The following is a 43,163-nucleotide window of genomic DNA, read 5'->3' on the forward strand; positions in this document are numbered from 1 at the left end:
GCGCTGAAGTCAATGGCAAGCAGCTACGCTGTGGCCGTCCATTTTACTATATAAAGTTGGTTGAAAATGTTGTAATAACTTTTACACAATATTATGGACTTGACTAGAAAGTCCTGAAAGAGGTACCTATTCGCTGTGAATAGTGCCCTTGAGTGGGGAAAATCCTGAAAGAGGTACCTATTCGCAGTGAATAAAGCCCTTGAGCGGGGAAAATTCTAAAACAGGTAACTATTCTCCTGGAATAAAGCCCTCGAGGCGAGAAAATCCTNAACTATTCTCCTGGAATAAAGCCCTCGAGGCGAGAAAATCCTAAAAGAGGTAACTAATTGCTGTGAATAAAGCCCTCGAGGCGAGGAAATCCTGAAAGAGGTACCTATTCGCTGTGAATAGTGCCCTTGAGTGGAGAAAGTCCTGAAAGAGGTACCTATTCGCCTGGAATAAAGCCCTTGACTGGGAAAAATCCTGAAAGAGGTACCTATTCGCAGTGAATAAAGCCCTTGAGCGGGAAAAATCCTTAAAGAGGTACCTATTCGCTGTGAATAAAGCCCTTGAGCGGGAAAAATCCTGAAAGAGGTAACTAATCGCTGTGAATAAAGCCCTTGAGTGGAGAAAGTCCTGAAAGAGGTACCTATTCGCAGTGAATAAAGCCCTTGAGTGGAGAAAGTCCTAAAAGAGGTACCTATTCGCAGTGAATAAAGCCCTTGAGAGGGGAAAATTCTAAAACAGGTAACTATTCGCCTGGAATAAAACCCTCGAAGCGAGAAAATCTCTGAAAGAGGTACCTATTCGCAGTGAATAGTGCCCTTGACTGGGAAAAATCCTAAAACAGGTAACTATTCAATGAGAATAACGACCATAACTCGAGAAAATTCTTATAGAGGTACTTATTCGTCGCCAGTATGATTAAAGTTCCTAGGAATTTTGCTTCTATAGAGAATTAGAATCCAAATTATTATAGTAAAGGTTAGCTGGCTTGTGCTACTAACCTTTTTCTCTGTATAATAATATACACACTGTATTTTAGGGGGGGAGATCAAATGCCTAAAGGGGAAGGAAAGTTAATTGCGCAAAATAAAAAAGCTTCTCATGACTTTTTTATTGAGGATACGTATGAAGCAGGAATTGTTCTTCAAGGAACTGAAATTAAATCAATTCGTGCTGGTAGAATTAACTTAAAAGATTCATTCGCCCGTATTCATCAAGGTGAGCTTTACTTGCACAATGCGCATATAAGTCCGTATGAACAAGGAAATCGTTACAACCATGATCCATTAAGAACACGTAAGCTATTATTACACCGCAAAGAAATTAATAAGTTAATTGGTGAATCTAAAGAACAAGGATATTCCATTGTTCCATTAAAAATGTATTTTAAAAATGGTTATGCGAAAGTGTTAATTGGACTTGGTAAAGGGAAGAAGAAATACGATAAGCGTGAAGACTTAAAACAAAAAGAAGCGAAACGTGATATTGAGAGAGCTTTCCGTGAACGCCAAAAATTGTAAGCTCTCAAACCCTTGATAAATAAGTCATAGATGTTATAATAATAACTGTAACACCGAGTGTACAACTATTCCGAGTACCCGGAATACGATGAGTATATGCGATTAAATTCGCAACTTATCTTTTATCATGGGGACGCTACGGATTCGACAGGGATAGTTCGAGCTCAGGTTGCGAGTCGAGGGGATCGTCCTCGTAAAAACGTCAAAGCCAATAATAACTGGCAAAGAAAACAACAACTTCGCTTTCGCTGCTTAATAACAGTTGATTGCGGTTCCTCCCTCCATCGCCCATGTGGTAGGGTAAGGGACTCACTCTAAGTGGGCTACGCCGGAAGTCCTCCGCTTGGGGACCATGGAAGAGAACAATCAGGCTAGCGCTCCGGATGCCCGTCGATAGGCGGAAAGAGACGCGAAATAATAATATATCGACTACACTCGTAGATGCTTGAGTGACGATATTTCTGGACGTGGGTTCGATTCCCACCGTCTCCACCAAATACATATTTGGTGGTTTTTATTTTTGTGATTTTATCCATATATTTACCAATCTGAAATAAAATAAATCGAATGTGAAAGAACTGTAGAGTCTAATCTTCTACAGTTCTTTTTTAATAATTCAATGAAAAATATTTGATTACTAATTACAAATTATAAACCCTAATCATAGTTTAATAAGATTATTTAAGATAATTCGACAAAAGTGGAGTTTTCCCTTCTTCTATTGCAGGTTATTCCTATGGAACAGCGAATATAGTTATATAAGTCATAAATCGGAATGAGGTGTGAGACAAATGAACATCCAAGCTATTTTCATAGATAGGGACGGGACAATCGGTGGAGGAAAGGAAGTTCTATATCCGGGAGAGTTTCAACTTTTTCCACATGTGGCTAACTCTATACAGCAATTAAAGAATGCAGGTGTTTTAATTTGTTCTTTTACAAATCAACCAGGAATCTCTCGAGGAGAAGCTACAGTCGACAGTTTTTTCGAAGAACTTATTAACTTTGGTTTTGATAATGTTTATCTTTGTCCACATCAACATACAGAAGGTTGTCCATGTAGAAAACCTGCTTCTGGAATGCTACAAAAAGCCGCAAAGGAAAATATTTTGGATTTGCGGAAATGTGTAGTAGTCGGTGATCGCTGGACGGACTTAGTTGCAGCAGACGAAGTTGGATGTATAAAAATACTAGTGAAAACCGGCAGTGGCGAAGAGGCTTATCAAAAGTATATTCATAATGAGTATTTTGGTCGCTGGGCAGAAGTGACTCCTGATTTTGTAGCAAAAGATTTCAATGAGGCGGTTAGGTGGATAATCAATATAGGTAATGCTCATGAATGAGAAAGGATAGTGAAAAATGGCTGGTTATATCCAAGAACTACGAAAATTAATCGGGAGTAGACCAATCATTCTAATTGGATCGACAATAATTGTGATGAATGATGAAAACGAAATTTTATTTCAACATCGATCTGATACTAAAGAATGGGGCTTACCAGGTGGGGCAATGGAATTAGGGGAAAGCTTGGAAGAAACAGCTGCACGCGAGTTATATGAAGAAACAGGATTAAGAGCAGAGCAGTATAAGTTCATCGATATTTTGTCAGGAGCAAACCTTTATTATCAATATCCAAATGGTGATGAAATATTTAATGTAATATGTGTATACATTGCAGAAGGGGTAAGTGGTGAATTAGCAATAAATGATGATGAAGGCTTGGCTCTAAAGTATTTCTCTCTACATAACTTACCAAAAAATATGGATGAAAGAGCGAAATTGATTTTAGAGAAGCATTATATCTAAACTTGGAGGTTGAAAAATGACACTAGCAGTCATTTTTGATATGGACGGAACACTATTTCAAACAAATAAGATATTAGAGCTATCACTAGAAGATACATTTAACTATTTACGAAAACAAAATAAATGGGATACCGTAACTCCTATTAATACATACCGAGAAATAATGGGGGCGCCTCTACCAATAGTTTGGGAAACTTTATTGCCTAATCATTCTCTGGATGTAAGAAAAGAAACCGATACCTACTTCCTTCATAGCTTAATAGAAAATATACAAAATGGAAAAGGTGCATTATATCCGAAAGCGAAAGAAACTTTCGAATTTTTGAAGGAAATGAGTATGAAATCTTTATTGCAAGTAATGGGTTGATAAAATACTTAAAAGCAATTGTAGATTACTACCATCTTGACGATTGGGTAACTGAGACATTCAGTATTGAACAAATTAATATGTTGAATAAATCAGACTTGGTTCAATTCATCATAAAGAAATATAAGATTACGAATGGGGCTGTAGTTGGAGATCGACTATCAGATATACTAGCAGCTAAAAATAATGGTTTATTTTCAATTGGATGTAGTTTTGATTTTGCTAGAGAAGATGAGCTTGATCAAGCAGATTTTGTGATAGATGACTTACTACAAATAACATCGATTCTAGTAAAATAAAGAAATAACAATTAGTGGGCATTGATATTCGAGCTGTATTTCTAGACCATGATGTCACAAAGGCTGGTAATAAACTATTGGGTACCAAAAGAATTGATACGAGTGCAATGTAGAAATAATCATCCGAACTACTGCATATCCTAAACAGAAATGATTCGATTGATTCATTTCTTTGGTTCCTTCGTTTGTTAATATTAAGTAGTTAAACTGAAGAAGAAAGGATGATACATATGTTTAAAAAAATCGCTGCTGATGCACTTGGGTTATCAGATATTGGGAAAATTATTTCACCTGCTGATTATGATAAAACCGATGCTGATGATTACGTAATGCATGAGGATAATGAAAAAATTTATTTCCTAATTAAAACAAAAGCAGATGAGTATTGCTTTACGAATTTAGCATTAATTCATGTAGATGGAGATAGTGCTATTTCGTCGAAAAGAACATTGAAGCGCTATACGTATTCTCAACATAAGATTTCTAATGTGTTACTGGAAACAGCCGGGAAGATTGATATGGATGTAGAGATAAAATTTCATATAGGCAATCAACAATTTGATATTGATGTTAGGAAGGATCAAATTGAACAACTGAAGGACTTATATAAATCACTCCTTCGCATTGCAGAAATTACGCATCATAATGAAATTTACACAAATATGGCAACACAAAGTCTTGATAAAGCGGTCAGTGTATTGCAAAATTCGAGAACAGACGATAGTCAACTAGCGGATACGTATAAAGGGCTAACGGAGTTTGGTTTTGAATGGTTAGCTTCGACACGTGAAAAATATCATACTTCTGATTTTGGTAGTGTTTTTGAAAAATATATTAATAATTAGAAATCGAATCACCTTATCTGATAAGGTGATTTTTTTATTATTACAGCTTTAGCAAGTACTTACATAAATATTCCTAAATTACCCATACTGAGATTAATACTTTAGATTTAATAATGAGGGATAAACTATGTCATTGTGGAAAAAGAAGAGGAATCATCTTAACAAGCAGAAAAAGAATAACCAAGTTCCACATGTCCAATTAGAGAAATATGAGAATAAAGAAGTAAGCGGTGACTTATCTGAGACAATCGCTTTTATCAATAAGGTAATAGGAGAAAATACGGACTTCATCGTACGTAAGATTACCATTTTCGGTACATTTAAAGTTGCGGTATTTTATATATCAAATTTAATTAACGTATCGAGTGTTAATGAAGACGTATTAAGGCCATTACTTTATCCACCACAACATGTGAATGTAAAGGAAATAAATAACTCAAACATCATTCAGTTGCTTGAGGAGGAAGTGCTATATCATAGTGAAATTAAACAAGAGTCTAAAGTGAATGAACTTATAGAAGCTATGTTATCAGGTGAAACGGTAATTGCTATTGATGGAGTTCAAGAAGCATTTCGTATTGATACTCGTGAAGTAGAGAAACGATCTATCACTTCTCCAGAAACCGAACAAGTAATCATTGGTCCAAGAGAAGGGTTTATTGAAAGATTAGGAACAAATATTGGCTTATTACGGTATCGTTTACCATCATCAGATTTTTGTGTGAAAACGATGACGGTTGGCAGAATTACTAAAACAAAAGTTGCTATATGTTATTTGAAAGGGATCGCAAATCCAGTATTAATAGAAGAAGTCGAACAACGACTAAAAAAAATTGATATTGATGCAATTCTCGACGCCGGTTATCTCGAGCAATTTCTTGAAGACAATCATTTAACACCCTTTCCACAAACATTATTAACAGAAAGACCAGACAGTACTGTTGGTAATTTGATTGAAGGTAGAGTTGCTGTACTTCTGGATGGATCTCCATTTGCATTACTCGTTCCTGTTGTCTTTAGTCAATTCTATCAAGCATCCGAAGATTATTCATCAAGATTTGTATTAGGTAGTTTTATCCGGCTTGTTCGGATGCTAGCACTAGTATTCTCTCTAGTCTTTCCTTCACTTTACGTTTCCTTTATATCATTTAATCCAGAATTACTACCTACTGAATTTGCAGTTGCGGTTGCAGGTGGAAGGGCAGGAGTACCATATCCAGCAGTAGTTGAAGTTTTGATAATGGAAGGAGCAATGGAAATACTCCGGGAAGCAACCGTCCGCTTGCCAAAGCAAATTGGTGGGGCATTATCTATTGTTGGAGTGTTAATTATCGGTCAAGCAGCTGTGGAAGCAGGTCTATCGAGTCCAATTACTGTTGTAGTTATAGCAATGACAACAATTGGTTCTTTCGCTACACCAGTATATGGAGCATCCTTTGCGTTAAGAATGTTACGCTTTCCTTTGGTAATCCTTGCGGGTATTTTTGGTCTTTATGGAATAATGATTGGTCTAATTGTGATATTAAATCACATGTTGTCTTTAAAATCGTATGGTATTCCATATATGAGCCCAGTTTCTCCTGGAAATCCAGAGGGAATGAAGGATGTCATCATTCGCTTTCCGTTTCAATGGATGCCGAGAAGACCAATCATTTTTCATCCTGAAAATGATATTCGAGTCGGTATGAATAAAGAAATTCAGACAGAATCGAACAACCCTTTAGACATACCTCTTGAGAATAAAGGAAAGGATGACCAGAAAGGTGACAAAGACAAAGGAAATAACACTAGTACAAACGGCAACAATACTAATTAGTACGGTTATTGGTGTTGGAGTATTACGATTGCCATTAATAGCTGTTGAATACGGAGATACTGCCGCTCCAATCCTTACATTCGTAGCTACTATCTGCTCTTTTATTATGCTTATTGTACTTTGTAAACTCGGTATTCGCTTTCCGAATCAAACAATTATTGAATATAGTGAAGAAATTGTAGGGAAGTGGCTAGGAAAACTATATAGTATTGTCGTAATTGTTTTTTTTATGATATTAACTGGTTTAACCTCTAGAGAATTTGGGGCTGTAGTCGTTACAGCAGTGTTGAAAGAAACTCCTATAGAGGTAACAGTTATTGTTATGTTAGTATTAGCAGCAATTTTTACTCGAGATGATTTGAATACATTTACGTATATTCACAATTTTTATGTTCCTGCTATTTTAATACCAGCTATCATAATAGTAGCTGTGTCATTAAAAGATGCCAATGCACTGTATTTGCAACCGATAGTAGCAACAGTGGATAAAGACATGATTACTGGAGTTTTGACAATTACAGCTTTATTTCAAGGTGCATTTATTATGAGCTTGATTATTCCGTATATGCAAAAAGAGAAAAAAGCTATAAAAGCAGCTTTTTGGGGTATTTTGATTTCAGGTGGACTATATGTAATGATCGTTATTGCTTCCTTGGCAGTATTTGGACCGGAGGAATTAAAAAAAACAATGTGGCCAACGCTTGAATTGGCGAGAGCTACATCATTACCCGGGAATTTATTACAAAGGTTAGATGTAGTCTTTTTAGCGGTTTGGGTAACAGCTGTCTTCACAACGATATTCTCAAGCTATATGTTTACTGTATATTCAATGAGCAAATTTTTAAAATTAAAAAATCATAAGCTATTTACTTTTTTTATCCTCCCTATCGTGTTTGTGATTGCAATGATTCCCCAGGATACGGTTGAAATGTATCAGATTATTAGTATCTTTGGGAGACTGGGACTCATTGCTACAATAGTTATTCCAATATTACTTTTGTTCATAGCAAAAATAAGAAAACTTAAAGCGATGGGAGAGTGAAATATTGTGTCCAAAACAATAATTCGTTTATATTTTATCATTCTCCTATTTATTCCGATGTTATCTGGTTGCTGGGATAGTTTAGATCTCGAAAAGAGAGCAACCATTCTTAGCATTGCTATTGATAAGGCTGATCCAGATGCAAACGTAGAACATATAACTCATTTTAAGGAAGAAAGCAGTTCTACTGACCAAGAAATGATACGATTAACAGCACAGATTTCTGTTCCAGGACGAATTCCTCTAGGTCCAGAAACTGGTGGTGGTGAAAAGGAGCCTGTATGGGTACTCACATCTTATGGACATACACTAGAGGATGCATTGCTTAATTTACAACAAGAGCTAGCTGATGATTTATTTTTAGGACACTTGCGAATTATTGTGATTAGTGAAGAATTAGCGAAAGAAGGAGTTGAACGCTTTAATGATTATTTGCGTAGACAGCCAGAAGTGCGAAGAACCGCATGGCTAGCTATTTCTAAAGAAGAAGCGGCCAAATACATGGATATAGCTCCTAAACTAGAACGTGTTCCAGCATTATACTTAACGAGTATGGTGTCAAATGCAGTAAATTTAGGGAAATTTCCAAATGATACGATTGGATTGTTTTGGCGAACACTTTCCAGTAAAGGAAAAGATGCTTATCTCCCCTATTTAGAAATCAGAGAAAATGAAAATGTTCAAATAAATGGTCTTGCTTATTTTAAAGGTGATAAGATGCTGGGGAAGATTGACCCGATTGAAATTGGGTTATATATGGCTGTAGTCGGCGAAAAAGAAGGGGGATATGGGGCGTTAGTTAAAATACCAGGGACGAATGATGAAGTGTTAATTCGCGCGGTCCGAAGAAAATCGGAGATCAACTCCAAAATAAAGAACGGGAAGCCGAACATCCATGTGAAGATTCGTTATGAAAGTGAGATACAAGAAAATGAGAGTGTTACAACCGAATTAAATAATGAGAAAGTCCTACGTCAATTAGAAAAACAAGCAAATAAGGATACAAAGAAAAACGTAGAGAAACTAATTAATACTTTAAAAAGTAAAGAATCAGATGTATTTGGGTTTGGTGAATACATTCGTGCAAAACATCCTATTTATTGGAAAAGAGAGATACAGACAAAAGAAAATTGGGCAACCTTTTATAAAGATTTAGATGTAAGTGTTGAAGTAGATTCACATATACGTGGGGTAGGTATTAAAGCGAAGTAAATTTATGTTGCCAACTAAAAAGGGAGGTACTACTAAATGCTTGATATAGGATATACCTATTACCTCATTTTTTTACTTATTTTAACAGGTGTAATGATGATGATAGTGGATGTAAAAGCGTATAATAAAGCAAAAATGAAAAGGGAAAAGAAATATGCAAAGATTTTAGGATGGGTAAATATTATTCTTGGTGTAATGATATACATTGCTAATTTGACCTATGAAACCTGGTTTTGGTAGTCCCTTTTTATGTTAGCTAGGATATTAGGAGGGCTTTCACAAGTCGCTTGCAATATATATCGAGATAGGCAACACCGAAAAAGAAAAATGGAGCAAAGAAAATATGCACTTTCTTTGCTCCATTAAAATATCATTTAAGTTTACTAGCAGCTAATGTATCTAACAAAAACGTGGCACCAGCATGTGTTTGGAAGTGTGATACTGGAACATCATCACTTACTGGACCGTGAATGGCAACCTTTACGATATCTGCCTTTTCTTCACCATTAGCTACTACAAATACTTCTTTACTTTGTAATAACGTCTTCATCCCTAATGTGATGCCTTTTGTAGGGATAGGATGATCATCTGTAAAATATTTTTTGCTTTGTACTAATGTTCTTTCATGTAAATCGATAACGCGAGTCGGAGCGTTTGCAGAACTACCTGGCTCATTAAAGCCAACATGACCGTTCATTCCAATCCCAACAATGGCTAAATCCAGTCCTCCCATATGCTCGATAATCGCGTTATAGCGTGCTGCTTCAGCGTCTAAATCTTTTGCCTCTGAATTAAACGTAAAAATTCTATCTTTACTAATTCCTGTTGGCTCGTAGAATAATTCAGTAATTTGCTGATAACAGCTGAACGGCGAACTTAATGGGATACCTAAATATTCATCCAGCGTAAACCAATTAATAAAGGAGAAGTCTGCTTGTCCAGCTTGATGTAAATCAACAAGAGCCTTATACATTCCTTTCGGTGTTGTACCAGTTGGTAGACAAATATTTACTTCCTTTTTTTGTTTAGACAGCTCCATAATGGCTTGTGCAGCTGCTAGACTCAATGACTCGTAATCACTTTTTATTACTAGATTCATGAAAAGACTCCATTCTTTGTTGTTTGTTAACATGCTGTTTTCGATAATTAGAAGGGCTAACACCAACTAACTTCTTGAAAACCAGGTTAAAATGAGTGACATTTTTATAACCTACTTTATAGGCTATATCAATAATCGAAAGATTGGACATGAGCAAATGTTCGATTGCCATTTGTACACGTTTATTTGTGATAAATTCAATGATAGAGAACCCAGTATTTTTCTTAAATTCACTGCTTAAATACGTAGTAGAAACTCCTACCTGTTGTGCGATTTTCTCTAGTGTAATATCTTCTTGAAAATAGAATTGATTCATATAATCCAATGCCATCGATACAATTGGTTTTAACTTTTTCCGGGAGTGATGCTTAAGTGCACCATCGTCACTTTTTCCATACGCCCTTTTTAATTCGATTAATAACCATTGAAGCAATGAGGAAATTGCTGATAAGGTATAATCATCCTGATTCTCGTACTCTTTTAAAAGATGCTGAAAACTTTGTTCCAATTTTTCCTTTAGCTCTTTATCCGTATGGAGCTGATGGGAAAAATCAGAAGGGCGATGAAAAAATGGAGACAATAGGTCGTCTGCTGAATTAGAGTAACCATTTTGGATAAAGGAGTGATCAAATATAATTACAACGGCATCAAATCCTTTATCATCAACTAATTGGCTTTTATGCAATTCATTCTTACCAATGACAAATAGGTCACCTTTACTAAATTTATACAGCTTATTTTCAATAAAATAATTACCAGATCCATCTAACACATAAAATATCTCGAGAAACTCATGCCATTCAAAGGGCATTTTCCAATTTCCCTTATTTTTATATATGGATATCTTAAATGGAAAGGAAAAGTCCTTTGATAATTCGATTACTTGTTTTGTCGTCACAATATTTCACCCTAGTTATTAAATAAAGGTAAAAATTCCTTATGTGTTTCTAATAATTCATCTAACGTCTTTTCTGCGGCTGATAGACTATGAACAACAGGATCGACTAATAATGCTTGAAGAGCTTTTTGTCTGTCACCCGTTACAGCTGCATCTACTACTAAACGTTGAACGGATATTTGCATTTCACAAAGAGCAGCAATTCCATCAGGCAAGTCACCCATTGTTAATCCTTGAATCCCATATCCACTTACTAATGCCGGTACTTCTACAATTGCATCATTGGATAGATTCGTGATACAACCGTTATTCGGGATATTCACTGCTTCTACATATTCGTTTCGATTTTCAACGATAGCGCGAATAATCTTAAAGGCAATCTCACCAGATGGTTGTGTTAATAGATCTCCGAGTTCATCCGTTCCATCTGCTAAGCGAGTTAGTTTTTCCCACATCTCATTACGGTGGTTATTTGCCCATTCAAAATTATAGCCTTCAAGTCCAGCATCTTCCCAAGCATAAGCTAAATATTCACCAATATGATCGTCACTTGGCGCTGGCCAATAGCCAAAGTGGCGGAACATCTTCCGTGATAGTGGGTCATGTGTTTCACCTAGTTGGGCTTCTTTTTCACGTAATTCAGGGTATAAGTCCTCACCAGTTTTCTTATCGCGAATATCAAGGAGCCATAATAGATGGTTCACTCCACCAACTTTAATGTCAATGTCCTCACGATTTCGTCCTAAAATGTCTGCAACTCTATCTCTACCCATCATTGCTCCATGACATAAACCTACTGCTTTAATATTTGTATATTTATTGATTGCCATACAAATTCTGCTTTCAGGATTTGTAAAGTTGATCAGAAGAGCATTCGGACATAATTCTTCCATATCACGGCAAATATCTAAAATTATCGGAATGTTACGGAGTGCATGTGATAGACCACCTGGGCCACCATTTTCCCCTAGTACTTGTTTTATATCATTTTTAATTGGAATTTCCCAATCTTTTTTCCATAATTCATCACGTTTCATTGCAATGGAAGTAATAACGAAATCAGCATCGTGTAATGCTTGACGACGATCTGTCGTACTTTCAATTATAAGTCCAGTACCCGCCTCTTCATTCATTCTTTTCGCTAGACGAGTAACAATATCTAAAGTTTCCGCATTAACATCAACTAAAACTAGTGTACTACCTTTTAACTCTTTCATTTGAATAGCATCCCGAAGTGAACCTGGACCAAATGAAACACTACCCGCTCCAATAATGACAATTTTAACTGAACGCATCTCAATTCCTCCAATTGTTTGTTATACTGTCATTACTTACATTATACGTTAGTAGAATTGGAATCTAATGATTTTTTTGGAAAAACTTTAGATATTTTTAGGTATTAAATGAAGTGATTGACATTCTATATCTATATATTTATTCTTGAGAGAATTTAGGGACATAGGAGGATGATTTGCTTGTCAGATTTATTAATAGTACCCAGGCCACAAATATGTGAATTCAGTGGTGGTCACATAACAATTAATTCATCGTGGGAAATTACTTGTACAGATTATCGAGTATCACAAGTTGGAATTGAATTGCAGGAACTACTACTAGCGCAATTACATATACAAGTTCCACTTTATAAGACTGGAAATTCGCAGATAAACTTAGCGTTGAATGAGTCTTTACAAGAACAAGAATACAAACTTGTTGTTGAAGAAGCTTCCATTCAGATTATGGGTGGCTCTGTACTAGGTGTACACTATGGATTTGTTACGCTAAAGCAAATAATCATGCAGTCTGGTTCCTCACTTCCAATTCTTAAAATTCATGATTGGCCTGCTTTTGAAGTAAGAGGATTTATGCATGACATTGGTAGATTAAAAATACCAAAAATAGAAACGGTTTATCGAATGATCGATATGTTAAGTGACTTGAAAATTAATCAATTCCAGTTATATATGGAAGGGTATTGCTTTGAATATGAACAATATAAGCAGAATTGGCCAGAGGCAACCCCTATTACGAAGGAAGAAATGCAAGCAATTGATCGATATGCGAAGCAGAAATTTATTGAATTAGTACCGAATCAAAATAGTTTTGGGCATATGGAAAAGTGGTTAAACAATGATGCATTTTCATATCTTTCTTTATATGAAGAATCAGAGGGGAATCGTGGTTCTACTCTAGATCCGACAAATCCAGCTTCCTTCCATTTTGTTCGTAATCTATTTAATGAATTACTTCCCGCATTTAGTAGTAATAAAGTGAATATTAATTTTGATGAGCCTTTCGATCTCGGTCGCGGAAAGAGCAAGGAGTTAAGTGATGAAGTTGGAGTCGGCAATGTTTACGTCCAATTCTTTGAAAAACTGTATCAACTTTTAGCGAAAGAACATGGAAAGAGCGTCATGCTATGGGGCGATGTTTTAATGAATCATCCTGAAATGCTAGATAGACTGCCGAAAGATATTACATTATTGGACTGGGGCTATGATCAAAAAATGAAAACTTTTGAAAAAAATGGCCCGGTATTACAAGCGTCAGGCATCGATTTCTATTTTTGTCCTGGTACGAGCGCGTGGCATTCCCTTGCTGGCAAAACGGATAATATGATGAACAATATAGAGGATGCTGTTTGTGCAGGGAAAAAGTATGGAGCAAAAGGGATATTAAATACGGACTGGGGTGATGTTCATGGCAATTGGCATTACCTACCTATTAGTTACCCGGGAATGGTATATGGTGCTCAACTTTCTTGGAATGTAGAGAATAAAGGGAAAGCAGATTTAGTGAAATACTTAGATCGTTTTATTTTTAGAGATGAGCAAGAACAAATTGGACAGTTATTGCTTGATATAGGTAATTACTTTCAACTTGAGGGCTATGACCTTCATGATGCAACAATGACATACAATACTTTAACTAATGGCCTTTTATCAGCTGAAAAGGATAGGGAAATTTATCTAGATAATCTTTGGGCACTGCGTGAATATTTCGATATCCATTTTGATCAATCTGTTTTAAATCACTATGATTTCGCTGGCTTTCGAAAACTAATTGCTGATGCCAAAATACGTTTAGAACAATCGGTACTTCAGTGTGACGACAAAGAAATAGTATACATGGAAATACAAAATACAATTCGTTTCATAGAACATGCGGTTACATTAAAAGAAATGATTAAGAAGGACGAGCAGAATCCGACGAGATTTGAGAAAATGAAATCTCATTTACTAGAAATACTTTCCGCCCACGAACCACTTTGGAGATACAGAAACAAAGGCGGAAACTACGAAATAAGTATAAAAACGCTTCAATCACTTTTAACGCAATATGAAGATATGATAGAAAATGAGAAGCAGTCTTAGTTAGGCTGCTTCTTTCGGATGTCAACGCAAAAAAATAACTGAATTTCATAAAATTACCCGTAGTCCATCAATGAAACGGAATCAATACCCACACTAAAAAATCCTCTTACTATTATAATTTTTCATTTCCTTTTTCAGAAGAAGGTCTATAATAGATGGATAGAATGATATTTTTATGATAAAAATGAGGGAATTCCCAATGAAGAAGCAACAAAATGTTGCATTTTTAACTTTAGTTAATTTTTTTATTCCATTAAGTTTATCCGCTACGTTAGTGACCGTTTCGCATGTAATTATTAATAGTACGTTAGCGAGGTCTTCTAACCCAGCAGTAGTGATTGCTAGTTATTCGGTTGCGATGAGTTTATTTGGTATTTTTGAACGATGTGCTGTAATATTACGGCAAACTTGTGCAACTCTTGTAAGAGATAAGCATTCGTTTAAGCTAGTCTCGCGGTTAACGATGTTTGTGTTGGCAGCAATATTAATAATCAGTTTAATTATTGGTTATTCTCCAATAGGAGACATGTTTTTTCTTAAAGTTCTTGGTGTGAAGGAACATATGCTGGAGCCAACACTATCCGCTTATCGTGTGTTGATGTTCGTGACCATTTTCTCCGGGATTCGTTGTCTTTATCAAGGTGTAATAATCACCAATTTGAAGACAAAATGGCTCACCATTGGTATGATATTCCGACTTGTATTCATGGGTGGATTAGCATGGGTGCTATTACATTTTGGTTTAGTGGAGCATGGCTATATTGGCTCGATTATCTTTTTAGTCGGGATGGTTGTGGAAGCAATTGTCAGTTTTATAGAAGGGCGTTCCATCGTTAAAAAGATTCCTGATAAAAAACCTGACCATCATGTGGTTCATTCATCGCAAGTGCGTAAGTTCTATTCGCCATTATTAATGGCATCGCTCATTGCGGTTATGATATCACCTGCTATCAATGGGGTCCTAGGTTGGAGTAAAGATGCCGAAATTGCGATTGCATCATATGCCGTTGCTTTTTCGATTTTGAATTTACTTCTTAGCTTTGCATCTTATCTCCACCAAATAGTGATAAATTTTTATGAACAAGATGCTAAACTTGTTCTGCGTTTTACGATGATTTTTAGCTTAATACCTACTTTATTATTAATTGCAATTGCTTTTACTCCAATTGGCGCTTGGGGCTTACAACACATAATGGGTGTTTCGGGTGAATTACTAGATCAAAGTTTAAGAGCATTGAAGTTTTTCATTGTGTTCACATTATTCTTCCCTTGGCTTGATTACGTAAATGGCGTATTAATGCTGAAAGGGCAGACAAAAGTAATGACATTCTCGCAAGCCGGAAATGTGATTACAACCATCACATTTTTAATCGTTCTAATTCTTTTAATCCCAAATGGAAGTGGCTATATCGGTGCATTGGCGCAATCACTAGGCGTCATGGTAGAAGCCTCGATTGCATTCATCATGTTAAGAAGATACATGCATAAACCATTATTAAAAATTAGAAAACTATCATAAACGAAAATGGGAGTTATTGAGTTATCTAAAAGACGACTCCATAACTCTTTTTTGTATATATGTATAAAGAATTTACTAAAGTTAAATACTATCTTGTTTTACGATAATTGAAAAAAACAGCAATATTTTACCCTATTACCGCATATTTTTACCATTGAGTGTAAAGCGGTTTCATTCTACTATAGATAATAGACATAACTGTAAAAAATTTTATTACATACGATGGGGAGGAAGTTAAATGTCCAAAATTACTTTTCTAGGAGCGGGGAGTACAGTATTTGCCAAAAATGTACTAGGTGACTGTATGCTTGTTCCGAGTCTTCAAGATTTTGAGTTTGCACTGTATGATATTGACCTTGAAAGATTAAAAGATTCCGAGAATATGTTAAACAACTTAAAAAACACCACAAAATCCACTGTAAAGATTAAAGCCTATACAGATAGAAAAGAAGCGCTTCGTGGTGCAAAATATGTTATTAATGCCATTCAAGTTGGTGGCTATGATCCATGTACAATTACTGACTTTGAGGTTCCAAAGAAATATGGATTAAGACAAACAATTGCCGACACAGTTGGTATCGGTGGTATCTTCCGTAATCTACGTACCATCCCAGTTATGTTAGATTTTGCAGAAGATATGCAAGAGGTTTGTCCAGACGCTTGGTTTTTAAACTACACCAATCCAATGGCAGTGTTAACTGGAACAATGATTCGTTATGGTGGTATTAAAACTGTGGGTCTATGTCACAGTGTCCAAGTTTGTGCCGACCACCTTTTACGCCATTTAGATATGCCAACAGATAATGTACAATCAAAAATTGCTGGAATAAATCATATGGCTTGGCTATTGGAAATTACTCGCAATGGGGAAGATCTATATCCTGAAATCAAAAGACGTGCTGCAGAAAAACAAAAAACGAAGCATCACGATATGGTGCGCTTTGAGCTAATGAAGCGTTTTGGTTATTACGTAACAGAGTCTTCTGAGCATAATGCAGAATATCATCCATATTTTATTAAGAGTAATTATCCAGAGCTTATTGATCAATTGAACATACCATTAGATGAGTATCCACGCCGTTGTGTAAATCAAATTGAAGGCTGGAAAAAGATGCGTGATGACCTAGTGAATAACAAAAATTTAGAGCATCAGCGCTCACATGAGTATGGATCTTATATAATTGAAGCAATGGAAACAAATATTCCGTTTAAAATTGGAGGAAATGTTCTAAATAAAGGTAGATTGATTAGTAACCTACCAGAAAATGCTGTAGTAGAAGTACCTTGTCTTGTGGATAGCAGTGGTGTGACTCCTACTTATGTTGGTGATTTACCTGAACAGCTTGCCGCACTAAATCGTACTAATATTAACACTCAATTACTAACAATAGAAGCTGCGATCACAAGAAAGAAAGAGCATATCTATCAAGCGGCAATGCTAGATCCACATACAGCAGCAGAACTTTCCATGGATGATATTGTAGCGCTTTGTGATGATTTAATAGAAGCACATGGTGATTGGTTACCATCCTATAAATAAGGGGCTGCTACAAAAGAATAGAAAATAAATTAAAGCCAAATTATCCCTTGAAATTTTTCAAGATAATTTGGCTTTTTCTTTAGACACATTAATTTACAAGAAGGGCTTCCTGTTGTCTCTGAAAGTGCTGTAATTACTAGAGAAAAAATACTATGAATATAATTAGCGGAGGAAATACACGAAGACTCCTGCGGGATGTACGGTAGCCGGTAGACCCCACAGGCGCGTTTAGCGCCGAGGAGGCTTCCGAACCGCCCGCGGAAAGCGAAGTGTATTTCCGCAGCGGTAATGTTGCACTAACATTGTTCTCCACTTTTTCTTAGTTAAAATAGTTTTGACACAGCCACTTAACTCTACCCTTTTTCAATATTAAATTTTTAAGGGAATTTAATATAAAACATTTGACACATAAAGTTGATTTATGTTAAATTATTAGTTTTTGATATTTTATCACCCGAATGGTATAATAGAAGTAATACAGATGGGGGTGGCTTATTTGTTCCAAGTTGGCGATAAAATATTTTATCCAATGCACGGGGCAGGTGTAATAAAAGCTTTTGAAGATCGTGAAATTCAAGGTAAGGTTCAGAAATATTGTATTCTAGAGATTCCATTAAATAATATGGATATTATGATTCCGATGAAGAAGTTGGAGTCCTCCGGAGTTAGAAAGTTATTAGATAAAGCTACTATGAAGGAAATAATGGATGAATTTCGACAAAGTGAGTCAAACGAAATACTTCCATGGAAAGAAAGATATAAAACAAATATGGAGAAAATTAAATCAGGGGATATGCAAGATACTGCTGATGTTGTCCGTGATTTGATGAATCAAAGTAAAGAAAAAGTGCTAAATTCTAGCGAGAAACAAATGTTGAATCATGCAAAAGATTTCTTGGTAAGTGAGCTTACGTTAGGTGCAGGCTTATCAGAAAGTCAAGCGAATGAGTTACTACAAATTTCAAGCTAAAGGTATCTTTACTACGCTCTTAATCGAGCGTATGTATTCTTATTTTAAATGTACATAGGATATAATACACCAAGCCTAATGCTAAATTCGCCAATTGAATAAATAATCACCGGAACCCAATTAGAGGGTTCTTTTTTTTATCAATTTTTATATTACGTGTTAAAATGACCGTATAACAAAAAGAACGAGGGATGAACATGGATAAGCCGCGCATATTAATTGTGGAAGATGAAGAAAAAATTTCTCGAGTTTTAGAATTAGAGCTAACCTATGAAGGATATGAGACAGGAAAAGCATTCGATGGTTTGGATGCTTTAACTTTATATCGTGAACAAGAATGGGATTTGATTTTATTAGATATTATGCTCCCCGGGTTAAGTGGGATTGAAGTATTACGTCGAATTCGTACTGGTGATACAGAAACACCTGTTATTTTATTAACAGCAAAAGATTCGGTAGAAGATAAAGTATCTGGTCTTGATTTAGGAGCAAATGATTATATTACAAAACCTTTTCAAATAGAAGAGTTGTTAGCTCGTGTACGCGTGGCATTGCGAATGAATGCTCAAAAATCGGTTCCAGCTGATGAAGTAGATTGGCTGCAAATCGCTGATTTAAAGTTAAATGAAATGACACATGAAGTCTTCAGAGGTGATACGTTGATTGAACTAACTCCTCGGGAATTTGATTTACTAGCGTATTTAATGAAGAATGCGACCCATGTGTTAAACCGAGATCAATTATTAAATGGTGTGTGGGGGTATGATTATTACGGTGATACAAATGTTGTCGATGTGTATATTCGCTACTTGCGAAATAAAGTAGATAAACCATTTGAGAAAAAACTAATTCACACAATTCGTGGAGTTGGTTACGTCATAAAGGAAACGCCATGATGATCAAAAGGAAAATAAACCTCTATACATCGGTTATGTTTATATGCCTATTAATCATCATAAATAGTGCTATCTATTTCACATTCAGTAAAATGCTGTATGAAAGTGAGTTGGATCGCACTTATTCTGAAGTAATAAGAGTGGCAAAAGGAGTAAATCTCGGTTCGAATCAAATTCCGATGAATGATTTACTACGTGCATATGCTCCGATTGATGGAATGTTGCAAATTGTAAATGCAGATAGTAAAAGAGATGGAGCAGTTACATCCCCGGGCCATGAATATCTTATCGAGCAACCCATCACTTTTTCAGGAAAAGAAAATAGAAAAATTGTGAAATACAATGAGATTCCCCATTCATTCGTCTCCATTCCAATGGTTTGGGAGAATGGAGAAATTGTCTCTCTTCAAGTAACACAAAACTTAGAAACCACTGCCCAAAACTTAAAGACATTAAGTTATGTACTGATTATCGTAACTATCCTTGCTGCGTTACCAGTACTTCTATCTACTCATTTATTAAGTAAATTTATTACTCGACCAATTACAACGATGACTACTACAATGAGTGATATTAGAGGAAGTGGAAAGTTCAAAATGCTCGATTTACCTAAAAAATCGAATGATGAATTGTACCAAATGGGAGAGACATTCAATGAAATGATGGGGCAATTAGAAAGTAATTATGAGAAACAGGAGCAGTTTGTTTCAAATGCCTCTCATGAATTGAAAACGCCCCTTACGGTTATTGAATCATATGCTAGTTTATTGAAGCGGAGAGGAATGGAACAACCAGAACTTTTTCATGAATCAGTTGATGCGATTCATAGTGAGGCTATAAGAATGAGGGAATTGACGGAGCAATTATTAAATTTAGCGAGGAATGATCAACAATGGTCATTAAATAAGGAAGATATTTCCCTTGCAGATTTAGTGAAAGCTTCAGTCCGTTCTTTTACAAATGCATTTAACAGAGAAATAGAATTAACAATCGATCATAATCCCGTTATTCATACGGATGGTCAAAAATTGAAACAATTATTATATATATTTTTAGATAATGCTCGTAAATACAGTGAGGATAAAATTATGGTTTCCATAAAACAAGTAGATGAGAGTGCGGTAGTCGCTATTACGGATAAAGGAATAGGGATACCTGCTGCGGATCTACCTAAAGTCTTTAATCGTCTATATCGAGTGGATAAAGCAAGAACGAGAAAATCAGGTGGATTCGGTTTAGGTCTTTCTTTGGCAAAAGAAATCGCAGATGCTATTGATGCCAATATTAAGTTAGAAAGTATCGAAGGTTTAGGGACAACAGCAACAATTTCTTTCGGATTAGTAAAATCTCATTAAATTCTCATTTTCATTTTATATGATGGAGTAAAACATACAATCGGAGTGATCATATGAGGAAATTTTTCAAATGGAGGTATGCAATTGCCGGAGTCGCTCTCTTTATATTGGGCTTTGTTTTATGGCAAGTCTCTAGCACTTTAACGTCAGCGGAGCCAATAACTGCTGCGGACGCACAAGAACTTGTTCAAGATATATATAAAGGTGAGATTGTTGAAATAAAAGAGGAAGGTAATGTGTATACAATCAACATTCAATTGGATACAGGGATATATGAGATAAAAATTGACCGTAAATCAGGTAATGTTGATTCTATGACAAGGATAAGTAAGGATACACCAGTAACAGATGATAAAGAAAAACCAACAGATAATGATAACCCAACAGATAAACCTCAACAACCCGAAAAGGAATTAACACTTGATGAAGTAAAAGAAATTCTAATTCAACAGCAAAAAATTGATATTAAAAAAGTGGAAAAGAAAATCGAAAATAACAAATCAGTTTATCGTGCAGTAGTTCAACAAGATAATAAGGAAATAAATTATACAGTAGATGCAATTACTGGTGAAATAATCAATACAACTACAAAAGAAGTAACTCAACCTAATCCAGAGCCAAAGCCAAAGAAGAGAATTACAACAGAAGAAGCAAAAGCGATTGCGTTAAAGGCTGTAAAAGGAGTTATTGATGATGTCGAATTGGAAGAAGACGATGGTATGAATTATTACCTCATCGAAATTGAACGAAATGATGATGAAGAAGCAACTGTGCAAATTGACGCTATTACTGGTGAAGTTATTTCTATTGTTTGGGATGACTAAAGCAATTCTAATATAATTCTCATCAATTTCTCATCTTTCTATCCAACAGTCCTCATTTTACTTGGATAAGATGTAATTAATCAAACAAGGGAGGATACAAAGATGAAAAATAAATTAGTTATTATAGGTGCAGCAGGATTAATTATATTAGGTGGAGCAGTTGGAGCATTTGCAAACTCAAATCAAGTAGAAGATGAAAAAAAGAATGTTATCTCTATGGAAGAGGCTGAAAAAATAGCAAAGACTGAAGTGGAAGGAAACATTGAAAACATCGAATTAGAAGAAGATGATGGTCGTTTAATATACGATGTAGAATTTGAAGATGGTAAGAAGCTTGATGATGCTGAAGTAGAAATTGAAGCTGAGACAGGGAAAGTGTTAGAGATTGATCAAGATGATAAGGAAGTTAAAAACAATAAAGTAAATACAGATGTTAAAAATAATCAAGAAACTAAAATAGAAAAAGATGACGATCAAGATGATAAGAAAGTAACTACGAAGGAAACAAAAAAGAGAATTACAAAGCAAGAAGCAATGAACATCGCAACAAAAAATACTCCAGGTAAAGTAACGGAAGTAGAATACGATGACGGGTACTATGAAATTGAGGTAAAAACTAACAATGCAGAAGTAGAATATAAAATTAGAGCTACTGATGGGAAAATTGTTAAAAAAGAAACAGATCGAAAAGATGACAGACAGTCAAAAAAGAAAATAAGTAAACAAGATGCAATTAATATTGCAACAAAAAATGCACCTGGTAAAGTTACAGAAGTAGATTATGATGATGACGGATACTATGAAATTGAAGTAAAATCAGGTAACACAGAAATAGAATTTAAAATTAGTGCCTATGATGGCGAAATAATTGAAAAAGACGTTGAGCGTGACGACGACTAATAGTAAAGAGTTAGAAAAGAAATGGGAACAAAACGATTTGAGCTGAATGTAAATCCGAACAATGTAAGTGTTGCTATACCGCTTCGGAAATACACTTCGCTTTCCGCGGGCGGCTAATGAGCCTCCTCGGCGCTAAACGCCTGCGGGGTCTCATCGAGGCCGTGCCCGCGGAAAGCGAGTGTACAGAAGCGAAAATCAACAACAGAGTTTAACAGAGCTAACTTTTTAAAGCTTTATTTCCATGGTAGGAGTCTTCGTGTATTTCCTCCGCTGGTAACTTTAATTCATATAGATGATAAGAAAACGACCGAACTATCTAGCATTTTTATTCATAGATAGTTCGGTTTTTGGCTTAGGCTAAATTATTTTTCCAGTCTATTAAATACGATGTCTCATTCAGTTTTAACAACTTTATTAACATTCGAATTTAATTATACGAAGAATTAAATTCTAGAATTGCAAAACCATATGCATCTAGTTTTATCGTTTTACTAGTTTGTGCTTGGCCGGAATATAGATTGATAGGTTTTAAGTCAGCATATTCCTGTGGAAGACTAAAACTTCTTTCTTTATTTGATACATTGAAAGCAACTAAGATTTTTTTATTGTTAGATGCTTTCACAAATGCAAACCCATTTTCTCTAAAAGATATAAAACGAAGGCTCCCTTCGTTCGCAAGTAATGGTTCCTGTTTCCTTAATTGGATGAGTTTTTGAATATGAGAAAACATATCTCTGTCTTGTTTAGAAATATCCCACTCCATACATTTTCTACAACCAGGATCACCATCACCATCCATCCCAATCTCATCGCCGTAATAAATACAAGGTGTCCCTATAAAGGTTAGTAAGAAGGTGAAAATTTGCTTAACTTTCCGGATATCTCCATCGCATTCATGTAGTATTCTTGGTGTATCATGACTTCCGACAAGATTAAATGCACTTGCATTAACTGTTGCTGGATACATGTGAATCACTTTCGTCATCTTAGAAATAAATTCCTCTGAAGTTATTGTTCTATTTGCAAATAGTGCTAAAACGTTTCTTGTCAGTGGATAATTCATGACCGCATCAAATTGATCCCCTCGTAACCAAGGCATCGCATCATGCCAAATCTCTCCAAGAATATATACATCTGGTTTAATTGCTTTTATTTGATTACGAAAATCTCTCCAGAATGTATGGTCAACTTCATTTGCAACATCCAATCTCCACCCGTCTATGTTGAATTCTTCTACCCAATAGCGCGCCACTTTCAATAAATAATTTCTTACTTCTGGATTTTGAGTATTAAGTTTTGGCATGTATGGTGTAAAAGCAAATGTATCGTAGTTGGGTAATGGTTTTGTTTGAATGGGAAATTCACGAATATGGAACCAATCTTTATACTTAGAATCTGGACCGTTCTTCAAAACATCTTGAAAGGGAGGGAAGTAAAATCCAGAATGATTAAACACTGCGTCTAGCATTACTTTAATCCCATTTTTATGGCAAATGTCTATAAGCTTTTTCAATGTTTTTTTATCACCAAATTGAGGGTCAATTTCTAAATAATCAATTGTGTCGTATTTATGATTAGACTTTGCTGTAAAAAGAGGTGTGAAATAAATACCTGTAATTCCGAGGTCTTTTAAATAGGGAATATGATCGATAATCCCATCTAAATCGCCTCCAAAAAAATTATCAGGTTTTGGAGGAGTACTCCCCCAAGCTAATGTCCCTGGTACATCATTCTTTTTATTACCGTTCGCAAATCTTTCTGGGAAAATTTGATACCAAACTGTATCCTTTACCCAATTTGGTGGTGCGAACACTTCCGTAGAATGAACAAAAGGAAATGCAAAATATTTATCTGTCTTATTCGGAGGGATGCTATAGAATCCATCTTCTCCCAAGAAAACGCTTTCCTTTTTGTTCGAAAGCTGAAAGCCATATCTTAAACGCCTAGTTGGAGTAGTAATAAGAATTTGCCAATAATCATAATGTTCATCACTACCTGTTTTCTCCATAGCAGCGCGATCATTACACCATTTTCCATTTGTCCAGTGATAGGGATCTCCATGAATTAATTGAATACGGTCTATTTCTCCTTTTCCCGTCTTAATCATGATACATACGTCATAATTTGAGCAAACGTAAGCATAATTATCAGTAGCTCTATGAAGGATTGCCAATCTGTTCATTTTCTTCCCTCCAAATAGTGGTATTTTATATTAATTTAATCGATGGTACTAGTGAAGTCAATAAAACAATGTAATATTCAAAATAGATAAAAAAGGAGTTGACAGCACTTTATGGAAGGGCTTACAATAAATCATAAGTTGCGAAAGCGTTTGCGCAAATACATTTTTCTTATAGTAGAAAATTCTTGATACAGGAGATGATAGGGTGAGGGTAAAAAATCCGAATATATTTCTCGTTGTTATCATGACAATTACTTTATTGTTAAGTGGATGTATGAAGAAGGAAACGGAGAAGAGTGATTCAACTAATAAAGATCTATTAAGTCTAGATCCTCATGGTGTGTATTACGAGATATTTGTACGCTCTTTTGCAGACTCAGATGGTGATGGAATCGGTGATTTGAATGGTGCAATTAGTAAATTAGACTATTTAGTTGATTTAGGAATAGAAGGTATATGGTTAATGCCAATTAATCCCTCGCCTAGTTATCATGGCTATGATGTTACTGATTATCGAGAAATAAATCCGGAATATGGTAGTTTACAAGATATGAAAAGGTTTGTAACAGAAGCTCATCGTAAAGGGATAAAAGTTATTATGGATTTAGTGATAAATCATACAAGTAAAGAACATAAATGGTTTCAAAAAGCGTTAGCAGGAGAAGGAAAATTTAAAGACTATTATGTATGGTCTGATGAAAATACGAATATATCTGCATTAGGTGAATGGTCACAAAAAGTTTGGCATGGATCAACAGACGAAAAATATGAGGGGATTTTCTGGGATGGAATGCCAGATTTAAATTTTGATAACCATGATGTCAGAGATGAAATAATAGATATAGCAAAGTATTGGTTAGAGGAAATTGGTGTGGATGGATTTAGATTAGATGCTGCAAAACATATATATTCTGAAAGTAGCAGCAAAAATGCCGAAGAGAAAAATCATGAGTGGTGGCGTGAGTTCCGTGAAGTTTTGGCACAAATAAATCCTGAAGTAATCTTAGTTGGTGAGGTGTGGGATTCAGCCGCAATAGTAGCTCCTTATCTCGATGAAGGTTTAACTTCAGCTTTTAATTTTGATCTTTCTACAAAAATATTAGAATCCGTAAAGCAGGAAAACGACAACGGGATTGTTACGACATTAATACGCACACGTGAATACTTTCATAAAATTTCTAACGGCAAATTCATTGATTCTATCTTTCTAACAAATCATGATATGCCTAGAGTGATGACGGAGCTGAATGGTAATATCGATCATGCCAAAATGGCTGCATCGCTGTTACTCACCTTACCTGGGAATCCTTTTCTATACTATGGAGAAGAAATTGGATTAAAGGGACCTAAGCCTGATGAAGAAATAAGGGAGCCTTTTATTTGGAAAAAAAATAAAAATGCACCAGAACAAACTACTTGGCAAATAAGTAAACATAATCGTAATGGGGAACAAGTTGCTGTCGAAGCTCAAATGGAAGATGAAAGTTCATTGCTGCATCATTATCGTAAAATGATTCGTATCCGCCGTTCAAATACAGCTCTTAGAGCTGGAGAAATTGAAAGGGCTTTCACTAAGGTGGATGGAATGGTGAATTTTAAAAGAGTGAATGATGGAGATGAAGTGCTAGTGCTCCATAATCTCACAAATGAAAATAAGAGTTTCTTTTTGGCTGAACAGGAACAAGAATTTTCATCTGTTCTTGATAAAACAGATGAAAAAGTAGAAATAAAAAAAGAAGGGAATAAGGTATCAGTTTTAATGCCTCCCTATACTTCTTTCATTTTAAGAAAATAATGAAGGCTATTAATCTATGTTTTATATCTAAGTGGTTAACACAACCATTTGGATTAAAAATAATAAAAAAGAAAAGGGTGGGGAATGTCAAATGAGAAAAACTTTGTATTTAGCTTTTATTTTGCTTTTTGTATTTGTGTTAGCAGCATGTAGTAAGCCAGGAAGCTCTAATAAGGAAAAAGAACAGGACCCAAAACCTCAAGATAAGAATAATGAAGGGGAAGTAGTAACTCTAGAGCCAGAAGAAGGTGCTGAATTAATCCTATGGGGGAATGATGAAGAAGAAGGGGAATGGCTAAAGTTTGTTGGTGAAAAGTTTACAGAGGAATACGGAATACCGACTACTTTCGAAGCTGTAGGACACACAGATGCACCTGGGAAACTACAAACAGATGGACCAGCAGGGTTAGGTGCGGATGTATTTATGGGTGCACATGACCATGTGGGGAATATGGATACTGCAGGACTTATTTATGATAATTATTTTGTCGAAGAATATAATGAACGTTTTATGGAAGGTGCAATGGCAGCAGTTTCAGCAATGTCGGATGGAGAATTTACTACATTTGGATTTCCAATCGCAATTGAATCGATGGCGCTTTATTACAATAAAGATTTATTAGATGAGATGGGATTCCAACCCGCTGAAACAATGGAAGAATTAATTGATCAATCAAAACAATTTATGGAGAAAAACCCAGGTTCATATGGTTTTATGTTTGAACCAGGAAACTTCTATCAAACGTTCGCATTCCTTGGGGGATATGGAGGCTATATTTTTGGTGAGAACAATACAGATCCAAGTGATATTGGTTTAAACAATGAAGGTGCAATTAAATCTGGAGAGCTAATGAAGCGTATCCAATCAGAGCTTTTGCCAATTAAGGTAGAAGATATTACAGGTGATGTTATCAATTCTTATTTTAATGAAGGGAAACTTTTATATAATTTTAATGGTCCATGGGCACTAAAGGGTTATCTCGATTATGGAGTAAATCTTGGAGTAAAGATTATGCCTAAATTAGAAAATGGAAAAGTTCCAACCACATTTTCAGGTGTAAAAGCTCTTTTCGTGAATTCCTATAGTGAATATCCAAAAGCTGCTACATTATTTGCGCAATTTGCAACTAGTGATGACATGCTATTGAAACGATATGAAATAACGAATCAGTTGCCGCCTTCCATTGCTTTACTAGATCAGCAAAAAATAAAAGAAAATGAATTTAATCATGCGTTTCTAGAACAAGCGCAATATGCAATTCCAATGCCGAATATTCCTGCGATGCAACATGTTTGGGGAGGAATGGGAGTGGCATTTACAGCTATTTGGAATGGGGATGCTGAGCCTAAAGAGGCATTAGATAAAGGTGTACAACAAATAAAAGATGCTATTGATTCTCAAAACTAATAATGGGATAGGAGGGGGAGAGGATTTCTCGCCCCTCTAACTTAGATGGAGGTGGAACGAATGAGTACTCTCGCCCGTAACAAAAGTGGTTTGCAGAACGATAAAATAGAGAACCCAAAAACCCCTACAAATAAGTCTATTAAGCGTAAGCCTATAATTGCCATGCTACTATCTATTTTGTTTATGGGTCTTGGGCAGATTTATAATAGACAGATTATTAAAGGGATAACTTTTCTTGTAATTGAACTATACCTATTAATTTTTTGGACTGTTCCTTTTCAATGGGCAATGTGGGGTTTTACTACACTTGGTGAAACTGCACAGAGGAGAGAAGGATTTAATATTATTCAAGGGGATCATTCAATTTTCCTCATGATAGAAGGAATATTATTTTTAATTTCATTCATGTTGTTTTTATGGTTCTACTACTTAAATATTCGTGATGCCTATAAAGTAGCAAAAAAGAGTTTGATGGGGATAAAGCCTAATAATGCCAAGCAAATGCTGAAAAATATTTGGGAGAATGGTTTTCCTTATCTACTCTTAACTCCGTCTGTTCTGTTTACATCATTTTTAACGATTTTACCATTAATATTTGGAGTATTAATTGCATTCACAAACTATTCGGCACCTAATCACTTGCCACCTAAAGCTTTAGTAGACTGGGTTGGATTTGAAACTTTTATTAAACTATTTCAAATGAAAACATGGAGTACTACATTCTATGGAGTTTTTACTTGGACTATCATTTGGGCCATACTCGCCACAGTGACAACTTTTTTCTTAGGGTTGATTTTCGCAGTATTAATCAATCGACAAGGAATTAGGTTAAAAAAATTCTGGCGCAGTATTTTCATTTTACCGTGGGCAGTGCCAGCCTTTGTATCTATTTTAATAATGAGAAATATATTTAACGGCCAATTTGGACCGCTAAATCGTTATTTAATGGATCTAGGGATTATTGAAAATGCTATTCCATGGTTATCAGACCCTTTATTAGCAAAAGTGACATTAGTTGTCGTTAATATGTGGTTCGGTTTCCCGTTTTGGATGGTATTAATGAGTGGTGTCATGACAAATATCGATAAAGAATTATATGAAGCAGCAGAGGTGGATGGTGCATCTCCGTCACAAAAATTCTGGAAAATAACGATGCCATTAATAATGTTTGCTACTGCACCACTAGCAATTATGTCATTTGCTAATAATTTCAACAATTTTAATTTAATTTATTTAATGACTACTGGTGGACCTGTAAATATGAATTATACGTATGCCGGGTCAACGGATATATTAATTAGTTGGATTTATAAGTTAACACTAGATAATAATCAATTTGCAGTAGCTTCTGTTGTTTCTATTTTAATATTTATTGTAATCGCTACCTTCTCTGTCATTAACTTTAGAAAAACAAGAGCATTTAAAGAGGAGGATATGATGTCATGATAGGACAATCTCTGAAGAGGAAACTAACAAATGGAGTAATTTATATTTTATTATCTATTACAGCGTTATCAGTGTTATATCCTGTCGTCTGGGTTATAACAGGATCATTGAATCCTGGTGATACATTAATGTCAACTCGTTTAGTTCCTGATTCGTTATCACTTCATCATTATACTCATTTATTCCAAGAGACAGATTATTTAAAATGGTACAAGAATACCTTTAAAATAGCTGTCTGGAATATGATACTATCTACCATTTTAGTTGTATCAGCCGCATATGCATTTTCTAGATTTCGTTTCCCTGGTAGGAGACAAGGGTTGATGGCAATGCTAGTATTGCAAATGTTTCCTGGCTTCATGGGAATGATTGCTATCTATATATTATTACTTCAGCTAAATTTACTAGATAACCACTGGGGATTAATTCTTGTCTATGCAGGAGGCTCAATTCCGTTTGGTGCTTGGCTCGTAAAAGGATATTTTGATGGACTTCCAAGGAGTTTAGAAGAGGCAGCAAAAATTGATGGAGCGGGTCATATTACTATTTTTGTGAAAGTAATGATGCCTTTATCAAAACCTATTTTAGTATTTATTGCTGTGAACAATTTTATAGGACCATGGATGGACTTTATATTTGCTAGGCTGGTTTTAAGGTCAAGCGATAAAAAGACATTGGCAGTAGGGCTTTTTGAGATGGTAACTGGTAGGGGGAATACCGAATTTACAACATTTGCTGCAGGTGCAGTTCTAGTTGCTGTACCTATAACAATACTATTCTTTATATTTCAAGATCACCTTGTAGAAGGTCTTAAGGCAGGTGCGAATAAAGGCTAAATGATAGCTTTAAACAAGGGTTAAGCTGTATAATTTATTGTAATAGAAATGAAAGTAGGGGTAGCATGTCTGTAACAATAAAAGATGTTGCCAAGTTAGCTAATGTTGCTCCATCTACTGTATCAAGAGTGATTGCTGATAGTCCTAGGATTAGTGAGCAAACTAAGCAAAAGGTCAGGGATGCAATGGAAGAATTAGGATATTACCCTAACTTTATTGCTAGAAGCCTAGCCAGTAGATCAACACATGTTCTTGGTCTTGTAATGCCAGGTTCGGCAGATGTCGTTTTTCAAAATCCGTTTTTTTCTAATGTATTACAAGGACTAAGTGAGAGTGCACATGAGAAAAAATATGCTCTGCAAATGACAACAGGAAAAAAAGAGTCGGAAATATATAATAGTGTTGTTGAAATGGTTCAAGGCCGTAGAGTGGATGGGATTATTCTTTTAAATTCCCATATTAATGACAAAATTATGAAGTATTTATTATCAACTGATTTTCCTTTTGTCGTAATAGGAAAGCCATATGAAAATCTTGATCAAATTACTCATGTGGATAATGATAATATTTTAGCAGCTAGAGAAGCAACAGAATACTTACTAACACTGAATCATAAAAAGATTGCCTTTATAGGTGGAAGTCTTAACTTAGTAGTAACAATCGACCGATTATTAGGGTATGATATTGCTTTGCGTCAGGCAGGAATTACTTTAAATAGCCAATACGTTATTCATGAAGAATTTCTACAGGAGGGTGGTCGAGAGGCAATATCTGAGCTATTGAAGCTTAGTGAGCCACCCACTGCCCTTGTTGTAGCAGATGATTTAATGGCACTTGGAGTGTTAAAAAAGCTTGATGAATATGGCGTTTTAGTTCCAAAAGATCTATCTATCGTTAGTTTCAATAATGTATTATTTACTGAAATGTCAAAGCCACCATTGACGTCAGTTGATATTAATATTTTTGATTTGGGATATGAAGCGGCAAAAAACTTAATACGTAAGATTGAAAATCCAGATGAACCTATTAGGAGAATTATCATTCCACATCAAATCGTTGAAAGATCATCATGTAAAGAATATAGAAGTAATTAAGCCAGTGCATAACAAGGAGTGCATGGGCTCTTTTTTTGCTTCAAGTTTCTAATATAGACGGAATTTCCTAAGAATGCAGTATCTGTTGGGAGAATGGAATGTATTAAAAATGAAAAATATCAGAAGTATAAGAGATAGATAGACTGTTTTACAGACATTGCTTATGTACGATAAAGTTTTTTTAAAATGCGGCGTAATTAGTAATTGTTTCATATAAATGCAGTTAGTTAAACGGAACTCTTGAATAGCCTAATATTATTGCTATTAAGATTCAATACAATTACAATATATACATGGAAATCTATTACAAATAGCTGGTATTCTAATCAATTTAGACCGGCTATTTTGTTCTTTTTCCACCTCATTCAACTGTGCAGTATACCAATAATGATGTAACGTAACCTCTAAATTAAGGAGATGGGAAATGTGAATATTGATATTCAACAATCATGGTGGGCAATGAATGGATTAGGGAATGGAGAAAGAGAATGGACAATGGAGGAAAAGTTCGAAAAGATAGCAGAAGCCGGTTTTACAGGGGTAATGGGAAATTTACCTAGAGATGAAGAATCTGAGAAATGGAGGCGCTTACTTGACGAGTATAACTTTTCGTTTGGCGTAAATTGCTTTCCATCAAAAAAAGAAGATCTACAAGCATTAATTCCTAGAGTGAAAAACTTTGGAGCACAATATATCAGTGCCCAAGTAATGGACGATTTTATTATTGGGGAAGAGGCAGTAAAGCTGTTACGCAATCTTAATTCGGTTGCGAAAGAAAATGAAATGCCATTCTTCATAGAAACACACAGAGGTAGGATTACTCAAGACTTAATTCGAACAGTAGATTATGTTCATGCAATTCCAGAAATGCGTTTAACAATTGATTTATCACATTATGTGCTTGCTGGTGATGGATGTTATTCAAAAAAAGCACAAGAACATTTTGAAGCATTGCTGCATAGAACCTCATCCATTCATGGGCGTGTATCTAATGGTCAACAAGTACAAATCGATATAGGTCCAAATGGTGAGCATCCTGCTGTAGAAAGGTTTAAACATTGGTGGGAGAAAGGGATGGAATATTGGTTACAACAAGCGAAAGAAGGAGATGTTCTTCCTGTCGTATGTGAACTTGGTCCACCGGATTATTCCATTACTCACCCAGGGGATGATGTGAAAATAGAGATATCAAATCGCTGGGAACAAGCAATTGTGTTAAAAAACATATTTGAGCAAATATGGGAGAGAGTAAAAAGTAGAAAGTAATGAATAGTATTTAGTTTAAGTAGGAAGTGATACAAATTGTTTAAGTACATGAAACCATATTCTTTACAAATATTTTATGTTGTTATTTTAACCTTAGCTGGTATTTTACTAGAATTACTCTTGCCAACTTTAATGGCTAGTATTGTGGATATTGGAATTGTGAATGGTGATATTCCTTACATAATTAAGATAGGTGCATGGATGATTCTATGTGCTCTCGCAGCAGTAGGGCTTACGGTTGGTGTATCTTTTTTTGCATCAAAGGTTGCCCAAGGTTTCGGGAGAGATGTTAGAAAGACTTTATTCGTACATGTAGAGAATTTTTCCTTACAAGCCTTTGATAAAATCGGTCCAGCTTCATTAATCACCAGGTCCACGAACGATGTAAAGCAAGTTCAAGATGTATTAAATATGATCTTACGAATGATGACGCGAGCACCTTTAATGCTCATAGGAGGGATAATTCTTGCTGTTTCAAGAGAACCAGGATTATCAGTCATATTTTTAGGCGCACTCCCATTATTAGCGATTTTAATTTTTATCATATCACGTAAAGCTATTCCATTGTTTGTCTCGTTACAAAAGAAAACAGATAAGCTAAATTTGCTTGTGAGAGAAAGTTTAATTGGTGTTCGAGTTGTCCGAGCATTTAATCGAGTTCAAGCAGAAAAGAAACGCTTTAATACAGCAAATGAAGATTTTCGTGATACAGGAATTAAAGTAAATAAATTAATGGCATCTCTATTCCCAATTATGATGATTGTGATGAATTTTACGAGTATCGCTATCGTTTGGTTAGGAGCAATTCGAATAGATCAGGGACATATGCAGGTGGGTAATTTAATGGCATTCCTTCAATATGCCATGATGATTCTCATGTCATTAATCATGCTTTCAATGGGATTGATTATGATTCCTCGTGCTCAAGCTTCTGTCAAAAGGATTAATGAAGTACTTTCTATGCATCAAGAAATAAAGGATCCAGATAATCCTAAAGTCGTGAAGAATGGAAAAGGATTAGTAGAATTTCAAAATGTTAGCTTTCGATATGAAGGAGCGGAGAAACCAGTTCTTCAACATATTTCTTTTCGAGCAGAACCAGGTAAAACAACAGCTATTATAGGTAGTACGGGTGCTGGTAAATCGACACTGTTAAAATTAATTCCAAGATTATATGATGTCGAAGATGGAAATATACGTATTGATGGAATTGATGTGCGAGATATGACACAAAAGCAAATAAGAGATCGAATTGGATATGTGCCTCAAAAAGCTTCCTTGTTTAGTGGAACGATTGCTGAAAATCTTAACTATGGAAAAAAAGATGCTAATGAAGAAGAAATGAAGGAAGCACTGGAAATTGCTCAGGCAACAGACTTTGTCATGAAAAAAGATGAGGGAGTTCATACATTTATTGAGCAAGCAGGTGCAAATCTTTCAGGGGGACAGAAACAACGACTCTCTATTGCGCGAGCACTTATTCGAAAACCAAATATCTATCTGTTCGATGATAGCTTTTCTGCTCTAGATTACAAAACAGATGCCGCATTAAGAAAAGCTTTACATGCGGTTACATCAGATGCAACGATTATATTAGTTGCTCAAAGAGTTAGTACAGTAGTAGATGCTGATCAAATAATTGTATTAAATGAAGGTAAAATAGCTGGTATTGGTACACATAAAGAGTTATTAGCAAATAATGCTATTTATCAAGAAATTGTTTCTTCACAACATGCAGAGGAGGCGGGAGCATGAGTAAAAGAATGAAACATAAACCGGCTCCTGTTGGCAGACCACATGGTGGACCAGGCATGATGCATGGTGAGAAACCGAAGGAATTCAAAAAAACGCTCTGGAGATTAATAGGGTTTCTGAAACCTCGTAAATATCAATTGATTTTTGTAGCAATTGCAGCCCTCTTTGCAACCGTCTTTAATGTGATAAGTCCGAAATTACTAGGGGATGCTACTACATCCATCTTTACGAGTATCACTTCTGGAACTAAGATTGATTTTGATTTTTTACAGCGCTTATTATTTATCTTGCTTGGCTTGTATGTATTATCTGCATTATTCTCTTATTTGCAACAATATATTATGGCAAGTGTTTCACAAAAAACAACAGCTGAATTGAGACAAGCAGTAAATGAAAAATTAACCCGATTGCCTTTACGGTATTATGATCAACACCCACATGGAGATGTGTTAAGTAGAGCGATAAATGATATTGATAATATTAATAATTCAATTCAACAAGCATTATCACAAATGATAACTTCTGTTATCTCGATTATCGGTACGATATTAATGATGCTTTTAATTAGTCCGATATTAACACTTATTGCTTTAATTACAATTCCGTTAAGTGCGTTTGTCATAAAGTTCGTTGCTTCTTATTCACAGAAGCATTTTATTAATCAGCAAAAAGAACTCGGTAATATAAATGGGCATATTGAAGAAATGTTTTCTGGTCATCAAGTGATAAAAGCATTTGGGAACGAAGATGAATCAATTAAAGAATTTAATGAAATGAATGATCGACTATATGAATCGGGGTGGAAATCCCAATTTATTAGTGGAATTATGATGCCGCTTATGTCCTTTGTAGGAAACTTAGCATATGTTTTAGTCAGTGTAGTTGGTGGTGTACTTGTATTAAATAGGACAATTCAAGTAGGAGATGTCCAGGCATTTATCCAATATACACAGCAATTATCACAACCAATGGCACAGGCAGCTGGGATTGCGAACATGATTCAAACCGCCCTTGCTTCAGCAGAGCGTGTATTTGCCTTGTTAGATGAAGAGGAAGAACGTGAAGAAATACCTGCGCAAGTAGATGTGAATTCATTTAAAGGGAAAATTACATTTGATCACGTCCGCTTTGGGTATGAAAAAGACAAGCCAGTAATTAAAGACCTAAACCTTGAAGTGGAACCAGGACAAACTATTGCGATAGTTGGCCCAACAGGAGCGGGAAAGACTACAATAATAAATTTACTAATGAAGTTTTATGAAATAGATAGTGGGCAAATCTTAATAGACGGAATGAGTATTAATGATTTATCACGAGAACAGGTTCGCTCGATGTTTGCGATGGTTCTCCAAGATACGTGGCTATTTCATGGGACGATACGTGAAAATATTGCCTATGGAAATGAACATGCTACAAATGAGGAAATTGTTAGAGCGGCTAAAAGTGCTTATGCCGATGAGTTTATACGTACATTACCAGATGGTTATGAAACAGTTCTAGGAGAAGATGCTTCAAATATTTCTCAAGGACAGAGACAATTACTTACAATTGCGCGTGCAATCCTAGCTAATCCGAAAATATTAATTTTGGATGAAGCAACAAGCAGTGTTGATACAAGAACAGAAATGAATATTCAATTAGCAATGAACGAATTAATGGTAGGTAGAACGAGTTTTGTCATTGCACACAGATTGTCCACTATACGTGATGCAGACATGATATTAGTAATGAATGAAGGAGATATCATTGAAAAAGGCTCACACAAAGAATTGCTTGAATTAAATGGTTTTTATGCAGATCTTTATTACAGTCAATTCACGACAGCATCAAGTACTGGATAATTAGTATGAAAAGACACCTTGTTTAGTCTAAAAATAGTACTAACAAGGTGTTTAATCATTAAAAGTGGGTATGAAAGTAGTATTATTTTCGCAAATAACACATATGTTAGAACAGTCTAAATATTATACGAATAAAACTATTTAACCATCGATAACTCCTGGGAATATACATCGCAATTTTTTGCAAAAATTACCACCAGGTTCTTTTTATACGTCTCTCTATATGTAATAAGGCCTATAATTATAGCGGTTTCATCGCTGTTGTATAATCGGAATAATATAAAAAAGGATTTATCTGTAAGTTGATTTTTGTTTTAGAGTTCCTTATAATAAATTTAGTTCGATTCCCGTAGTAAATTTTCAGAAAAGTTACTATATAAATATAGTAAAAAAGTCTTAATATTTCATTGACTTTGATTTTTTATTGTAATATAGTGAGATATTATATTAATATATTATCTGTTCAGTAACTTTATAATAGTCTGGATAAGTGATAGTTAGGTTCTACTAGAAAACTATACACTGAATTGTCTGAACGTTCTGGTAAACGGCCGAGTAACATAAAAATAACTGTTTGGTAGAGAATAATATACGCACGCTCAGTAGTTATCCTAAGGATTTGATATGTGAGTAATTGTAACTGGGTGAGAGAAAAGTAATGCGATGTATAAGTGTGATTTCACAAAATTTAGGTACTAAGATTTAATTATTCTTTTTAGGGTGATGAAGTTGAGCGAAAAACTATTGGAAATTAAGAATCTGAAAACATCTTTTCGTATAAAAGATGATTATCATGCAGCAGTTGATAACTTAACACTTACTGTTAATAAAAATGAACTACTAGCGATTGTTGGAGAATCTGGTTGTGGTAAAAGTGCGCTGGCGTTCTCTGTTATGGGACTACATACCCGCGCAAAAATTGAAGGGAATATTTTGTTTAAAAACCAGGATTTAGCAAATATGCCTGTGTCTAAATTAAATAAGTTGCGCGGAAAAGAATTAGGGATGATTTTCCAAGACCCACTTACTGCACTTAACCCTCTAATGATAATCGGGGATCAAATAAGAGAAATATTGTATCTTCATAACAAGAATTTTTCGAAAAGTCAACAAAAAGCGAAAGTTATTGATTTGTTGACAAAGGTTGGGATACCTCGACCAGAACGTGTATATCAACAATTTCCGCATGAACTATCTGGTGGTATGAGACAGCGTGTAGTAATTGCAATGGCAATTGCAAATGGGCCCGAACTATTAATAGCAGATGAACCAACTACTGCTTTGGACGTAACGATTCAATCACAAATACTCGATTTAATTAAGGAACTGAAAGAAGATATTGAGGCTGGAATTATTCTTATTACCCATGATTTAGGTGTCGTGGCAGAAATGGCAGACAGAGTTGCAGTAATGTATGCAGGCCAAATTGTTGAGATTGCTGATGTGCATACATTGTTTAGCAATCCATTACATCCATATACTAGATCATTATTGAATTCTGTTCCAAACGCTGTGCAGGACAAATCCAAACTTCACGTTATCCAAGGGATTGTTCCTTCACTACAAAATTTACCACGGGAAGGTTGTCGGTTCAGCTCAAGAATTCCATGGATAGACCAATCAGCTCATGAAGAAAATCCTGAGCTTCATGAAGTTAGTCCTGGTCATTTTGTTCGCTGTACTTGTCACCAACATTTTTATTTCCCTGATGAAGACGGCAAGGAGGAACAAAATCATGTCATTTCTTGAAGTTGAAGATTTGAAAGTCCACTTTCCTATAAAGGGTGGCTTATTTGGAAGAACAGTAGATTATGTAAAAGCAGTTGATGGTGTTAGTTTTTCTCTTGAAAAAGGGAAAACATATGGTCTTGTAGGTGAATCGGGATCAGGAAAAACGACTACCGGACGAGCAATTATTGGACTAAATAATATTACCTCTGGAAAAGTTACTTTTAATGGGAATGACATAACTAATTTGCGTCGTGTAAACAAAGAATTACGCAAAGATATTCAAATGATATTTCAAGACCCATACTCTTCTCTGAATCCAAAAAAACGCGTAATTGATATTATTGCTGAACCTATTCGTAATTACGAGAATCTAACAAAAAATCAAGAAAAAGCACGTGTTCATGAATTACTAGAGTTAGTTGGTTTAAGTCCTGAAAGTATTTTTAAATATCCGCACGAATTCTCAGGTGGACAAAGACAACGTATTGGAATTGCTAGAGCGATTGCTTTGAAGCCTAAGTTGATTATTGCAGACGAACCTGTTTCTGCTCTTGATGTATCTGTGCAAGCTCAAGTACTAAATTTTATGCAAGATATTCAAAAAGAGCTTGACTTGACATACCTCTTTATTAGTCACGACTTAGGAATCATTAAACATATGTGTGATCATATCGGAATCATGTATAAAGGACGTTATGTAGAGGAAGGCACAACGACGGATATTTTCGAAAACCCTCAACATATTTATACGAAACGTCTCGTTGCAGCTATTCCTGATATTGATCCGAACAAACGTGATGAACAGCTTAAATTCCGTCAAGCAGTCAAAAAAGAATTCGATGAATCTTACAATGATTATTTTGATAGCGAGGGTCTGGCATATAAATTACAGCCAGTATCTGATACGCATTTAGTAGCTTTGCCTGAGAAAGGTTGAATGATATGTGGAAATTTACATTACGAAGAATCTTTATAATGATTCCTCAAATAATATTACTTAGTATACTTGTTTTTATTATGGCAAAATTCATGCCGGGTGACGCTTTAAGTGGAATGATTGATCCAAATATAGACCCGGAAACAATAGAGGAACAAAGACGTAAGCTTGGCCTTTTCGATCCATGGTATGTTCAATACTGGGATTGGGTAAAAGGACTTGTACTTCATGGAGATTTAGGTCAGTCTTTCCGTTATAAAATGGATGTGACGGACTTAATTGGTCAAAAATTGCAAAATACGGTATGGCTAGCATTAGCAACACTAATTTTAACGTATTTAATTGCGATTCCATTAGGAATTACAAGTGGTCGTTTTAATGATACTTGGGCAGATCGTTTGATTACTGGTTATACTTACGTAGGATTTGCAGCACCATTATTTATTTTCGCGTTATTGATGCTTTGGGTATTCGGTTTTCACTTCGACCTCTTCCCTACAGGAGGTAGTGTGGATCCAAGGGTAACAGCAGGAACCTTTGATTATTGGTTAAGTAGATTTTATCATTTGTTACTTCCGGCATTATCCATGGCACTAATTACAACTGTTTCGACTGTACAATATTTACGTAATGAAATTATTGATACAAAACAAAAAGACTTTATTCTTACAGCTAGAGCAAAAGGTGCTTCTGAAGGTAGGATTTACAATCGCCATATTTTAAGAAATTCACTACTGCCTATTGCAGCTTTCTTCGGATATGAAATTACAGGATTAATTGGTGGAACAGTATTTATCGAACAAATCTTTAGTTACCCTGGTATGGGGCAATTGTTCTTAGATTCAATCGTGACACGTGATTATAGTGTTGTAACTTCTGTCGTTCTTTTATTTGGAATTGCATCCATACTCGGTGCACTATTATCAGATATTATACTAAGTCTCGTAGACCCGCGAATTCGAATTAAATAAGCATCTGCTAGATTCTGAGGTGAATGAAAAAATGGAAGTAAATAATATGAATGTCGCGGATACGAACCAGAAGTTAGAGAAAAGTCCTTCTGGCTGGCGCATAATATGGCGTGAGCTTGTCCGCGATAAATTAGCATTAGTCTCTTTGATATTTTTAATTTTGATTGTCACTACTGTGTATAGTGTTTCATTATTTTTAGATTTAAAGGAAATAGTTAGGGTAGATCCATTTGAATTAAATCAACCGCCATCTGATGATTTTCTTTTAGGAACAGATCATGGTGGTAGAGATATATTTGGACAGCTTATTATTGGGACCCGAAATTCATTAACGATTGGAATTATGGTAACATTAATGACTGGAGTAATAGGTATTTTAGTTGGATTAATTTCTGGTTATTTTGGTGGTACGATAGATAATATCATTATGCGTGTTGTTGACTTCTTTATGATTTTGCCATTCTTAATGATTGTTATCGTTTTTGTTGCATTAGTACCAAAATATAGTATCATGTCATTTTCTTTAATAATGACAGCATTTCTATGGATGGGGATTGCGAGGTTAATTCGTTCCAAAGCCTTACAAGAAAAAGAACTTGATTATGTTCAAGCTTCCAAAACTCTAGGCTCATCCAATTTGAAAATTATGTTTACCCAAGTATTACCGAATCTAAGTTCTATCATTATTGTTACGATGACATTAAACTTAGCGGCAAACATTGGGTTAGAATCTGGACTCTCGTTTTTAGGATTTGGCTTCCCTGAGGATACACCAAGTTTAGGAACACTTATCAGTTATGCCACAAACCCAATTACGTTAGAGAAAAGATGGTGGATTTGGTTACCTGCATCAATATTAATTCTAGTATTGATGTTGAGTATAAATAACGTTGGTCAAGCGCTTAAACGTGCGACTGACGCAAGACAAAGAAGAGGATAAGAAAGGGGAGATTAAGTGATGAAAAAGTTCACTAAAGCATTTTTGTTAATGCTTGTCTTGGTACTTGTGCTAGCTGCATGTGGCGATAAGGACTCAGACGGCGGTAAGAAGAAAGATGATGAGAAAGAAAAAGTTTACTCCATCGAAGATTTCAGTAACGTGAAAACGAATAAGGGAGAAGCAATTGAAGGGGGATCATTAACTTTTGGTCTTGTTTCAGCTGACCCATTCCAAGGAACACTTAACTGGAACTTCTATTCTGGTGACCCAGATGCTCAAATCCTACAATGGTTTGATGAAGCACTATTAACATGGGATTCAAGCTATGTGTACACAAATGATGGTGCTGCAACTTATGAAGTTTCTGAAGATGGAAAAACATTTACTTTCACAATCAAAGATAATGTAAACTGGCATGACGGTGAGCCTGTAACTGCTGAAGACTGGTTATTTGCTCATGAAGTTATTGGACATCCAGATTATGATGGCCCTCGTTACGATGCGACTTTAAGAAACGTTGTTGGTATGGAAGAATATCATGCAGGTGAAGCTGACACGATTTCTGGTATTGAAGTTGTAAGTGATAAAGTATTGAAAATTACGTATGTAGAATCAAATCCATCATTAATTACAGGTGGTATTTGGACTTATCCATTAGCGAAACACATTTTTGGTGATATGCCAGTAAAAGATATTTCTTCTTCTCCTGAAGTACGTGAGAAGCCAATCGGTTTTGGTCCGTTCATCGTTGAAAATATCGTACCTGGTGAGTCTGTAGTTCTTAAGAAAAATGCTAATTACTGGCGTGGAGAACCAAGCCTAGATGAAGTAGTTGTTAAGGTTGTTAATCCTAATGTTTTAGTTCAATCATTAGAAAAAGGTGAAGTGGACTTAGTAAGTTCATTCCCAGTTAACCAATTCCCAGAAAACGCAGAGTTGTCTAACGTTGAGTACTTAGGTAACGTTGACCGTGCATATTCTTATATTGGCTTTAAGTTAGGTACATGGGATAAAGAAGCAAAACAAGTTAAAACTGATCCAAATGCAAAAATGGCAAACAAAAACTTACGTAAAGCTATGTGGCATGCTATAGATAATGACACAGTTGGTAAGAGATTCTATCATGGTCTACGTTGGGCAGGTACTACTTTAATTCCACCATCCCACCCAGAATACCATGATGATACAAATCCAGGTGCACCATACGATTTAGATAAAGCTAAAGAACTTCTTGATGAAGCTGGATACAAAGATACAAATGATGATGGCTTCCGTGAAGATCCAGAAGGTAATGAATTAGTAATTAACTTTGCTTCTATGTCTGGTGATGATATTGCAATGCCATTAGCACAATATTACATCCAACAATGGGAAAAAGTTGGTTTGAAAGTTCAATTGTTAGATGGTCGTCTACATGACTTTAACAGCTTCTATGAGCGCGTTGGTGAAAAAGGTGACGATGATCCAAATATTGATATTTATGCAGGAGCATGGGGCGTTGGTATTGACGTAAACCCTGATGGTCTATATGGCCGTGACGCTATTTATAACTTTACACGTTGGTCTCACGAAGAAAACGATCGTTTGCTAAAAGAAGGTATTTCTGACAAAGCATTTGATCCTGAGTATCGTAAAGAAGTTTATAAAGAGTGGCAAAACTTTATGATTGAAGAAGTACCAGTATTCCCAACTCTTTACCGTTCTGTATTAGTACCTGTAAACAACCGTGTTCATAACTATGCTATCGGTGATGGTACAGGAGTATACCTATACGAACTTGCTGTAACTCAAGAAGAGCCAAATCCAGCAAAATAATTTAGATTAAGAGGCTGTCCAATAAGTTATTAACTTGTTGGAAGCCTCTTTTTTGACTCTGACTGTTGATTTCCGTTACAGGCGCTCGCTTTCCGCGGGCGGTTCGGAAGCCTCCTCGGCGCATATTGCGCCTGTCTAGCTCAGGCTCCTAGCAGCTAGCGAACGAGCCATTCCTTTCCCTACGATAAGTCAACATCGGCAAGAGGAACGTCGACTAAAAGCGGCACGTCCTGTGCCGACGTCGACGTGACCCACATCCTGTGGGCCCTCGCCGTGTTTCCTTTATCTCAGTGCAGGATTGTCTCCCGTTCGTACGCCGCTGATCAGTCGCCTTCGCTTTTCTATCTGTGGGGTCTCCCGGCTACCGTTTTTCCCGCAGGAGTCTCGCGCCTTTCACTCCAATCAACATTGTGGAAGGTATGATATTCCCATATTAATCAAAGTGTTAAGGGTAATATTATTTTCCGTGATTGTTATATATTAAAATAATTTCATTTTTATAGAAAAATTCGTAACTGATAAATAGTAACAGATGTGATCACAGGAGAGTTGGTTGGAAATTAAACCATGTTTTTTACTCAAAAGGAAAAAACAAAGAGGCTGAGACAGAGGTATATGGATGCAAAAAAAAACCGAACTATAACTTGTTTCAAAACAAAATAGTTCGGTCACTTTATCAATTATAAAAATTTTCTAGTTACCAGCGAAGTGTATTTCCGAAGCGGTATAGCTACACTTACATTGTTCGGATTTACATTTAGGTCAAATGGTTATGTCCCAGCCTCTTTCCTACGATTAGTCAAGTGTAAATTTAACATTTAATTATTATACAATATAAATTTTTGGCATAGGAAATAAACCTCAGCAATTTAGATTTTT

General features: G+C 35.5%; 33 protein-coding genes, 1 other RNA gene and 1 pseudogene. 31 read left to right on the forward strand and 4 right to left on the reverse strand.

Annotated features, from left to right (window positions below; genetic code table 11):
• Positions 1-1,037 precede the first annotated feature (1,037 nt).
• The 10 genes and pseudogenes from smpB to ACFPM4_RS07190 all read left to right on the forward strand — a co-directional run bounded on the left by smpB (position 1,038) and on the right by ACFPM4_RS07190 (position 9,132).
• Entirely contained in the window at positions 1,038-1,505 is a 468-nt protein-coding gene (gene smpB, locus ACFPM4_RS07145) for an SsrA-binding protein SmpB (protein WP_144923927.1), read from the forward strand.
• A gap of 129 nt (positions 1,506-1,634) precedes the next feature.
• Positions 1,635-2,000: a transfer-messenger RNA gene (gene ssrA, locus ACFPM4_RS07150) on the forward strand.
• 296 nt (positions 2,001-2,296) lie between these two features.
• Entirely contained in the window at positions 2,297-2,848 is a 552-nt protein-coding gene (locus ACFPM4_RS07155; RefSeq protein ID WP_382349483.1) for an HAD-IIIA family hydrolase, read from the forward strand.
• Positions 2,849-2,864: 16 nt separating this feature from the next.
• Complete coding sequence (locus ACFPM4_RS07160) at positions 2,865-3,311, forward strand: NUDIX hydrolase (protein ID WP_382349486.1); 447 nt, start codon at positions 2,865-2,867, stop codon at positions 3,309-3,311.
• Between the two features lie 13 nt (positions 3,312-3,324).
• Positions 3,325-3,977: pseudogene (locus ACFPM4_RS07165) on the forward strand (HAD family hydrolase); the annotation flags it as partial.
• 230 nt (positions 3,978-4,207) lie between these two features.
• A complete protein-coding gene (locus tag ACFPM4_RS07170) occupies positions 4,208-4,822 on the forward strand; it encodes a PH domain-containing protein (RefSeq protein WP_382349489.1) in 615 nt (204 codons plus the stop codon).
• Between the two features lie 127 nt (positions 4,823-4,949).
• Complete coding sequence (locus ACFPM4_RS07175) at positions 4,950-6,638, forward strand: spore germination protein (RefSeq protein ID WP_382349492.1); 1,689 nt, start codon at positions 4,950-4,952, stop codon at positions 6,636-6,638.
• Positions 6,586-7,680: a GerAB/ArcD/ProY family transporter gene (locus tag ACFPM4_RS07180; RefSeq protein ID WP_382349495.1), complete on the forward strand. Its 1,095-nt coding sequence runs from the start codon at positions 6,586-6,588 to the stop codon at positions 7,678-7,680. The genes ACFPM4_RS07175 and ACFPM4_RS07180 overlap by 53 nt, the downstream gene beginning before the upstream one ends.
• Positions 7,681-7,686: 6 nt before the next feature.
• Positions 7,687-8,892, forward strand: coding sequence for a Ger(x)C family spore germination protein (locus tag ACFPM4_RS07185; RefSeq protein WP_382349498.1), 1,206 nt, complete (start codon positions 7,687-7,689; stop codon positions 8,890-8,892).
• Between the two features lie 36 nt (positions 8,893-8,928).
• Positions 8,929-9,132: a CLC_0170 family protein gene (locus tag ACFPM4_RS07190; protein WP_144927263.1), complete on the forward strand. Its 204-nt coding sequence runs from the start codon at positions 8,929-8,931 to the stop codon at positions 9,130-9,132.
• Positions 9,133-9,262: 130 nt separating this feature from the next.
• Here the strand turns inward: ACFPM4_RS07190 and ACFPM4_RS07195 are convergent, their stop codons facing one another.
• Genes ACFPM4_RS07195 through ACFPM4_RS07205 form a run of 3 tightly spaced genes read right to left on the reverse strand, consistent with a single transcriptional unit; the run spans position 9,263 to position 12,184 of the window.
• A complete protein-coding gene (locus ACFPM4_RS07195; RefSeq protein ID WP_382349501.1) occupies positions 9,263-9,991 on the reverse strand; it encodes a glucosamine-6-phosphate deaminase in 729 nt (242 codons plus the stop codon).
• Positions 9,969-10,889 carry an AraC family transcriptional regulator gene (locus ACFPM4_RS07200; protein WP_382349504.1) on the reverse strand — a complete coding sequence of 307 codons (921 nt, stop codon included), beginning with the start codon at positions 10,887-10,889 and terminating at the stop codon, positions 9,969-9,971. The genes ACFPM4_RS07195 and ACFPM4_RS07200 overlap by 23 nt, the downstream gene beginning before the upstream one ends.
• 11 nt (positions 10,890-10,900) lie before the next feature.
• A complete protein-coding gene (locus ACFPM4_RS07205) occupies positions 10,901-12,184 on the reverse strand; it encodes a family 4 glycosyl hydrolase (RefSeq protein ID WP_382349507.1) in 1,284 nt (427 codons plus the stop codon).
• A gap of 180 nt (positions 12,185-12,364) precedes the next feature.
• Here ACFPM4_RS07205 and ACFPM4_RS07210 point away from each other — a divergent pair, with 180 nt between their 5' ends.
• The 8 genes from ACFPM4_RS07210 (at position 12,365) to ACFPM4_RS07245 (ending at position 22,267) form a co-directional block, all read left to right on the forward strand.
• On the forward strand, positions 12,365-14,263 hold the full coding sequence (locus ACFPM4_RS07210; RefSeq protein ID WP_382349510.1) for a family 20 glycosylhydrolase: 1,899 nt from the start codon (positions 12,365-12,367) through the stop codon (positions 14,261-14,263).
• A 199-nt stretch (positions 14,264-14,462) separates the two neighbouring features.
• The gene (locus tag ACFPM4_RS07215; protein ID WP_382349513.1) at positions 14,463-15,782 is read left to right on the forward strand and encodes a multi antimicrobial extrusion protein MatE; all 1,320 of its coding nucleotides are present in this window, start codon (positions 14,463-14,465) and stop codon (positions 15,780-15,782) included.
• A gap of 238 nt (positions 15,783-16,020) precedes the next feature.
• A complete protein-coding gene (gene melA, locus ACFPM4_RS07220; protein ID WP_382349515.1) occupies positions 16,021-17,322 on the forward strand; it encodes an alpha-glucosidase/alpha-galactosidase in 1,302 nt (433 codons plus the stop codon).
• 481 nt (positions 17,323-17,803) lie between these two features.
• Positions 17,804-18,292, forward strand: a complete 489-nt coding sequence (locus ACFPM4_RS07225) for a CarD family transcriptional regulator (RefSeq protein ID WP_382349517.1) — start codon at positions 17,804-17,806, stop codon at positions 18,290-18,292.
• A gap of 197 nt (positions 18,293-18,489) precedes the next feature.
• Positions 18,490-19,188 (forward strand): response regulator transcription factor, encoded by a 699-nt coding sequence (locus ACFPM4_RS07230; protein ID WP_382349519.1) that lies wholly within the window; start codon positions 18,490-18,492, stop codon positions 19,186-19,188.
• A 35-nt stretch (positions 19,189-19,223) separates the two neighbouring features.
• Positions 19,224-20,543, forward strand: coding sequence for an ATP-binding protein (locus ACFPM4_RS07235; RefSeq protein WP_382349521.1), 1,320 nt, complete (start codon positions 19,224-19,226; stop codon positions 20,541-20,543).
• Positions 20,544-20,596: 53 nt separating this feature from the next.
• Positions 20,597-21,367, forward strand: coding sequence for a PepSY domain-containing protein (locus ACFPM4_RS07240; protein WP_382349523.1), 771 nt, complete (start codon positions 20,597-20,599; stop codon positions 21,365-21,367).
• 102 nt (positions 21,368-21,469) lie between these two features.
• Positions 21,470-22,267 carry a PepSY domain-containing protein gene (locus ACFPM4_RS07245; protein ID WP_382349524.1) on the forward strand — a complete coding sequence of 266 codons (798 nt, stop codon included), beginning with the start codon at positions 21,470-21,472 and terminating at the stop codon, positions 22,265-22,267.
• Between the two features lie 427 nt (positions 22,268-22,694).
• On the opposite strand, the gene ACFPM4_RS07250 is transcribed toward ACFPM4_RS07245, so the two are convergent.
• On the reverse strand, positions 22,695-24,449 hold the full coding sequence (locus tag ACFPM4_RS07250; RefSeq protein ID WP_382349526.1) for an alpha-glycosidase: 1,755 nt from the start codon (positions 24,447-24,449) through the stop codon (positions 22,695-22,697).
• Positions 24,450-24,654: 205 nt separating this feature from the next.
• Here ACFPM4_RS07250 and ACFPM4_RS07255 point away from each other — a divergent pair, with 205 nt between their 5' ends.
• The 13 genes from ACFPM4_RS07255 to opp4A all read left to right on the forward strand — a co-directional run bounded on the left by ACFPM4_RS07255 (position 24,655) and on the right by opp4A (position 42,284).
• Positions 24,655-26,244 carry an alpha-amylase family glycosyl hydrolase gene (locus tag ACFPM4_RS07255; RefSeq protein ID WP_382349528.1) on the forward strand — a complete coding sequence of 530 codons (1,590 nt, stop codon included), beginning with the start codon at positions 24,655-24,657 and terminating at the stop codon, positions 26,242-26,244.
• Between the two features lie 91 nt (positions 26,245-26,335).
• Positions 26,336-27,652 carry a sugar ABC transporter substrate-binding protein gene (locus tag ACFPM4_RS07260; RefSeq protein ID WP_382349530.1) on the forward strand — a complete coding sequence of 439 codons (1,317 nt, stop codon included), beginning with the start codon at positions 26,336-26,338 and terminating at the stop codon, positions 27,650-27,652.
• A 162-nt stretch (positions 27,653-27,814) separates the two neighbouring features.
• The gene (locus ACFPM4_RS07265) at positions 27,815-29,098 is read left to right on the forward strand and encodes a carbohydrate ABC transporter permease (protein WP_382349555.1); all 1,284 of its coding nucleotides are present in this window, start codon (positions 27,815-27,817) and stop codon (positions 29,096-29,098) included.
• Positions 29,095-29,934 (forward strand): sugar ABC transporter permease, encoded by an 840-nt coding sequence (locus ACFPM4_RS07270; RefSeq protein WP_144928128.1) that lies wholly within the window; start codon positions 29,095-29,097, stop codon positions 29,932-29,934. Before ACFPM4_RS07265 ends, ACFPM4_RS07270 begins: the two co-directional genes overlap by 4 nt.
• A gap of 65 nt (positions 29,935-29,999) precedes the next feature.
• The gene (locus ACFPM4_RS07275; RefSeq protein WP_382349533.1) at positions 30,000-31,028 is read left to right on the forward strand and encodes a LacI family DNA-binding transcriptional regulator; all 1,029 of its coding nucleotides are present in this window, start codon (positions 30,000-30,002) and stop codon (positions 31,026-31,028) included.
• A gap of 417 nt (positions 31,029-31,445) precedes the next feature.
• Positions 31,446-32,294: a sugar phosphate isomerase/epimerase family protein gene (locus ACFPM4_RS07280; RefSeq protein WP_382349535.1), complete on the forward strand. Its 849-nt coding sequence runs from the start codon at positions 31,446-31,448 to the stop codon at positions 32,292-32,294.
• A 48-nt stretch (positions 32,295-32,342) separates the two neighbouring features.
• A complete protein-coding gene (locus ACFPM4_RS07285; protein ID WP_382349537.1) occupies positions 32,343-34,049 on the forward strand; it encodes an ABC transporter ATP-binding protein in 1,707 nt (568 codons plus the stop codon).
• Positions 34,046-35,890 carry an ABC transporter ATP-binding protein gene (locus tag ACFPM4_RS07290; RefSeq protein ID WP_382349540.1) on the forward strand — a complete coding sequence of 615 codons (1,845 nt, stop codon included), beginning with the start codon at positions 34,046-34,048 and terminating at the stop codon, positions 35,888-35,890. Before ACFPM4_RS07285 ends, ACFPM4_RS07290 begins: the two co-directional genes overlap by 4 nt.
• A 729-nt stretch (positions 35,891-36,619) precedes the next feature.
• The gene (locus tag ACFPM4_RS07295; RefSeq protein WP_144928140.1) at positions 36,620-37,639 is read left to right on the forward strand and encodes an ABC transporter ATP-binding protein; all 1,020 of its coding nucleotides are present in this window, start codon (positions 36,620-36,622) and stop codon (positions 37,637-37,639) included.
• Complete coding sequence (locus tag ACFPM4_RS07300) at positions 37,626-38,558, forward strand: ABC transporter ATP-binding protein (protein ID WP_382349544.1); 933 nt, start codon at positions 37,626-37,628, stop codon at positions 38,556-38,558. The genes ACFPM4_RS07295 and ACFPM4_RS07300 overlap by 14 nt, the downstream gene beginning before the upstream one ends.
• 5 nt (positions 38,559-38,563) lie before the next feature.
• On the forward strand, positions 38,564-39,529 hold the full coding sequence (gene opp4B, locus ACFPM4_RS07305; RefSeq protein WP_382349548.1) for an oligopeptide ABC transporter permease: 966 nt from the start codon (positions 38,564-38,566) through the stop codon (positions 39,527-39,529).
• Positions 39,530-39,560: 31 nt separating this feature from the next.
• Entirely contained in the window at positions 39,561-40,469 is a 909-nt protein-coding gene (locus ACFPM4_RS07310; RefSeq protein ID WP_144928149.1) for an ABC transporter permease, read from the forward strand.
• An 18-nt stretch (positions 40,470-40,487) separates the two neighbouring features.
• Entirely contained in the window at positions 40,488-42,284 is a 1,797-nt protein-coding gene (gene opp4A / locus ACFPM4_RS07315) for an oligopeptide ABC transporter substrate-binding protein (RefSeq protein ID WP_382349552.1), read from the forward strand.
• Positions 42,285-43,163 lie beyond the last annotated feature (879 nt).

Source organism: Lederbergia graminis, from assembly GCF_042655485.1.
GTDB lineage: Bacteria > Bacillota > Bacilli > Bacillales > Bacillaceae_C > Lederbergia > Lederbergia graminis.

Coding starts and splice junctions, on each gene's coding strand:
- ACFPM4_RS07290 (WP_382349540.1), top strand. CDS start 34,046: ATGAGTAAAAGAATGAAACATAAACCGGCTCCTGTTGGCAGACCACAT.
- ACFPM4_RS07250 (WP_382349526.1), bottom strand. CDS start 24,449: ATGAACAGATTGGCAATCCTTCATAGAGCTACTGATAATTATGCTTAC.
- ACFPM4_RS07235 (WP_382349521.1), top strand. CDS start 19,224: ATGTTTATATGCCTATTAATCATCATAAATAGTGCTATCTATTTCACA.
- opp4B (WP_382349548.1), top strand. CDS start 38,564: ATGTGGAAATTTACATTACGAAGAATCTTTATAATGATTCCTCAAATA.
- ACFPM4_RS07265 (WP_382349555.1), top strand. CDS start 27,815: ATGCTACTATCTATTTTGTTTATGGGTCTTGGGCAGATTTATAATAGA.
- opp4A (WP_382349552.1), top strand. CDS start 40,488: ATGAAAAAGTTCACTAAAGCATTTTTGTTAATGCTTGTCTTGGTACTT.
- ACFPM4_RS07285 (WP_382349537.1), top strand. CDS start 32,343: ATGAAACCATATTCTTTACAAATATTTTATGTTGTTATTTTAACCTTA.
- ACFPM4_RS07245 (WP_382349524.1), top strand. CDS start 21,470: ATGAAAAATAAATTAGTTATTATAGGTGCAGCAGGATTAATTATATTA.
- ACFPM4_RS07280 (WP_382349535.1), top strand. CDS start 31,446: ATGGGAAATGTGAATATTGATATTCAACAATCATGGTGGGCAATGAAT.
- ACFPM4_RS07170 (WP_382349489.1), top strand. CDS start 4,208: ATGTTTAAAAAAATCGCTGCTGATGCACTTGGGTTATCAGATATTGGG.
- ACFPM4_RS07230 (WP_382349519.1), top strand. CDS start 18,490: ATGGATAAGCCGCGCATATTAATTGTGGAAGATGAAGAAAAAATTTCT.
- ACFPM4_RS07190 (WP_144927263.1), top strand. CDS start 8,929: ATGCTTGATATAGGATATACCTATTACCTCATTTTTTTACTTATTTTA.
- melA (WP_382349515.1), top strand. CDS start 16,021: ATGTCCAAAATTACTTTTCTAGGAGCGGGGAGTACAGTATTTGCCAAA.
- ACFPM4_RS07215 (WP_382349513.1), top strand. CDS start 14,463: ATGAAGAAGCAACAAAATGTTGCATTTTTAACTTTAGTTAATTTTTTT.
- ACFPM4_RS07225 (WP_382349517.1), top strand. CDS start 17,804: ATGGGGGTGGCTTATTTGTTCCAAGTTGGCGATAAAATATTTTATCCA.
- smpB (WP_144923927.1), top strand. CDS start 1,038: ATGCCTAAAGGGGAAGGAAAGTTAATTGCGCAAAATAAAAAAGCTTCT.
- ACFPM4_RS07240 (WP_382349523.1), top strand. CDS start 20,597: ATGAGGAAATTTTTCAAATGGAGGTATGCAATTGCCGGAGTCGCTCTC.
- ACFPM4_RS07175 (WP_382349492.1), top strand. CDS start 4,950: ATGTCATTGTGGAAAAAGAAGAGGAATCATCTTAACAAGCAGAAAAAG.
- ACFPM4_RS07205 (WP_382349507.1), bottom strand. CDS start 12,184: ATGCGTTCAGTTAAAATTGTCATTATTGGAGCGGGTAGTGTTTCATTT.
- ACFPM4_RS07275 (WP_382349533.1), top strand. CDS start 30,000: ATGTCTGTAACAATAAAAGATGTTGCCAAGTTAGCTAATGTTGCTCCA.
- ACFPM4_RS07300 (WP_382349544.1), top strand. CDS start 37,626: ATGTCATTTCTTGAAGTTGAAGATTTGAAAGTCCACTTTCCTATAAAG.
- ACFPM4_RS07195 (WP_382349501.1), bottom strand. CDS start 9,991: ATGAATCTAGTAATAAAAAGTGATTACGAGTCATTGAGTCTAGCAGCT.
- ACFPM4_RS07310 (WP_144928149.1), top strand. CDS start 39,561: ATGGAAGTAAATAATATGAATGTCGCGGATACGAACCAGAAGTTAGAG.
- ACFPM4_RS07270 (WP_144928128.1), top strand. CDS start 29,095: ATGATAGGACAATCTCTGAAGAGGAAACTAACAAATGGAGTAATTTAT.
- ACFPM4_RS07260 (WP_382349530.1), top strand. CDS start 26,336: ATGAGAAAAACTTTGTATTTAGCTTTTATTTTGCTTTTTGTATTTGTG.
- ACFPM4_RS07155 (WP_382349483.1), top strand. CDS start 2,297: ATGAACATCCAAGCTATTTTCATAGATAGGGACGGGACAATCGGTGGA.
- ACFPM4_RS07160 (WP_382349486.1), top strand. CDS start 2,865: ATGGCTGGTTATATCCAAGAACTACGAAAATTAATCGGGAGTAGACCA.